This window comes from Achromobacter aegrifaciens (genome assembly GCF_902859735.1).
In the GTDB taxonomy this organism is placed as follows: domain Bacteria; phylum Pseudomonadota; class Gammaproteobacteria; order Burkholderiales; family Burkholderiaceae_B; genus Achromobacter; species Achromobacter aegrifaciens.
On the sequence record NZ_CADIJY010000014.1, the window covers coordinates 55759 to 113429 of the forward strand.

At 67.0% G+C, this 57671-nt stretch carries 49 protein-coding genes (2 of these 49 only partly in view); 20 read left to right on the forward strand and 29 right to left on the reverse strand.

Annotated elements, in window-relative coordinates; genetic code table 11:
• The 17 genes from HV766_RS25665 to HV766_RS25745 form a co-directional block, all read right to left on the reverse strand.
• Positions 1–3784, reverse strand: the 5' portion of a protein-coding gene (locus HV766_RS25665) for an autotransporter-associated beta strand repeat-containing protein (protein WP_175182071.1). It extends 3749 nt beyond the left edge of the window; 3784 of the gene's 7533 nt are visible here — the first part of the coding sequence; the start codon lies at positions 3782–3784; its stop codon lies off the left edge, out of view.
• 224 nt (positions 3785–4008) lie between these two features.
• Positions 4009–4929 carry a bestrophin family protein gene (locus HV766_RS25670; RefSeq protein WP_054451236.1) on the reverse strand — a complete coding sequence of 307 codons (921 nt, stop codon included), beginning with the start codon at positions 4927–4929 and terminating at the stop codon, positions 4009–4011.
• 6 nt (positions 4930–4935) lie between these two features.
• A complete protein-coding gene (locus tag HV766_RS25675; RefSeq protein ID WP_175182072.1) occupies positions 4936–7224 on the reverse strand; it encodes an FdhF/YdeP family oxidoreductase in 2289 nt (762 codons plus the stop codon).
• 96 nt (positions 7225–7320) lie between these two features.
• Positions 7321–8235 (reverse strand): LysR family transcriptional regulator, encoded by a 915-nt coding sequence (locus HV766_RS25680; RefSeq protein WP_175161863.1) that lies wholly within the window; start codon positions 8233–8235, stop codon positions 7321–7323.
• An 81-nt stretch (positions 8236–8316) separates the two neighbouring features.
• On the reverse strand, positions 8317–9813 hold the full coding sequence (locus HV766_RS25685; protein WP_175182073.1) for a PepSY-associated TM helix domain-containing protein: 1497 nt from the start codon (positions 9811–9813) through the stop codon (positions 8317–8319).
• Positions 9810–10085, reverse strand: coding sequence for a hypothetical protein (locus HV766_RS25690; RefSeq protein WP_054451232.1), 276 nt, complete (start codon positions 10083–10085; stop codon positions 9810–9812). The genes HV766_RS25685 and HV766_RS25690 overlap by 4 nt, the downstream gene beginning before the upstream one ends.
• A complete protein-coding gene (locus HV766_RS25695) occupies positions 10079–12571 on the reverse strand; it encodes a TonB-dependent siderophore receptor (RefSeq protein WP_175182074.1) in 2493 nt (830 codons plus the stop codon). The genes HV766_RS25690 and HV766_RS25695 overlap by 7 nt, the downstream gene beginning before the upstream one ends.
• A gap of 86 nt (positions 12572–12657) precedes the next feature.
• Entirely contained in the window at positions 12658–13614 is a 957-nt protein-coding gene (locus HV766_RS25700; protein WP_175182075.1) for a FecR domain-containing protein, read from the reverse strand.
• Entirely contained in the window at positions 13611–14126 is a 516-nt protein-coding gene (locus HV766_RS25705; RefSeq protein ID WP_054451229.1) for a sigma-70 family RNA polymerase sigma factor, read from the reverse strand. The genes HV766_RS25700 and HV766_RS25705 overlap by 4 nt, the downstream gene beginning before the upstream one ends.
• A gap of 361 nt (positions 14127–14487) precedes the next feature.
• Positions 14488–16149: a long-chain fatty acid--CoA ligase gene (locus HV766_RS25710; protein WP_054451228.1), complete on the reverse strand. Its 1662-nt coding sequence runs from the start codon at positions 16147–16149 to the stop codon at positions 14488–14490.
• A gap of 40 nt (positions 16150–16189) precedes the next feature.
• Positions 16190–17344, reverse strand: coding sequence for an acyl-CoA dehydrogenase family protein (locus HV766_RS25715; RefSeq protein ID WP_175182076.1), 1155 nt, complete (start codon positions 17342–17344; stop codon positions 16190–16192).
• A 14-nt stretch (positions 17345–17358) separates the two neighbouring features.
• Positions 17359–18183 carry an SDR family NAD(P)-dependent oxidoreductase gene (locus HV766_RS25720; RefSeq protein WP_054451226.1) on the reverse strand — a complete coding sequence of 275 codons (825 nt, stop codon included), beginning with the start codon at positions 18181–18183 and terminating at the stop codon, positions 17359–17361.
• Positions 18184–18202: 19 nt separating this feature from the next.
• Complete coding sequence (locus HV766_RS25725; RefSeq protein WP_175182077.1) at positions 18203–18622, reverse strand: MaoC family dehydratase; 420 nt, start codon at positions 18620–18622, stop codon at positions 18203–18205.
• 9 nt (positions 18623–18631) lie between these two features.
• The gene (locus HV766_RS25730) at positions 18632–19075 is read right to left on the reverse strand and encodes a MaoC family dehydratase N-terminal domain-containing protein (protein ID WP_125471084.1); all 444 of its coding nucleotides are present in this window, start codon (positions 19073–19075) and stop codon (positions 18632–18634) included.
• Between the two features lie 10 nt (positions 19076–19085).
• Entirely contained in the window at positions 19086–20270 is a 1185-nt protein-coding gene (locus HV766_RS25735) for a lipid-transfer protein (RefSeq protein WP_054451223.1), read from the reverse strand.
• Positions 20267–21799: a class I adenylate-forming enzyme family protein gene (locus HV766_RS25740; RefSeq protein ID WP_175182078.1), complete on the reverse strand. Its 1533-nt coding sequence runs from the start codon at positions 21797–21799 to the stop codon at positions 20267–20269. Before HV766_RS25740 ends, HV766_RS25735 begins: the two co-directional genes overlap by 4 nt.
• Positions 21800–21906: 107 nt before the next feature.
• Positions 21907–22956, reverse strand: coding sequence for an AraC family transcriptional regulator (locus tag HV766_RS25745; protein WP_119451015.1), 1050 nt, complete (start codon positions 22954–22956; stop codon positions 21907–21909).
• 160 nt (positions 22957–23116) lie between these two features.
• On the opposite strand from HV766_RS25745, the gene HV766_RS25750 reads away from it, so the two are divergent.
• Both HV766_RS25750 and HV766_RS25755 read left to right on the forward strand, forming a co-directional pair.
• A complete protein-coding gene (locus HV766_RS25750) occupies positions 23117–24316 on the forward strand; it encodes a CaiB/BaiF CoA transferase family protein (RefSeq protein ID WP_370540118.1) in 1200 nt (399 codons plus the stop codon).
• 58 nt (positions 24317–24374) lie between these two features.
• Complete coding sequence (locus tag HV766_RS25755; RefSeq protein ID WP_054451221.1) at positions 24375–25367, forward strand: Bug family tripartite tricarboxylate transporter substrate binding protein; 993 nt, start codon at positions 24375–24377, stop codon at positions 25365–25367.
• Positions 25368–25375: 8 nt separating this feature from the next.
• Here the strand turns inward: HV766_RS25755 and HV766_RS25760 are convergent, their stop codons facing one another.
• Positions 25376–26272: a LysR family transcriptional regulator gene (locus tag HV766_RS25760; RefSeq protein WP_233564579.1), complete on the reverse strand. Its 897-nt coding sequence runs from the start codon at positions 26270–26272 to the stop codon at positions 25376–25378.
• Between the two features lie 71 nt (positions 26273–26343).
• Here HV766_RS25760 and HV766_RS25765 point away from each other — a divergent pair, with 71 nt between their 5' ends.
• From HV766_RS25765 to HV766_RS25775, 3 genes are all read left to right on the forward strand, one after another.
• The gene (locus tag HV766_RS25765; RefSeq protein ID WP_175182079.1) at positions 26344–27591 is read left to right on the forward strand and encodes a CaiB/BaiF CoA transferase family protein; all 1248 of its coding nucleotides are present in this window, start codon (positions 26344–26346) and stop codon (positions 27589–27591) included.
• The gene (locus HV766_RS25770; RefSeq protein ID WP_054451219.1) at positions 27588–28064 is read left to right on the forward strand and encodes a MaoC family dehydratase; all 477 of its coding nucleotides are present in this window, start codon (positions 27588–27590) and stop codon (positions 28062–28064) included. Before HV766_RS25765 ends, HV766_RS25770 begins: the two co-directional genes overlap by 4 nt.
• Before the next feature lie 89 nt (positions 28065–28153).
• Complete coding sequence (locus tag HV766_RS25775; RefSeq protein ID WP_125471078.1) at positions 28154–29119, forward strand: Bug family tripartite tricarboxylate transporter substrate binding protein; 966 nt, start codon at positions 28154–28156, stop codon at positions 29117–29119.
• Positions 29120–29196: 77 nt separating this feature from the next.
• Here the strand turns inward: HV766_RS25775 and HV766_RS25780 are convergent, their stop codons facing one another.
• From HV766_RS25780 to HV766_RS25800, 5 genes are all read right to left on the reverse strand, one after another.
• Positions 29197–29571, reverse strand: a complete 375-nt coding sequence (locus tag HV766_RS25780; RefSeq protein WP_054451217.1) for a tautomerase family protein — start codon at positions 29569–29571, stop codon at positions 29197–29199.
• Between the two features lie 120 nt (positions 29572–29691).
• Entirely contained in the window at positions 29692–30951 is a 1260-nt protein-coding gene (locus tag HV766_RS25785) for a quaternary amine ABC transporter ATP-binding protein (RefSeq protein ID WP_054451216.1), read from the reverse strand.
• Entirely contained in the window at positions 30948–31805 is an 858-nt protein-coding gene (locus HV766_RS25790) for an ABC transporter permease (protein WP_054451215.1), read from the reverse strand. Before HV766_RS25790 ends, HV766_RS25785 begins: the two co-directional genes overlap by 4 nt.
• A gap of 235 nt (positions 31806–32040) precedes the next feature.
• On the reverse strand, positions 32041–33042 hold the full coding sequence (locus tag HV766_RS25795) for an ABC transporter substrate-binding protein (RefSeq protein ID WP_054451214.1): 1002 nt from the start codon (positions 33040–33042) through the stop codon (positions 32041–32043).
• Between the two features lie 516 nt (positions 33043–33558).
• Entirely contained in the window at positions 33559–34821 is a 1263-nt protein-coding gene (locus tag HV766_RS25800; RefSeq protein ID WP_175182080.1) for a class I SAM-dependent methyltransferase, read from the reverse strand.
• Between the two features lie 206 nt (positions 34822–35027).
• On the opposite strand from HV766_RS25800, the gene HV766_RS25805 reads away from it, so the two are divergent.
• The 6 genes from HV766_RS25805 (at position 35028) to HV766_RS25830 (ending at position 41026) form a co-directional block, all read left to right on the forward strand.
• Entirely contained in the window at positions 35028–36176 is a 1149-nt protein-coding gene (locus HV766_RS25805; RefSeq protein ID WP_054451213.1) for a Bcr/CflA family multidrug efflux MFS transporter, read from the forward strand.
• A 354-nt stretch (positions 36177–36530) separates the two neighbouring features.
• Positions 36531–36767 (forward strand): 50S ribosomal protein L28, encoded by a 237-nt coding sequence (gene rpmB, locus HV766_RS25810; protein WP_006385639.1) that lies wholly within the window; start codon positions 36531–36533, stop codon positions 36765–36767.
• 37 nt (positions 36768–36804) lie between these two features.
• Positions 36805–36972 (forward strand): 50S ribosomal protein L33, encoded by a 168-nt coding sequence (gene rpmG, locus HV766_RS25815; protein ID WP_003810296.1) that lies wholly within the window; start codon positions 36805–36807, stop codon positions 36970–36972.
• Positions 36973–37152: 180 nt separating this feature from the next.
• Entirely contained in the window at positions 37153–38376 is a 1224-nt protein-coding gene (locus HV766_RS25820; protein WP_054451212.1) for an ABC transporter substrate-binding protein, read from the forward strand.
• Positions 38376–40265, forward strand: coding sequence for an ABC transporter permease (locus HV766_RS25825; protein WP_175182081.1), 1890 nt, complete (start codon positions 38376–38378; stop codon positions 40263–40265). The genes HV766_RS25820 and HV766_RS25825 overlap by 1 nt, the downstream gene beginning before the upstream one ends.
• Positions 40262–41026 (forward strand): ABC transporter ATP-binding protein, encoded by a 765-nt coding sequence (locus tag HV766_RS25830; RefSeq protein ID WP_175182082.1) that lies wholly within the window; start codon positions 40262–40264, stop codon positions 41024–41026. Before HV766_RS25825 ends, HV766_RS25830 begins: the two co-directional genes overlap by 4 nt.
• Before the next feature lie 19 nt (positions 41027–41045).
• Here HV766_RS25830 and HV766_RS25835 read toward each other — a convergent pair whose 3' ends face one another.
• From HV766_RS25835 to HV766_RS25850, 4 genes are all read right to left on the reverse strand, one after another.
• The gene (locus HV766_RS25835; protein WP_175182083.1) at positions 41046–42803 is read right to left on the reverse strand and encodes a SulP family inorganic anion transporter; all 1758 of its coding nucleotides are present in this window, start codon (positions 42801–42803) and stop codon (positions 41046–41048) included.
• A 128-nt stretch (positions 42804–42931) separates the two neighbouring features.
• A complete protein-coding gene (locus HV766_RS25840) occupies positions 42932–43804 on the reverse strand; it encodes a phosphonopyruvate hydrolase (protein ID WP_175182084.1) in 873 nt (290 codons plus the stop codon).
• An 81-nt stretch (positions 43805–43885) separates the two neighbouring features.
• Positions 43886–44434, reverse strand: a complete 549-nt coding sequence (locus tag HV766_RS25845) for a hemerythrin domain-containing protein (protein ID WP_054451207.1) — start codon at positions 44432–44434, stop codon at positions 43886–43888.
• 12 nt (positions 44435–44446) lie between these two features.
• Entirely contained in the window at positions 44447–45607 is a 1161-nt protein-coding gene (locus HV766_RS25850) for a D-alanyl-D-alanine carboxypeptidase family protein (RefSeq protein ID WP_175182085.1), read from the reverse strand.
• 304 nt (positions 45608–45911) lie between these two features.
• Here HV766_RS25850 and HV766_RS25855 point away from each other — a divergent pair, with 304 nt between their 5' ends.
• The 9 genes from HV766_RS25855 (at position 45912) to HV766_RS25895 (ending at position 55489) form a co-directional block, all read left to right on the forward strand.
• Positions 45912–46382 (forward strand): HU family DNA-binding protein, encoded by a 471-nt coding sequence (locus HV766_RS25855; protein ID WP_054451206.1) that lies wholly within the window; start codon positions 45912–45914, stop codon positions 46380–46382.
• Between the two features lie 154 nt (positions 46383–46536).
• The gene (locus HV766_RS25860) at positions 46537–47049 is read left to right on the forward strand and encodes a MarR family winged helix-turn-helix transcriptional regulator (protein ID WP_054451205.1); all 513 of its coding nucleotides are present in this window, start codon (positions 46537–46539) and stop codon (positions 47047–47049) included.
• Between the two features lie 41 nt (positions 47050–47090).
• A complete protein-coding gene (locus HV766_RS25865; RefSeq protein ID WP_054451204.1) occupies positions 47091–48311 on the forward strand; it encodes an MFS transporter in 1221 nt (406 codons plus the stop codon).
• An 85-nt stretch (positions 48312–48396) separates the two neighbouring features.
• Entirely contained in the window at positions 48397–51054 is a 2658-nt protein-coding gene (gene leuS, locus HV766_RS25870) for a leucine--tRNA ligase (protein ID WP_054451203.1), read from the forward strand.
• 11 nt (positions 51055–51065) lie between these two features.
• Complete coding sequence (locus HV766_RS25875) at positions 51066–51728, forward strand: LPS-assembly lipoprotein LptE (protein WP_054451202.1); 663 nt, start codon at positions 51066–51068, stop codon at positions 51726–51728.
• A complete protein-coding gene (holA, locus tag HV766_RS25880) occupies positions 51729–52784 on the forward strand; it encodes a DNA polymerase III subunit delta (RefSeq protein WP_054451201.1) in 1056 nt (351 codons plus the stop codon).
• Positions 52785–52899: 115 nt separating this feature from the next.
• Positions 52900–54180, forward strand: a complete 1281-nt coding sequence (locus tag HV766_RS25885) for a glutamate-5-semialdehyde dehydrogenase (protein ID WP_059371744.1) — start codon at positions 52900–52902, stop codon at positions 54178–54180.
• A gap of 138 nt (positions 54181–54318) precedes the next feature.
• Positions 54319–54696: a hypothetical protein gene (locus tag HV766_RS25890; protein WP_175161796.1), complete on the forward strand. Its 378-nt coding sequence runs from the start codon at positions 54319–54321 to the stop codon at positions 54694–54696.
• A 4-nt stretch (positions 54697–54700) separates the two neighbouring features.
• A complete protein-coding gene (locus HV766_RS25895) occupies positions 54701–55489 on the forward strand; it encodes a 2-keto-4-pentenoate hydratase (RefSeq protein ID WP_175182086.1) in 789 nt (262 codons plus the stop codon).
• Between the two features lie 53 nt (positions 55490–55542).
• Here HV766_RS25895 and HV766_RS25900 read toward each other — a convergent pair whose 3' ends face one another.
• Both HV766_RS25900 and HV766_RS25905 read right to left on the reverse strand, forming a co-directional pair.
• Positions 55543–56958, reverse strand: coding sequence for an amidase family protein (locus HV766_RS25900; RefSeq protein WP_175182087.1), 1416 nt, complete (start codon positions 56956–56958; stop codon positions 55543–55545).
• 89 nt (positions 56959–57047) lie between these two features.
• Positions 57048–57671, reverse strand: the 3' portion of a protein-coding gene (locus tag HV766_RS25905) for a LysR family transcriptional regulator (RefSeq protein WP_175161783.1). Its footprint extends 246 nt past the window's final position; 624 of the gene's 870 nt are visible here — the last part of the coding sequence; the start codon falls outside the window, past its right edge — the gene reads right to left on this strand; its stop codon occupies positions 57048–57050.

Sequence of the window (57671 nt, forward strand, 5' to 3'; positions counted from 1 at the left end):
CCAAGGCTGGCGCATTGGGCGAGGCGACGCCCAAGGCCGCGTCGATCTGGGAGTCGCCATTGAGCGCCAGCGCCCCCAGACGCAATGTCGCGCCGCTGACCAGCCCCAGGCGGCCGCCATCGGCAATGCTGACGGCTCCGGTCAGCGTGCCCGAGCCCGTCAGCGTGGCGCCGCTGGCCACGGCAACGCTGCCAGATCCCAGCGTGCCGTCCACGCGCAGCGTACCCGCATCCACCGTCGTGGCGCCGGCCAGGATGCTATTGCCGCTGAGCACCAAGGAGCCGTTGCCGGTCTTGGTCAGGCCGCCGTTGCCGTTCAGCGCGCCGCTGAAGCTGCCTGCCTGCACATTGAAGGATCCGGCCCGGAGGTCCACGCTGCCCGCGCCATTGAGTTGCCCCGCGCTGCCGCCCTGGTTCAGCTGCAGGGTGGCGCCGGACGCGACGTTGACCTGGCTTGGGCTGCCCAGGCCACTGGCGGCGCTGCCGATCAAGCGGCCGGCATCGATGTTGTAGACGCCGCCAAAGGTGTTCACGCCGCTCAGGGTCAGCGTGCTGGCCCCGGACTTGGTCAGGCCGCCGTTGCCGCTGAGCGTGCCCGTCAGCGCCAGGTCCTGGGTGCCGGCGAAGGTCAGCGAACCGCTGATGTCTACCGCGTTGGCCAGCGTCACGAAAGCGGTGCTGTCCAGCCTCGCAGTGCCAGCCACGTCCAGACGGCCGCTGCCCAGCGCCTTGTCATGGCCCAGAGCCAGGGTGCCGGCGTTGAGCGTGGTGACGCCGCTGCGGCTCAGGTTGCTGCCGCCAAGGATCAGCGTGCCGTTGCCGTTCTTGATCAGATCGCCGCCGCTCCTCATCTCGCCCGTCAGGGCCAGGCTATTGGCGCCATCCACGGTCAATGCCGCGCCCAGGTGCACCTCGTTGGCCACGGTGATGCTGTTGGCAGCCTGCAAGGTAGAGGCCGAATTCACGTTCAGAAGCGTGTTTCCCAGCGATGTGTCCTGCCCCAGGCGCAGGCCGCCGCCGTTCAGGGTAGTCTGGCCGTCCAGCGCATTGGCGCCTGTCAGGCTTAGCGTACTGTTGCCCTGCTTGACCAGGTCGCCGGTGCCAGACAACGTGCCAGAGAGGGTCAAGTCTCGATCGCCGACGAGGGCCACGGTCCCGCTGACCCACACATTGGTGCCGACATTCATGCCCGCCACGCCCGCCTCGATCGACGTGCCATTGATGGCGTTGAGGATCCCCGTACCGAGCGCCAACGGATTGCCGATGACCAGCCTCCCGCCGGTCAGATTGAGGTTGCCGAGCATGTTGTTGACGCCGTTGAGCGTCAGGGTGCCGCTGCCCGCTTTGATCAGGCCGCCGACACCACTGACGTTTCCGTTCAGGGTCAGGTTGGTTCCCGAACCCGTCTGCACCGTGGACACGCCATTGAGCACCTGGCTGTTGGCCAGTGCGACATCGATGATATCGGTCGCCAAGGTCGTGCCGCCCCCCAGCGCCACGCTGCCTGTGCCCAATGCCCGGTCGTGGCGCACGACCACGGTGCCGGCGCTGAGCGCAGTGCCTCCCGTCCAGCTGTTGTTTCCGCTCAAGATCAAGGAACCGGCGCCTGTCTTGGTGAGCTTGCCGGCGCCCTGGATTGGCGCGCCGATCAGCGCGCTGACGTCGGTATCTGTGATTACCTGCGCGATGCCGTTTGAGCCGTTTATAAGGTTCAGCGCACCGGACGCGTCAAGCTGGCCGACGATGTAGCCGTCGGTTTTGAACTGCATGGCGCGGACATCCTGGGCGCCGTTCACCATTACCAGGCCGTTCTGCCCCAGGAACACCGCGTTGGTGCCTTTCCAGATGCCGTTGTCATTGCCGGAAGACTTGGTCCAGTTGCTGTTGACGCTATTCCATATCCCGCTGCCGCCCTCCACGACGCCGTTGGCGACAGTATTGCCGCCATCCCAATACTGCGTGCCGAGGGTAGGCGAATTGATGACGAGGGTCAGCGTCTTGCCTGCGATGTCGAAGACCCGCCCCACATCGACGGTGCTCAGATCGCTGGGCGTACTGGCGGCAACGAGGTTGGTGCCGGTCAGGCTACCGGTGTAATTGAACAGACGGTAGTTGCCATTGGCCAGGTTGCCCGCGTCGATGATGTTGAAGGTGCTGCTGGTGATCGACAAGTTGCCCTGGATGTTGACCATCGGCGTAAGGCTCGGCGCGCCCAAGGCGAGATCGAGTGTGGCGCCGTTGCTCAGAGTCAAGGAACCCGTGGTCAGGGTATTGCCGCTGCTCAGGGCGAGGCGGCCGCCGCCGGCGACGGTCACGGCGCCGCTCAGGGCGCCGCTGCCGCCAAGCGTGCCGCCGCTGCGGACGTTGACCATGCCGCTGGCCAGGCTTGCGCCGGCAGCGAGGTCCAGGCGTCCGCCGTCTATCGTGGTGAAACCGCTGAAGGTGTTGATGCCGCCCAGGGTCAGCTTGCCGCTGCCCGTCTTGGTGAGGGTGGCGCCCGCAGAGCCGGAGATCGCGCCATTGAGGGTGATGGCGTTGGAACCCGTCACGGTCAGGCCATTGGTCCCCGCAGGCACGTTCAATGCCAGGGAGATGGGATTGTTCACGGTCAGCTGGCTGGCCGAGCTGCGCAGGGTCCCCCCCGCGGCCGTAATTACGCCGCTGCCAGCGAAACCGCCGTTGTCCACCACCAACTCGCCGCCCGTCAGGCTGGTGCTGGTGGCCGCGCCGCTCAACAGCGCGCCGTTGACGGCCCAGGTCCCGCCTTCGACTTGCAGGTTGCTGAAGTTGGTGTACACCGACGAGAAAATCGCACCGCTCCCGGCGGCGCTCGAATCAAACCCGTTGCGCAGGGTCAGCGTGTTGTTGCCATTGGCGCCGCCATCGACGATGCCGACCGGCGCGAATGCCAGGTTGACGCCCAGATTGTTGCCCAGGACGCCGCTGGAGCCGCTGCCCGAGACGCTGCTGCCGGTGACCGCGATGAACTGGTTGGTACTGCCCGCCCCCAGCGACACGCTGCCATATATCGTGCCGCTATTGGTGACGACATTGCCCTGGCCTGACGTTTCGAACGCAACCCGGCCATGGATGGTGGCGCGATTATTCAGGTGGACCCGGCCGCCGCCATAGACGGCGATCACCGGCCTGACATCGGCAGCCTCGATGGCGCCGCTTAGCGCCCTGGAGCCGATGGTGCCATTGTTGTCGATGGCGGTCAGCCCGCCGCCGGCATTTTTCACCTCGATCGCCATGCCGTCGAACGTGGACAGGCTCGGCGGCAAATTGCCTGACACGCCGTACATGGCGGCGCCGCTGCTGTTGGTGATGGTCAGGTTGGATGCGACGCCTCCCTCCATTTTCAGCGCCGTGGTGGACTGGTTGAAAGTGCCCCCGCCCGTCGGGTCGAAGACGCCGCTGTTGTTCACCGTAATCCCGCGGCCGAGCAGGTGCATCGAGGGCAGGCCGATGACGCTGGAACTGACCGTAGCACCGTTCTGAATATCAAAGAGGAGGTCGTTGCCGGTGACGAAGTAGTCCTGGACCGTGCCGCTACAGGTGAGCGTAGTGCCGTCCGCAGGCGCCACAGGCGTACAGGCGGCGTAGGCCGCGCTGTTGCCAAGCGCGGCGGCCAGCAGCGTGGTCGCGGCGGTCAGCGTGGGCAAGCCGGCCCGGCGCGCGCGCCGCGGGCGTTGGCGGCCTTTGCCCGGGCCTCCAGCGATTTCGCTGACAGCCTGCCACACGCCTACGGCTGCGTTGAACACCACGCGGTAAATTCGGTTCATGGCACCTCCCAGGGGTGCATGGCCCTGGTCTACGAGTGAGATTGCAAGGATTGGAAGGGCCGTTCCGCCCGTCGTGACGCCGCATTGGACGCGGCTGGAGCCAACGTCGCTTTTGTATGCAAATTTTTACAGATCCGCACAATAAGCGATAAGCGGTAACACTGCAACGCTGGATTCTTGCGTGGCCAACACCGCGCGCCGTACCCGATCGGAAAAGATGCCAGCTAGAACAGCACGCCGTCCTGCGGCGCCAACGGCGGGGGCAGGTTCTTGTCGCCCAGCAACTCTCCGACGTTGATCTCGATGCCGCGGCACAGGGCATCCAGGGGCAGGTTGTTGGGCAGGCGGTCGAAGGGTTCCTCGATCTGTTCGCCCAAGGCGTCCAGCCCGAAGAACGTGTAGGACAGCACGCCCACCATGAACGGCGTCACCCAGCCTATGCTGCCAACCAGACAGAACGGCAGCAGCAGGCAATAGATGTAGACGGTCCGGTGCAGCAGCAGGATGTAGGCAAAGGGAATCGGCGTGCTGCGTATCCGCTCGCAGCCGCCGCCTATGTATGACAGCCGCGTGATCTGGGCATCGATGTCCGCGAGCAGGATGCTGTCCAGCCGCCCTTCCCGCCGCAACTGGGCATAGGCTTGGCTCAAGTCGCCCAGAAGCACACTGGGCGGATTCTCCGCCTGCATGATGCGGGTCGCAGTAGCGGCGGGCAGCCAGGGCTGCAGGTCTTCCTTGGGATCGCTCTGCCTCAGCATGTGCCGCAAGGCATGGGCATAGGCGATGAGGCCGTGCGCCAGTTCACGCTGGCGCACGGCGGGCAGGCCGTCGGGAAGGCTCAGCGTCTGCCGCGTCAGGTTGCGGATGACGATGAGCAGCTCGCCCCAGAGCTTGCGCGCCTCCCACCAGCGTTCGTAGGCCACGCTGTTGCGGAACCCCAGGAAGATGGCCAGGGTCAGTCCGACCAGCGTCAACGGCACCGCGCCCAGCCCCACCCCGCTCAAGGGCAGCCGATGCTCCGCCAGCACCACGGCGGTGGCCAGCAGCATCATGGCGACGACGCGCTTCCAGATGATGGAAACAATCGATCCCTTCAACGTGAACAGCAGCAGCCAGGGAGAGCGGGATGCGGGGCGGACGATCATGACGGCTTACGCTTGGGCGCCTCCCTGCGCGGCTTTGCGGATGCGCACCGGTATCGACTTGTAGGAAGGCGTGCCACATTCCTTATCGATATAGTCCAGCGGAACCAGGACATTGGCCTCGGGATAGTAGGCCGCGACCGAGCCCCGCGCGATGCTGTATTCAATCGCGGTGATGCCTGCCAGCCGCAGCGTCCGATTCCGCGACACGGTTTCTATGTCCACCAGATCACCGTGCTCCAGGCCCTGCGCGGCCAGGTCTTCCGGATTCATGAAAAGCACGTCGCGGCGGCCGAAGACGCCGCGGTAGCGGTCGTCCAATCCGTAGATCGTGGTGTTGTACTGGTCGTGGCTGCGTATGGTCACCAGCCGCAGCACCTCGTCCGGCCAGGGTTCATAACGCTCGCGCACGCCGGGGAACACCGAGAACATGGCCTTGCCGGTGGGCGTGTTCCACTTGCGCTCGGTCGGCGGCAAGGGCATGCGAAAGCCGCCGGGCACGCGGATGCGCGCGTTGTAGTCGTCGAAACCCGGAACCGTGCGCTCGATCAGGTCGCGGATGCGATCGTAGTTTTGCACCAGCCCCAGCCAGTCGACCTTGCTGTGGGGCAAGGTCGACCGGGCCATGGCGGCGACGATGGCCGGTTCCGAGCGCAGCTCGGCGGACGCCGGCTTGAGCTTGCCCGCCGAGGCGTGGACCATGGACATCGAGTCCTCCACCGTCACCGATTGTGGGCCGTCGGCCTGGACGTCGAGTTCGGTGCGTCCCAGCACCGGCAGCAGGAAGGTCTCGCGCCCCACCAGCAGATGCGAGCGGTTGAGCTTGGTACCCAGATGCACGCTGAGCGTCAGTTCCTTCATGGCCGCGAAACAGAGTTCGGGATCGGGCAGGGCCACGGCGAAGTTCCCGCCCAGGCAGATGAGCGCTCGGGCGGTGCCGTCGACCATCGCTTCCATGGCCTGCACCGCGTCATGGCCATGGCCCTGCGGCGGCGTGAAGCCGAACTCCGCTTCCAGCTTTGCCAGGAACTCCGGGCTGGGCTTTTCCGTGATGCCGACAGTGCGGTTGCCCTGCACGTTGGAATGGCCGCGCAGCGGGCAGATGCCGGCGCCGGGCTTACCGAAGTTGCCGCGCATGAGCAGCAGGTCGGCGATCAGCTTGACGTTGGCCGTGCCCGTATTGTGCTGGGTGATCCCCATGCCGTAGGTGACGATGGTGGCGTTGGACTTGGCGTAGGCGTCGGCCACGTGCTCCAGGTCCGCGCGATGCAGCCCGCTTTCGGTTTCGATGTCGGCCCAGGAGGTTGCGTGCAGGTCTGCGGCCAGCGCGTCAAAGCCCAGCGTGTGTTCCGCGATGAACGGGCGATCCAGGACGTTGCCGCGCTGCGCTTCGAGAGCCAGCAGCGCCTTCATGATGCCTTTGAGCGCGGCTGCGTCGCCGCCCGCCCGGACCTGATAGTAGGTCGAGGCGATATTGGTCGAGCTGAAGGTCGCCATTTCCACGATGCTCTGCGGATCGGCGAAGCGTTCCAGGGCGCGTTCGCGCAGGGGGTTGAAGACGATGATGGGCACCTTGCGGCGCGCCAGTTCGTGCAGCGTGCCCATCATGCGCGGATGATTGGTGCCAGGGTTATGGCCAATGGAAAGGATGAGCTCCGCATGGTCGAAGTCCTCCAGCGAGACCGTGCCCTTGCCTATGCCGATGGACTGCGGCAAGCCCACGCTGGTCGCCTCATGGCACATGTTCGAACAGTCGGGGAAATTATTGGTGCCGAATTCCCGCGCGAACAGCTGAAACAGATAGGCCGCCTCATTGGAGGCCCGCCCCGAGGTATAGAACTCGGCCTGGTCAGGCGCGTCCAGGCTGCGCAGCGCCTCGCCGATGCGTTCGAACGCGGCATCCCACGATACGGGAACGAATTTGTCCGTGGCCGCGTCGTAGGCCATCGGGTGAGTCAGGCGGCCGAAGTCCTCCAGCTCGTAGTCCGACAGCGCCAGCAATGAAGACACCGTGCGCTGGGCGAAAAAATCCGGCGTCACGCGTTTGCAGGTCGCCTCCCAGGTGACCGCCTTGGCGCCGTTCTCGCAGAACTGGAACGTGGAGCGGTGCTCCTTGTCCGGCCACGCACAGCCTGGACAATCGAAACCCGCCGGCTGGTTGGTACGCAGCAGGACGACGGGGGCCTCCACCACTTCCATCTGTTGCCGCACGGCCTGGGCCGTGGCCTTCAATGCCCCCCAGCCGCCCGCCGGACCGTCATAGGGCCGGATGCCGGGTACTTCACGTCGTTGTTTCATGGCTGGTCTCCTTCAAGCGCCCAATTCCCGCCAGCATGCGGCAACGACAAGAAATGATCTAATTTTTCCTGTGAACCTTTTGATAATCCATGGTTATCAAGGTTTGGCCGCCAGCGAGTGGTTGAGGACGGCCTCCAGGTCCATTTGGCCGGCGATCTGCCAGGCGGCGTCCGATAAGGCAGGCGGCTTGTCGCGCCGCAGCCTGACCAGGCAGACGTCCTCGGCGTGTTCGGGAATGATGGGATGCGCCAGCAGCCCGGCCCCTTCATACTGGGCGGGCAAGGCGCTCAGGGGCATGATGGAGAATGCCCGCCCGCTCTGGCATTCCGTCAGCAGCACGCGGATGTCGTTGCTTTGCAGCACCACTCGCGGCTTGGCTTCCACGCTCTCGAAACATTTGTTCAAGGTCTGGCGGTTTTGCATGTCCGGGCTGAGCAGGCAGAGCGGAAGTTCGCCCACTTCCGACCAATCCAATTGGCGCGGCAAGGAGGCCTGCTCGTTCGCCACCAGCACGTAGCGCTCGGCGTACAGCGGCATCACGTCAAAGTCGGCGCTGTCGAGCACGGACCGCTCATAGAGGATGCCCAACTGGATTTCCTGGGCCTTCAGCCGGCGCAGGATTTCCGGAGTGCTGAGCGAGGTGACTTCCAGCGTCAGCTGGGGAAGGATCTCCCGATACTGGGCGCTGAGCAGCGTCGCCGCATGGTTGGCAGTGGGAATGGCGCCTATCGCCAGGTGGCCTTGCGGCACGCTGCGCACGAGATCGGCCTCCTGCCGCAGTCCCTCCAGCGAAGCCATCACCTGCCGCACCCATTGGATCACCCGCTCGCCTTCGGGCGTAATGCCTTCGAAGGTCCGGTTGCGCTTGACGATCGTGATTCCGAGTTCGCGCTCCAGTTCGCGGATGCCGTTGGACAGCGCGGGTTGCGAGACATGACAGCTTTCCGCCGCCCGTCCGAAATGCCGGTATTTGTCCAGGGCCAGGAGATAGGAGAGCTGACGGATAAACATGGACATCCCCGGATTTCATCGTCGACTTCACGGCTTATAGCGCAAGCGGTTCAGGTCCGCTTGCAAGCCATGCGGCCGATCTTACTCCCGGCGCTTGCTGGCGCGATGCGCCATGTAGCCGAAGACGCAGGCGGCGGCGATGCTTGCCACCCAGACCGCAAGATGCAGCGGCCGTGCCCAAGCCGACCTCAGGCTCTCGTCGAACGCCATCGCCAGCATATCGGCAGAAGCCACGGCCAGCCATAGCAGCGCCGCCGCCCGCCATTGCTCCGTCCGCAAGCGGCGCTCGCCTCGCACCAAGGCATGCACGCCGCAAACCATCCATGCCAGAAAGAAAGCCGTCACCTCGCGTTCATGCAACCCCGCCGCATGTGGCCAGGCCAGGCGATTGGCCAGCAGGTACGCGGCGCAGGCGCACGTCGGGCCGCAGATCATCGCCACATTCAACCGGTGCGCAGCGCGGCCGAAGCGGGAGGCGGCCGCCGCCGGCCGCGCCGCGTACAGGACCAGTCCCGTCGCGATCATGGCGGCGCCTGACAGGGCCAGCAGGAAGTACAGCGCGCGCAGCAGCGGCGCGGCGTAGTAGCCATAGTGCAGCCCTCCGAGCGTCCGGATCAGTTGCAAGGATCCAGGATAGGCGGTTTGCGCATCGACGACCCGGCCCGTCGCCGCATCCAGGCTGACGCGGTCGGGAAAGGCCAGCAGGCGGTCATCGTACCGGCGCCAGACATCCGCAAGCGCGCCTTGAGTGCCAGGCTGCCTGACCGTGATCGCGGCGATCTTGCCCGCGCCCAGTTCCGCCTCGGCGCGCTGCGCCAGGGCGGCCAGCGGCAGCATTGCGCTCGCACCGCTGCGCGGCGAACTGGCCGGCGGCTGCGGAAACACGTCCGCCACCATCGCCGCCACGTCGCCGCCATAGCGGCTTTGCACGCCTGCGGGCAGATAGCCCAGCAACAGCGTGCTCAAGGCGGTGAGCAGGATCATGCAATGAAACGGCAGCGGCAGCACCGACAGGACGTTGTGCGCATCGAGCCACGCGCGGCCGGGCGAAGCACGCGGCCTGAACAGGAAGAAATCCGCGAAGAAGCGCCGGTGCACAATGACGCCGGAAACCAGCGCCGCCAGCAGCGCCAGGGTACAGGCGCCGACCACCCAGATGCCGGCCTGGCCAGCATGCAGGCTGTAGTGGAACTCGACCAGGAAGTCGCCGCCCTCGGTGTCACGCGGCACGATCTCGCGCCCGCTGGCCGGATCGAGCAGCACGGCGCCGCCGCCCTTTTCATCCTCCCATGACAGCCCCAGCAGGGAACGGCGCGCATCCGGCAGCTCGATGCGCCAGGAAGCCGCCGCCGCGGCATTGCGCGCCAGCCAGTCTTGCGCGCGCTCCAGGGTTGACGGCTGGTCCGCTCGACCAGCCGCGGAACTCTCCGGCTTCATCCAGAGGCTGATTTCAGGCGCGTAGACACTGAGCGCGCCCGTCAGGAACACTGCAAACGCCAGCCAGCCGAACAACAGGCCGACCCAGGTATGCAGCCAGGCCATGCGCTGGCGCAGGCTTCCTTCCGGATAGGCGTTCATGCCGCCGCTCCCCACGCCATGGCCCAGCAGCCCGCGCAGCCTGCGGCAATGATCAGCCACACGCGGCCCACGCTGCGGGCCGCGAAAGCCCATATCGCGAGGCCCACGTGCGCGGGAATGGCGGCCAAGGCCGGATAGAGGATGGCGTCGGCAGGCGGCAGCGGCAGTCGCGCCGCCGCTGCCACAGCGGCCCAAACCAGCGCATACGCGCCCAGCGTGGCCGCGCCCGCGCGCGCCGTCACGCCGCGCCAATTGCCGTGCGGCCTCACCATGCGTACCGCAGCGTGGCCAACACCAGCCGCCCGGCGCCGTAGGTGCACGACGTGGTGGTCACGCAAGTGCCCACATACGTGCGGTCGAACAGGTTGCTGGCGTTCAGCGACAGCGTCATGCCCCGCATCGCGGGCTGCATCCGGCCCAGGTCGTAGGACAGGGCGGCATCGACCAGCGTCACCGCCGGAATGCGCAAGGTGTTGGCCGCATCGCCCCAGTCGGCGCCGATGTAGCGCACGCCCGCTCCCAGTCCCAGACCCTGCAGCGGCCCCTCCTGCACCTTGTATGCCAGCCATGCCGCGGCTTGGTGCGCCGGCGCGTAGTACTGCTTCTTGCCCTGCCGCGACTGCGGCGCGCCATCGACGATGTCGACGTTGGAACTCTTGGTCACCACGGCGTCGACGTAGGAGTACGAGGCGATCACGTCCCAGCCGCGCGCGAGGCTGGCCTTGCCTTCCAGTTCGATCCCGCGCGAGCGGACCTCGCCCGCCTGCAGCTGGAAGCCCGGCGGACGGCCCTGCGTGGTATCGCTGGTCAGCACGTTGGTTTGCGTCAATTGATAGGCCGACAGCGTCACCATGCTGTCGCTGCCCGGCGGCTGGTACTTCAATCCCGCCTCGATCTGCCGGCCCTTGGTCGGCTGGAAGGGGTTGCTCTCGTAGTCGGTGCCTCCCGTGGGCGCGAAGGACGTCGAGTACGCCACATAGGGCGCCAGGCCGCTTTCCAGCATGTAGGTCAGGCCCGCCCTGCCGGTAAAGGCCGAATCGTTCTGCGCGACCTTGCCGGACGTCAGCAGATTGCGGGTCGTGCTGCGCGCCATGTCGTAGCGGCCGCCCAGCGTCAGCAGCCAGTTGCCGTACGAGATCTGGTCCTGCGCGTAGACGCCGGACTGTTCGGTGCGCTGGCGCGAATCGATGCGGGGAATCAGGTCCGAGAGGCCCGGCCGGGGCCGCCCATACACCGGATCGTAGAGGTCCAGCGGCGGCACGCCGGCGATGACGTTGGCGAACTGGTAGGTGTCGCGCATGTCCAGATAGTCGAAGCCAGCCAGGAACTCGTGCCCGACCTGGCCGGTGTTGAAGCGCGCGACGGCCTGGGTATCCACATTCAGCGTCGCCCCGGTGCCCTTGCCCTGCGACATCGAACGCGACCAGGTGCGCATGTCCACCGGATTGAGCATATAGCCCACGGTGGTGCGCGCCTCGCCCCGCATGTGGCTGTAGCGCAGTTGCTGCCTGACGGTCCAGGTGTCGTTGAACTGGTGCGAAAACAGATAGCCCGCCGAGTACTGCTCCCGGTCATAGGTATCCCAGCCGGGTTCGCCGGTATAGCGGTCGCGGGGAATGCGGCCGTTGGGATTGGAGTAAAGCGTGCCTGCCGCCGGCAGATTGCCGTACATGGGCACCTGGTGGTCCTTTTGATAGAAGCCCAGCAAGGTCAGCGAGGTGGCCGCCGACGGCCGCCACGTCAATGCCGGAGCGACGAAGGTCCGGTCCTCTTCCGAGTAATGGGCGGACTGGGCCGCATCGCGCTGCAATGCGACCAGGCGATAGCTCCACTGTCCGTCCTGGTCCATCGGGCCGCTCAAATCGGCGGCAGCCTGGATCCGGCCATAGCTCCCGGTCTGCAACTCGATCTCGCGCTGGGGCGCCGGCGTCGGCAGCTTGCTGACCATATTGATGAGGCCGCCGGGCGTATTCTGGCCGTACAGCACCGAGGACGGCCCTTTCAGCACTTCCACCCGCTCCAGCCCGTAGGGCTCGATCTGCAGCATGCCGAAGCTGTATGCGCCAAATGGCAGCCGGGCGCCGTCCAGGTTGTTGCGCGCGGCGTGGCCGCCGCGCAGGTAGATGTTGTCGTAGCGCAGATCGGCGCTGCCGCCCGGCGAATAGGCGCCCGGCGTGTAGGCCAGCGCCTCGACGATGCTGCGCGCGCCTCGCATCGTTATCTCGTCGCGCGTGACCACGTTCACCGTCTGCGGGATTTCCAGGATGGGCGTGTCGGTCTTGGTGCCGCTGGCGCTGCGCTGCGCCACGATGCCGGCTACGGGTCCGTAGGCCGACTCGTCCGTGCCCTCCACCCGCACCGCCGGCAGCACTGCTGCCGGCTCGTTGGGCACGCGCCTCAGCGTGTAGACATTGGCGCCATCGCGCCGCGCCGCCAACAGCGTGCCCGCCAGCAATTTGGCCAGCCCCGCCTCGACCGTCCATGCGCCTTGCAGCCCGGCCGTGCGCAAGCCTTCGGCCAGCGCCGGGTCGAACGAAAGATTGATGCGAGCCACCCCGGCGAAGGCCGACAGCGCCGGTCCCAGCGGGCCCGCCGGAATCTCGAACCGTGCCTGGACGGCTGCGCCGGACGTATTCGCAGCCGGCTGCGCGTGGATGGCCGGCGCCACTGCCACCAGTGCCGCGCAGAGCGCGCCAGCGGCGGCGCGGCGGTTCGTGCGGCAAGCTGACCTGGCCGCGTTGTTCTTGCTTGAAAGCATGCTGATCCCGACGAAGTACGAGCGAAGGTGCTATATGGACTTGTCGGACGAAGCGAAAAAAGGGGCCAAAAATCCGCGCGCCACGGTCAGGCCGGCACCACGCTGACCCAGTAGCGGCTGCGCGAAACCACCCGCACCGGCAGGCTGCGCGACACCGCCAGCAGCACCGCATCGGTGTCATCCACCTGGAACCCGCCCGAGATGCGCAGATCGGCCACCGCCGGATCGCAGCGCAACAGGCCCGGGCGATAGCGCGCCAGCTCCTTCAGGAAGTCGGCCAGCCTCATGTCGTCCGCATAAAGCACGCCATCCAGCCAGGCTTGCGGCGGATGGACATAGGCGCGAGGCGCCAGGACTTCACGGTCCGAAAACTCGGCGCATTGCCCTGCCGCCAGCACGACGCCCGCCGCCGCCGCACGCGGCTGCAGCCGAACCTGCCCTTCGATCACCGCGACCCGGCTGCGCGCATCCAGTTGCCGCACGCCGAAGTACGTGCCCAAGGCCTGCACGCTGCCTTCGGCGGTGCGCACCCGCAGCGGCCGAGCGTCCGGCGGCGCCGCATGGGCCGAACGCAGCAGGATTTCGCCCTCCCGCAGCAGCACCAGACGTTGTTCCGCCGAATAGTCCAGGTCCACCGCCGAGGCGGTATTGAGCGCCAGCACGCTGCCGTCCGGCAGCTGGAACTGCCGGCGTTCGCCACTGCTGGTGGCGTAGTCCGCCGTCCAGCTTTGCCAGGGCGCCGTGCGCCATGCCAGCCAGCCCGCCGGCACCCCCACGATCAGCCCCGCCAGCACCCGCAGACCCGCGCGCCGCGTCGCGTCCGCGTTCATGGCGGCCCGCCCCAGCCCCGGCGGCAAGCCGCCGAACTTGGCCAGGACAGCCTGCGCCCGGGTCCAGGCGCGGTCGTGCTCGGGGCTGCGTTGGCGCCAACGCTCACAGGCCAGCTTGTCCGCATCGGAGAAGCGCCCCGAATGCAACCGCACCAGCCAATCCGCGGCTTCGCCCGCGATCTTCGGATCGATGGCGTCCGTCGCTGCCGTCATGACGCCGCCAGGATGCAATGCTTGAAGGCCTCGGCCATGTAGCGCTTGACCGTGCGCACGCTCACCCCCATCTCGACGCCGATCTGCTCGTACGTCAGGCCGTCGAGTTGCGACAGCAGGAATGCGATCCGGGCCTTGTCCGGCAGGGCCGCCAGCAAGGCGTCCACCTCGCGCAGCGTCTGCAGCACCATCAGGCGCTGCTCTTCCGACGGCGCATGCCGCGCCGGCATGGCCGCGAGGGCGTCGAGGTAGGCCTGCTCCAGCGCATGGCGCCGGTACAGGTCCACCATCAAGCGCTTGGCGATGGTGGTCAGGTAGGCGCGCGGCTCCTGCAACTCCGGCATGGCGCGCCGGCGATAGCTGCTCAGCAACCCGACAAACGTGTCCTGGGCCAGGTCGGCGGCGTCGGCGCTGTTGCCCAGCCGCCGGCGCAGCCAGCCGAACAGCCAGCCGTGATGCGCGTCGTAGATGCGCTGCACGGCGACGGCGGAAGTCGGGTCGGGGGGAGACATGGCGAGGACGTGGTCGGATTACTTCGATAATGGGAATTAATCGCAATTATCGTCACAAACCGACTCACCCGCAATCTCCTGCCCGCGCAGGTTTCTGAATACGGCATCGTTGGCCCCGCTACGGCGGACTACGTCACCCGCGGCCTGGCCACAGCGCATGAACAGGGTGCGGGGGCGGTCGTGCTGCGCAACAACCGGAAACGGTACAGCTGCACTGTCTGAGCACGCTGGCCATGGCAGGCGCGCAGAACAGCTCGACCATCGTCTTCCCCTTCCCGTGGAGATTGGCCGCCAGCTCAAAGGGCTGGCGGAGCAAGGCTGGGAGTCCACCGCCGGCCCCTGAGCTGCCGGACACGCCGAGCTAGGCCGCCGTCTTGCCCTCCTCCTGCAGTTGCCGCCACAGGATCTTGCCCGTGCTGGACTTAGGTAAAACCTCCACGAACTCCACGATGCGCGGCGCCTTGTAGGCAGCCATGCGCGTCCGCGCCCAGGCGATCACCTCTTCTTCGCGCACGCTGCCGCGCGCCTCGTCGCGCAACACCAGCAGAGCCTTCACCGTTTCGCCGCGGCAGGCATCCGGCACTCCGATCACGCAGGCCTCGTGGACTGCCGGATGCTCGTACAGCGCGTTCTCGACCTCCGCCGGCCAGACCTTGTAGCCAGATGCGTTGATCATGCGCTTCAGGCGATCGGTCACGTAGAAATAGCCGTCTTCGTCCACGCGGCCCAAATCGCCGGTGCGGAAATAGCGCTGCCCGTCCAGCATGAAAAAGGCTTCCTCATCGGCCTGCGGATTGTTCCAGTACCCCAGCATGACCTGCGCGCCGCGCGTGACGAGTTCGCCGGTGTCGCCCTGGGGCAGTTCAACCAGCGTGGCCGGATCCACGATCCGCGTGTCCACGCCGAAGGTGGGGACGCCTATGCATTGGCGCTTGTTGCGGTCCAGCGGATTGCAGTGCAGGAACGAGGCGGTTTCCGTCAGCCCATAGGCCTCGTTGTAGGTGATGCCGTAGCGGCTGGCCAACATGGCAGCGACCGCCTCGGGCATGGGGGCTCCGCCGCCGCATAGCTGCGCCAGGCTGGACAGGTCCAGCTTTTCGATGCCGGGTTGCGCGAAGAAATCCACGACCATCGCGGGCGGCGCGGCCCAGACACTGACGCGATGACGCGCCATCAGCCTCCCGGCCACTTCGCGGTCCCAGCGCGGCAGTACCACCACCGTGGCGCCCAGCAGGATTGGCGTATTCATGCAGCTCTGCATGCCCAGCAGATGGAACATCGGCGCCACGCCCATGATGACCGCTTCGGAGGTGAGGCCGCGCCATAGCTGCGAACCGGCCAGGGATGCATTCATGGTGCCGTGGGTATGGCGGCAGCCCTTGGGCCGGCCAGTGGTGCCCGAGGTATAAGGCAGCAGGCAGAGGTCCTTCGCCCCGGCCCGGTGCGGCAACGGCTGTGCGTTGACCGCCAGCGCGCCGTACCAGGGCACGCCGCCGCGCACATCGGGTGCGCGCCTGGGCGCGGCGACCCATTCGGGCGCATCAGGAGCCGGTCCCTGCAAATAATCCGAATAGGTGTGGACGATGACACGCTCCAGGCGTCCGTCAGCGGCGAAGCCGTCCAGCCGCGCGCACAGTTCCTGGGCCGCGAAGGCCACGCGGGCACCGCTGTCCGCCAGGTAATGCGCCAATTCGTCCGGCGTGCTCATGGCATTGACCGGCACCACCACCGCCTCGGCGCGCAGGATCGCGTAGTACGCGATGACAAACTGCGGACAGTTCTGGCTCAGCAACAGGACGCGGTCGCCTGCCTTCACGCCCGCGCTGTGCTGCAGGTAGCCGGCCATGGCGTCGACCTCGCGCTTGAGCCGCGCGTAGTCCAGCACGGTGTCGTAGAACACGATGGCGGCCTTGCCCGGATAGCGCGTGGCGGACGCCTCCAGGTTGAAGTACAGGCTGGACTGCGGCGGGCTGATCTCCTTCGGCAGCCCCTTGGGCCAGTACCGATAATGCGCTTGGTGCATCTTGTCTCCTCATCGTTGTTCTGACTGTCCGCCATGCGCCTCAGGCGGTCATGGCGCGCGCGATGATTTCCTTCATGATCTCGTTGGAGCCGCCGTAGATCTTGCCGACCCGCGCATCCGCGTACAGCCTGGCTATCGGGTATTCAAGCATGTAGCCGTAGCCGCCGTGCAATTGCAGGCATTCGTCGATCACCTGGCAGTTCATCTGCGTGGTCCACCACTTGGCCATGGCCGCCGTGGACAGGTCCAGCGTGCCCGCCAGCTGGCGCTCGATGCAATCGTCGACGAAACGCGCCGCAATGGTGGCGACTGTCTCGCACTCGGCCAGCTTGAAGCGCGTGTTCTGGAGTTCGATGAGCGCCTGGCCGAAGACCTGCCGGGTGCTCGCGTAGGCCAGGGTTTCCTCGATGGCGCGACGCATGGTGGCCACGGCGCCCACCGCGATCAGCAGCCGTTCGCGCGGCAGCTGCTGCATGAGCTGGGCGAAGCCGCGGCCCTCGACGCCACCCAGCAGGCAGTCCTCGCCCACGCGCGCGCCATCGAAGAACAGCTCCGCCGTGTCCAGGCTTTTCTGACCCAGCTTCTCCAGCAACCGCCCGCGCCTGAAGCCCGGCAGGTCCTGCGTTTCCACCATGATCAGCGACACACCCCTGGCCCCCGCCTGGGGATCGGTCTTGGCGACCACGCAGACCAGGTCCGCGTGCAAGCCGTTGGTGATGAAGGTCTTGGAGCCATTGAGGACATACTGCTCGCCCTGCTTGACGGCGGTGGTGCGCACGCTCTTCAGGTCGGACCCGGCTCCCGGCTCACTCATGGCGATGGCGCCCACCAGTTCGCCCGTGGCCATGCGTGGCAGCCACCGCCGCTTCTGCTCTTCCGTGCCGTAGTTCAGTATGTAATGCGCCAGGATGGCGCTGTGCACGTTGTTGCTGAAGCCGTGCACCATGGCGCGCGCCTGCTCCGCCGCCACGATGGCTTCGTGCGCGAAGTTGCCTCCGCCCCCGCCATAGGCCTCGGGCATGCTCACGCACAGCAGGCCCAACCGGCCCGCCTTGTTCCAGACCTCGCGGTCCGCGTGCTGCTGCTTGCGCCAGCGCTCTTCGTCGGGCACGAACTCCTTTTCGAAGAGGCGGCGCGTCGAATCCTGGAACAGCGTCAGGTCCGCATCCATCCAGCCTTGCCGTGGCGTGTCCATAGCGCTTTCCCCTTTCAAGGACGGCCGCCGCCGACGACCAGGACCTGGCCGCTGACGTAGTTGGACTCGGGCAGGCAGAAAAGGTACACCGCACCTGCGGCTTCCGCCGGCGTGCCGGCGCGGCCGATGGGGATCAGGCTTTCGGCGTTCTTCAGCACTTGCGGATTGACGCCCACCTTGATCTGCCGGCCTTCGATATCCAGCGTGGCATCACCGTCGGCCGGCGCTTCGGTCAGGCGCGTCTTGATCAGCCCGAAGGCCACGCTATTGACGTTTACCTTGTAGCGGCCCCATTCCTTGGCCAATGCGCGCGTCAGCCCGTTGATGCCGGCCTTGGCGGCCGAGTAGTTGGCCTGGCCGGCATTGCCCATGACTCCGGAAGTCGACGAGATGTTCACGACCTTGCGGAACACTTCCCTGCCCTGTTCCGCTTCGGCCTTGGCCGCGACCCGGATGAAGCTGGAGGCCGCCCGCAGGATGCGGAACGGCGCGGACAGGTGCACCGCCAGGATCGCGTCCCATTGTTCGTCCGTCATCTTCTGGATCACGTTGTCCCAGGTGTAGCCGGCATTGTTGACGATGATGTCCAGGCCGCCATAGGTGTCCACGGCGGTGCCGACGAAACGTTCGGCAAAGCCCGCTTCGATCACGCTGCCCGCGCAGGCCTGCGCCTGGCCGCCCGCCTTGCGGATCAGCGCCACGGTTTCTTCCGCAGGCCCCGCGTCCAGATCGTTCACCACCACGTTGGCGCCTTCGCGCGCCAGCTTCAGCGCAATCTCCTGCCCGATGCCGCGTCCCGCGCCCGAAACCAGCGCGACCTTGCCTTCCAATGTACCCATCGTTCTCTCCTTTCCTGGGCTACTGAATTGCCAGCACTGCCACGCCGCTCAGGCGCAGTTCGCCGGTCTGGCTGCGCGCATGCAGCTCCACCCGCAAGCGGGCTTCTCCCTGCGCTTCAAAGCGTTCCACCACGCTGCCGGAACAGCGGACCTCGTCACCCACGTGCGTGATCGCCACGAAGCGCACGGCGTACTCGCGCAACGCCGATTGCGGCGCCCAGTTCGTCAGCAGCCGGGCCAGATAGGCAGCCGACAACATGCCGTGGGCGAAGACGTCGTCCATGCCGGCGGCTCGCGCGAAATCCAGGTCCACGTGTATCGCGTTGTGGTCGCCCGAGGCACCGCAATACAGCGCCAGCCCCAATCGGCTGATCGGCCCCGCGGTAAAACCGGGCAGCTCGTCGCCGGCCCTGGCGTCATGATTCATGGCCGCAGTCATTCCTGTCTCCTAGGCGTTACGCACGACGGTCGTCGCGCGCAGTTCGGCGACCAGGCGCCCCGCGGCGTCGGTCACCCGGGTTTCGCGCACGACGAACTCCAGCGCGCCGCCCTTCTTGGCGTAGATGTCGGCGATGCGCGGTTCAAAGCGCAATTCGTCGCCGGCATGCGCCATGGCGTGGTAGACGAACCCCTGTTCGCCGTGCAGCACCCGCGCTATGTCTATGCCCAGCAGTTCACGCATGGCTGCGGGCCGGGGGCTGTCCATTTCCAGGCAGAAGAAGAAGGTCGGCGGCACCGGCAGTCCCGGGTAGCCGGCTGCTCGCGCGGCGGCTTCGTCGGTGTAGACCGGGTCGTCCTGGCCGGTGGCCTTCGCGAAGAAGCGCAGGCGGCCTGCCTCCACGGTCGCGTTGAACGCCGGCAAGGCGGCGCCGATATGGCTGGTATCGAGCATTGCGTTCTCCTCAGGCCGCCTGGTACAGCGTCACCACGCAGGCGCCGCCCAGTCCCAGGTTGTGCTGCAGCGCCAGCCTGGCGCCTTCGACCTGGCGCAAGTCCGCCTGGCCTCGCAGTTGCCACACCAGCTCGGTGCACTGCGCCAAGCCGGTTGCGCCCAGCGGATGGCCCTTGGACAGCAAGCCGCCGGATGGATTGGTCACGACCTTGCCGCCGTAGGTGTTGTCGCCTTCCAGGATGAACTTCTCGGCGCTGCCCTCGGGCGTCAGGCGCAGGCCTTCGTAGGTGATCAGCTCGTTGGCGGTGAAGCAGTCGTGCAGCTCGACCACGTCCACGTCGTCAGGGCCGATACCGGCGGCCTCATAAACTTGGTCGGCTGCGGCCCGCGTCATGTCAAAGCCCACCACTTTGCGCATGTCGCCAGCGCCGAAGGTGGACGGCGTGTCCGTCGTCATGGCCTGCGCGGCAATGCTGACGGCGGGCGCCAGGCCGTGGCGGCGCGCGAACTCGTCCGAACACAGGATGGCGGCCGCCGCGCCGCAGGTCGGCGGGCAGCATTGCAGGCGCGTCAGCGGATCGAAGATCATGGGCGCGGACAGCACCTCGTCCAGCGTGACCGGCTGGCGGAACACGGCGTAAGGATTGCGCGCGGCATGCTGGCGCGCCTTGACCGCGATGCGGGCGAAGACGTCGGCGCCGATGCCGTGCTCCTTCATGTAGTCGCGGCCCGCGCCGCCGAAGAACTGGGCGGCGCGCGGCTTGGCCGTGTCATAGCCCTGCATTTCGCTCATCGCCAGGACGAAGTCCTGCAGTGGCGACGGGCGGTCCTCGTACACGCCTTTCAGCGCGCCAGGCACCATCTGTTCGAAGCCCACCGCCAGGGCGCACTCCACCGCCCCGCTTTCCACCGCCTGCCGCGCCAGAAACAGGGCCGACGAACCGCTTGCGCAATTGTTGTTGACGTTGAACACCGGAATGCCGCTCAGCCCCACGCCGTAGACCACCGCCTGGCCAGCGGTCGAATCGCCGTAGACATAGCCGGCGTAGGCCTGCTGGACCGCGTCGTATTGCAGCCCCGCGTCCCGCAGGGCCTGGCGCACGGCGCTCGCGCCCATCACGGTATATGCCTCGCTGGCGCCGGGCTTGCTGAAAGGAATCATGCCGACCCCTGCAACCCATACTTTCCGATTCATGTCTGACTCTCCTGATGAGCGGGCGCGGCGACGGCCGCGCGCCTGGATTCATGGTCTTGTCTCAGCACGGACTTCAGCACCTTGCCGGCGGCCGACATGGGCAATTCGCTGAGGAACTCGTAGGTCTTGGGACATTTGTAGGCGGCAAGCTGCAGGCGGCAATGCCTGTCCAGGGCGTCGGCGTCGGCGGCCATGCCTGGATGCGGCACGATTACCGCGTGCACAGCCTCGCCCCAACGCGCGTGCGCCACGCCGATGACCGCGCAGCGCGCCACCAGCGCGTGGCGGGCCAGCACGCCTTCCACTTCAGCGCCGTAAACGTTTTCGCCGCCACTGACGATCATGTCCTTGAGGCGGTCGACGATGTACAGGTATCCATCCTCGTCCTGGCGGGCTGCGTCGCCCGTCAGCAACCAGTCCCCGTCGAACGCGCGACGCGTTTCTTCAGGCCGGTTCCAGTAACCCTGCATCACCATGGGCCCGCGCACCGACAGCTCGCCAACGGCGCCGGGCGCCGCCTCGCTGCCATCGGGCGCGAGAATGCGCGTCTCCACGCCTACCGCAGGCCGTCCCGCCGAGTCGGTGCGCGCGCCGCCCTGGCGCACGTCTGCATTGATAGCGACGGTGGCGGCGGTTTCGGTCATGCCGTAGGCATGCACGAACTCTGCTTGCGGAAAGGCCGCCAGCGCCCGGTCAAGCAACGCCCGGGAAATCGGCGAGGCGCCCCAGATCACGCGCCGCACGCCGTCCAGCCGGTACTGCGCGAATCCGGGTTCGTCCAGCAGCATCTGGATCATGCTGGGCACCAGCAGCACTTCGGTTACGCCGTCGTCCTGCAGGGCCTGCAACACCGCGCGGGGCTGGAAGCCGCGCTGGACCGCCACCGATGCGCCCGCGACAAACTGTCCGATCAATCGACCCAATCCGGCAACATGGAATAGCGGCGCGACCAGCAGGGTGCGGCTGTCGGGCGGCGTGGGGACCGTAGCCATCCTGGCCACCGCAGCGCTCCAGAGGTTCGCGTGCGTCAGCATGGCGCCCTTGGGCGCGCCGGTCGTGCCGCCGGTAAAGAGGATCGCGGCCAGCGCGTCGCCGCCCGCACGGACATCGTCCAGCGGCGCGGCCGCGGCGGCGTGCGCTTCCAGCACGTCGGCGGACAGCGGCTGCGTGCTGGCAGGAACGTCCACATCGGCCATGCGCGGGGCCATGGTCTCGTCCACCAACAGCAGGCGCGGACTGCAGTCGGCCAGTGCCTGCGCAAGCTCCGGGCAGCTCCAGCGCGTGTTCAAAGGCAGCACGGCCGCCCCCAGCCACCAGCACGCCAGGATCCACGACACATAGTCCGCGCCGTTCGCGCCCCAGAACGCTACGCGATCGCCCGGCAGCACGCCATGGCCGCGCAGCACGGCGGCCTTGCGCGCGGTCCAATCGATCAGCGCCGCGTAGGTCCAGCGCCGTGCGTCTTCGCACAGCGCGATCTTGCCGGGGTGCAGCCGGCCTGCACGATGCAGGCCTTGTGTCAGATACATGGTGCTCGTCTCCTGCGGCGCCGTGCTCCTTGCGCGGAACAGCGTGCGTTCGTCCTCGAGCCCCTAGCTTCCTCCTTGGGGCCGGATCGCGGCAATGGCCGCAGGCGTCAAACCGATAGGCGAAAAGTGTCAGCGGCTTGCCGGCCTTCGGGGCCGCAGACCAGGCGGTTGCGGCGGTATTCTCCCGGCGACACGCCGGTCCATTTCTTGAAGGCGCGGTGGAAGGTGCTGGGTTCGGAAAAGCCCAGACGCTCGGCGATATCCATCAGGGATAGATCGTGGCGGCCCAGATATTCGACTGCGGCATCGCGCCGCAAGTCATCCTTCAGGGCCTGGAAGCCCTGCCCCTCTTCACGCAAGTGCCGCCGCAGCGTCTGCGGCGTCATCGCCAGTTGCGCGCTGACCTGGATCAGCGACGGCAACTCCCTGGACAGATCGTTGCGCAACAGGCGGCGGATGCGATCGGTCAGGGTGGTGCGGTCCTGGTACTTCACCAACAGGTCGAACGGCGCATTGGCCAGAAACGGCTTGAGCGTCTGTTCGTTCTGCACCACCGGCAAGGCCAGCCAGCGCGACTCCAGCCACAGGCCCGTCACCGGCTGGCCATAGCGCACCGGCGCGTAGAACAGCCTGTGCGCATCGGCGCTGCGTGCGCCGCTGCTGTAGTCCACGCCCAGGATGGGAATGCGCCGCGCCGCCAGCCAGTTGGCCACGCCCAGCGTGAAGAATAGAAAGGAGCGTTCGCCATACCAGCGCGCACAGCTGCTGGGCGCGCGCGAGTCGAGCACGATGCGCGCCCGCTCGCCACTCACGCACAAGCGGGCGGTGAAATCCCGCAGCACGCCGTGGTAGTAGCGGAACGCCACGCGCAGCGCCTGCCCCACCGTGTCTTCCCGCAGCGCGAGCCGGCAGGCATGGTCGAACGCCCCCATGGGAACCGGATGCTGGCCCATGCCCAGGAAGTCGTCCCGGGTGGCTCGGCGCAGCGTCCGCATGATCTGTGCGAGCTGCGCCTGCGATACCCGCGCCATCGGCGCCTGCAGCAGGGACGGCGGCACGCCGGCGCGCGTCAGGACCCGGTCCACGTCCACGCCCCGGCTGCGCGCGCCTTGCAGGATCTGGGCGATATGTCCCACGGCGATGGTGTGATGGGTCATGAGGATATCCAGCGGCCGGCGTACGCCGATGGATCGATGGTAGCCAAAGCCTGCGCGCACAGGAATGGCCGGCGTGAGCATTCTCGCCAAGCGCAATCAGCGAATCCGCCATTGGTCAGCCGGAAAGCCGCGCCTAGACTGGCCCGAGCCCCGAATGGGCATGCCACTTCGTATTTACGGGAGTCCCTCTTTGGATACACCGAACACCGCCCCGCTCGCGGGCGTCAGGATCCTGGATCTGTCGCGGCTGCTGCCCGGCCCGTTGGGCGCGCAATACCTGGCCGACCTGGGTGCCGACGTCATCAAGATCGAGGATACGCAGGCGGGCGATTATGCGCCGCCGCCCCTGCGCGCCATCTGCAACCGCAACAAGCGCGGGTTGCGGCTGGATCTCAAGCATCCCGAGGGACAGGCGGCGCTGGCCGCGCTGGCGCGCGGCGCGGACGTGGTGATCGAGAGTTTCCGTCCAGGCGTGGCCGCGCGGCTGCAGGCCGACTACGCCACCCTGGCGCGCCACAATCCCCGGCTGGTCTACTGCAGCATCACGGGCTACGGACAGGACGGTCCGCAGCGCGACGCCGCCGGCCACGACCTGAACTATGCGGCCTGCGCCGGTGTCGCCGACCAGATGGGCTGCGGGCCCGATCTGCCGGCGCTGTCGAACCTGCCCGTGGCCGACATACTTGGAGGTTCGCTTACGGCGGTAATGGGCATCCTGGCCGCGCTGTACGACGCCCAGCGCAGCGGGCGCGGACGGTACATCGATATCGCCATTGCCGACGGCCTGCTGGCCGGCGCCGTCGTGCCGCTGGCCACGCTCAATGCCCGCGGCGACACGCGGCCGGCGGGCGCAGATACCCTGTCCGGCGGGCTGGCATGCTATGGCCAGTACCGCGCCGCGGACGGGCGCTATCTGGCGGTCGCCGCGCTGGAGCTGAAATTCTGGCAAACGCTGTGCCGGCGGCTGGATCGCCCCGACCTGGCGCCGCTGCATCGCGACGGCGACGCGGCGCAGCAGGCGCGCGTGCGCCGCGAATTGCAGCAGATCTTCGGATCCCGGCCGCTGGCGCATTGGCTGGAACTGTTTGAAGGCGCCGACTGCTGCGTGTCGCCCGTGCTCAAGCTGGCGGAGGGCCTGACGCATCCGCAGTTCGTCGCCCGCGGCATGCCGCTGCAGACCGAGCATCCGGTCTATGGCCGTAACACCCATGTGGCCAGCCCGGTGAAGATGTCGGGCTTCCAGTTCGCCATACATCGCCAGGCTCCGCTGCCGGGCGAACACACCGATCAGATCCTGCGCGAGGCCGGCTACAGCGAGCCGGACGTCGCCAGCCTGATCGGGCGCGGCATTGCGCTGTAGGCACATACGGCCAGCCCCGCCCGCCACCCAAGCGACCATAACCAGGACGGAGACAATCATGAAAGATCCACATCGCAGCCTTCCCTCGCCCCTGCGCCGCAGCCTGCTCAAGCTGGGTGCGGCCTTGCCCGCCACGCTGGCCTTGCCGCGTCAGGCCAGCGCCTCGGGCTTTCCGGCCCGCCCCGTCACGCTCATCGTGCCGTTTCCGGCGGGCGGCGCGACGGACACCCAGATGCGCGCGCTGGCGATCGCTGCCTCGCGCGAACTGGGCCAGACGGTCGTGATTGCCAACCGGCCAGGCGCAGGCGGCACGCTGGGCCCGGCGGCCATGGCGCAGACCGCCGCACCCGACGGCTATACCGTGTCGGTGGTGGTAGGCACGCTGTTCCGCTACCCCTTTCTGCAGCAGGTCAACTACGACCCGCTCAAGGACTTCACCTACGTCGCCTGCATGACCGCCTACTCGTACGCCATCGTGGTGCGCGAGGACGCGCCCTGGCGCACGCTGGACGAAATGATTGCCGACGCGCGCGCGCATCCCGACAAGATCAGCTACGGCGGCACCGGCACCGGCGGCTCGGGGCGCATCGCGATCGAGCGCCTGTCGCGGCTGACGAACACGCGCTTCAATTTCATCCCCTACAAGGGCGCGGCCGAAGAGACCACCGCGCTGCTGGGCGGCCATATCCAGATGATCTCGGATGCAGGCTGGGGGCCGATGATAGACACCGGCAAGGCGCGCTTGCTCGCGGTGTTGGGTGAAACCCGCGCCAAACGCGTGCCCGACGTGCCCACGCTGACGGAACTGGGCTATCCCATCGTCGCGGCCAATCCAGTCGGCATCGCCGGACCGAAGGGCATGGATCCCGAGGTCACGCGCATTTTGCAGCAGGCATTCCACCGCGCGTCCCGCGATCCGGAATACAACCGCGCGCTGGAAACCGCCGACCAGCCGCACATGCTGATGGACAGCGCCGCCTACACCGACTTCGCGGTCCGGCAGGTCGCGGAAGAAAAGAGATTCGTGGCCGAACTGGGCCTGAAGACGTAGCCGCGACCTCAGCCCGCAGGGTTCAGCATGCAGTCGCGCAGGCGCAGCACCGATGCGCAGGACGTGTCGCGATGTGTCACCAGCGACAGGGACAGCGCATCGTGCGCGTCGGCGTCGTTAAGCGGCACGAAGGCCACGTGCGGGGTGGAATACGCGCGCGTCACGCCCGGCACCAGCGCCAGGCCCATGCCGCTGGCGACCAGACTGATCAGCGTCTGCACCTGTATCGCCTCCTGGCTGATGCGCGGCGAGAATCCCGCCTTCAGGCATAGCGCCTGCGCCACGCCGTGCAAACCCGGCACCTTCAGGGGCGAATACAGCACGAAGTTCTCGGCGCGGGCACGCTCCAGGCTGACCGGCCCGCCCGCGGCCAACGGATGCCCTGCCGGCAGGGCCAGGATGAGATCGTCGCGCTCCACCACCCAGGAATCCAGCGCTGCGTCTTCCGCCAGCGGACCGCGCACCAGGCCCGCATCGATATCGTTGGCGCGCAGCATTGCGACCAAGCCGACCGTGCTGTCCTCGCGCAGGTCCAGCTGCACGTCCGGATACTGCGCCCGGAAGGCCGGCAGGCAGCGCGGCAGCAGCATGTAGGTGGCAGAACCCACAAACCCCAGCCGCAGCGTGCCCCACTCGCCCAACGCAACGCGGCGGGCCGCCTGGCGCGCCTGGTCGGCGTGGAACAGCGCACGGCGCGCGTCCGCCATCAATGCCTGTCCCGCCGGCGTCGGCGTCACGCCCTTGGGGCCGCGCACCAGCAGCGGCGCGCCCACCGCGTGTTCCAGTTTCTGGATCGAGACCGACAGCGCAGGTTGCGCAATGTGCAGCGTGTCTGCGGCCCGCCGATAGCTGCCCAACTCCGCGATGGTGACGAACTGCCGGAGCTGCCGCAAATCGATAGCCATAACAAATTCCATATCGCCCAATACCTACGCCATATTAGACGCGTATGCCGACGGCCGATAGGATTTCCGCCATGACAGCCACTCCCCTATCCCAAGCCAGCGCATTGGGCGGCGTGCGCATCCTGGACCTGACGTCCGTGGTGTTCGGCCCCTACGCCTCGCAGATACTCGCCGACTACGGCGCCGACGTGATCAAGGTGGAATCGCCTGCGGGCGATTCGACGCGGCATACCGGCCCCGCCCAGGAATCCGGGCTGGCCGCCATCTTCCTGGGCCTGAACCGCAACAAGCGCAGCATCGTGCTGGACCTGAAGCAGGCCGCGGCGCGCCAGGCGCTGTTGACGATGGCGGACCAGGCCGACGTGCTGATGCACAGCATGCGCCCCGCCAAGATGGCCGCGCTGGGACTGGATCCGGACACGCTATGCGCGCGCAACCCGCGCCTGGTCTACGCCGGCCTGTACGGCTTCGGCGCGGGCGGCGCCTACGACGGCCAGCCCGCCTATGACGACATCATCCAGGGGCTGTCGGGCCTGGCCGACCTGGTGGACCGCCAGACCGGCGCACCGCGCTACCTGCCCACCGTGGCCGCCGACAAGACTTGCGGACTGATCGCGGCGCACGCCATCCTGGCCGCGCTGTTCCAGCGCGAGCGCACCGGCGCGGGCCAGCAGCTGGAAGTGCCCATGTTCGAAAGCATGGCGTCCTACGCGCTGGTCGAGCACTACTACGGCAGGCACCTGGTCGACGAGCCCGGCGAGGCCGGTTATCCGCGCGTGCTCACGCCCTGGCGCAAGCCCTGCAAGACCGCCGACGGCCATGTCTGCCTGATGCCCTACACCGACGCCCATTGGCACGACTTCTTCATCGCCGCGGACCGCCACGATCTGGCGCAGGACGCGCGCTTTACCGACATCGCGTCGCGCACGCGGCACATCGAAACGCTCTACGAACTGCAGGCCGGCATCGTGGCCGGGCGCGATACCGCCTACTGGCTGGCGCTGTGCGCGCGCCTGGAAATCCCCGCCGCGCCCATCAACCGCCTGCAGGACCTGGAGGCCGACCCGCACCTGCAAAGCGTGGACTTCTTCGCGCCGCTCGACAGCGCCTCCGGCAGCCGCTACCGCTTTCCCCGCAACCCGGTGCGTCTGCAGCATTCCCATGTGCCGCCCGCGATGCCGCCGCGCCTGGGCGAACACACGCTGGACGTACTGCGCCAGGCCGGCTTGGATGAAGCCCAGATCGCCGGGCTTCTGGAATCGGGCGCAGCCCGCGACGCGCATCCCTCAACCCCGAACAACCGCAAGGACTCCGCATGACCGCAGACCGCAACGCCGACGATATCAAGCAGCTTGGCCAGGGCTATTACTGGCAGGACCTGGCCGTGGGCCAGCGCTTTCAGACCTTCCGCCGCACGGTGACCGAGACCGACATCGTCAACTTCATCAGCGTGACCGGCATGCTGGAGACGATCTTCATCGACGCCACGTATGCCCACGGCGCGATCCAGGGACGCCCCGCCCCCGGCGGCCTGACCTACGGCCTGATCGAGGGGCTGATCATGCAGGGCATGGTGCAAGGCACCGGGCTGGCGCTATTGGAAGTCCACAAGAAAATGCTGGCGCCCGTGGTCGCGGGCGACACCATCTGGGCGGAGATCGAAGTCACGAGCATACGTCCCACCTCGCAGCACAACCGGGCGGTGGTCGCCTCGGTCATCGAAGTACGCAACCAGCACGGCAAGCCGGTAATGGCATACACGGCCACCCGCATGCTGGCCGGCAGGCCCTGAACCATCATCAGGCGATCAAGCGCCCCCCGAAGAGGGCGCTGGCGCCGGGACGCGATCCGCGTCACAAGAACAGCACAAGGAGACAAGCAATGAAGAAAGCACTGCTGGCAGGCAGCCTCGCCATTCTCGCGCTGGGCGCCGCCGCCAGCGCCCACGCAGCCTGGCCCGAACGCCCCATCACCATGGTGGTGCCCTTCCCGCCTGGCGGGCCGACCGACCTGGTCGCCCGGGTGCTGGCCAAGCAGCTGACTGACCAGCTGGGCCAGACCGTCGTGGTCGAGAACAAGGGCGGCGCCAACGGCAACATCGGCATGCAGTACGCGGCTGCCGCCAAGCCCGATGGCTACACCGTGCTGTACAACACCTCCTCCATCGCGCTCAGCCCCAATCTGTACCGGTCGCTGGCCTTCGATCCGGTCAAGGACTTCGCGCCGGTGTCGTCCACGGCGGTGATCCCGCTGGTGCTGCTGGTGCATCCGTCCGTGCCGGCGCCGGACACCCGGACGTTCGTGCAGTATGCGCGCGAGCATCCCGGCAAGCTGTCGTATGGGTCGGCCGGCGCCGGCAACGTCACGCACCTGGGCGCCTTGTTGCTGTTGCGCTCGCTCGAAATCGACGCGGTGCACGTCCCCTATCGCGGCAGCGCCCCGGCCATGACGGATCTGGTCGGCGGGCAGGTGCAGCTCATGACCAATACGCTGAACGATTCGCTGGGCTTCATCCGCGAAGGCAAGCTGCGCGCGCTGGCCGTGACCAGCGGCGCGCGCAGCGAGCAATTGCCCGACGTGCCGACGGTGGCGGAAACGGTGGCGCCCGGATTCGAGATGGGCGCCTGGCAAGGCGTGGTGGTGCCGGCGGGCACGCCCGCGCCGGTCATCGACAAGCTGAACGCTGAAATCCGGCGCGCGCTGCAATCGCCTGAAATGACCAGGCAGCTCAAGGCGCAAGGCGCGCAGGCGCTGGGATCCACGCCGCAGGAATATGCCGCCTACATCAAGAGCGAAATCGCGCGGTGGGGAGAGGTGGTGAAGGCCGCCAACGTGAAGCTGGACTGACGGTTGCTGAAGGCAGATGCAAAAACGCCCGCGAATCGCGGGCGCTTCTGTCTGAGCTGCCAGGCGGACGGCAAAGCTCAGCGGCCGTTGGCCTTGGCCGTGATGCCGTTGGCCGCGCCCATGTCGGTATTTGGCACGTCGCGCAGCAGCACGCGCACGTCCTGGCCCGAGATGCCGATGCTGGCGCACACCGCCTGGTTCAGCGCCGCGATCAGCGCGGCCTTCTTGGCTTCGTCGCGGCCGGAGATCAGCGCGACGTCGACGCGCGCCATGGCCTTGCCGATTTCGCCGCCCACGATCACATGCGCCGCCGGCACTTCCTGCAGCACGATGCGCACGCTGGGCAGCGGCGCCGCGATGCTCTCGACAACGGCGTTGGATGCGGCCTGCAGCAACGCGGCCTTCTGGGCGGCCGTGTGGCCTTCCATGATCTGGACATTCAAAATAGGCATGACTGATTCCGATGTTCCGAAAAAGGAGAAACCGGCCCAGGCGGCCGGCAAACCATCATATCCGGATCAGGACCGCGCTGACGGCCGCGCGGCCTCGATCTGGATTAGGGTTTCTCCCTGTCAGGCCGCCTGGTCGCGGCGCTCGGGTTCGGACTGCTCCTGCGCGTCGACGGCAGCGGCGGCTTCCGCCGCAGGCGCGGTTTCGGCCAGGGCCGGCGTCACCAGCTCCACCACCTTCTTGCGCGACAGCATGCCGATGAACTCATCGTCTTCGCCGGTCACCGCGACCGGCTGGTCGCTGTGCACCAGCTGGGCCAGCACCTCGCCCAGGCCAGCGGTGGCGGGCACGGAAGCCAGATCCTCGACGTAGCGGGAAATGTCGCGCGCGCCTTCTTCGATGGCACGCGTGGCGGCCTCGGCGGTCAGCACGCCGGCCAGCCGCTTGCCGTCCAGCACCGGCGCGTACTCGTAGCTCAGGGCGCGCATGCGGTCCATGGCATGGGCGGGACGCGAACGCATGGTCAGGGTCAGGCGCGCCGGATTCACGGCGTGCGTGGCGTTGAGCACCTTGGTGCGGTTCACGTCCTGCAGGAAGGACTGCACGTAGTCATTGGCCGGATTCAGCAGAATGTCTTCCGGCGTGCCTTCCTGCACCAGTTCGCCGTCCTTGAGGATGGCGATGCGGTTGCCCAGGCGCAGGGCTTCGTCCAGGTCATGGGTGATGAAGACGATGGTCTTGTTCAGCTTGGCCTGCAACTGCAGCAACTGGTCCTGCATTTCGCGCCGGATCAGCGGATCCAGCGCCGAGAAGGCCTCGTCCATCAACAGGATTTCGGCGTCGGTGGCCAGCGCCCGGGCCAGGCCGACACGCTGCTGCATGCCGCCCGACAATTGGTGCGGGTACTGGTTCTCGAAGCCCGACAGGCCCACCTGGTCCAGCCACTCGCGGGCGCGCTTTTCGCGTTCGGCGCGGCCGACGCCCTGCACGGTCAGGCCGTAGGCGGCGTTGTCCAGCACGGTGCGGTGCGGGAACAGGCCAAAGCGCTGGAACACCATGCTCATCTTCTTTTGACGGAAGACTTCCAGGTCGCGCTTGTTCAGGCTGACCACGTCCACGCCGTCGACCAGGATGTGGCCGGCGCTGGGTTCGATCAGGCGGTTGAAGTGGCGGATCAGCGTGGACTTGCCGGAACCCGACAGGCCCATGATGACGTAGATGCTGCCTTCTTCGATCGACAGGCTGATGTCGCGCAGGCCCAGCGTGTGGCCGCTTTCGGCCAGCAGCTGTTCCTTGCTCATGCCGCCCTGGGCGGCTTCCAGCCATTTCTTCGGGTGCGGCCCGAAGACCTTGTAGATGTTCTTGACCTCGATCTTGCTCATCGCTGGCCTCCCATGCGCATGCGCTGTCCATACGATTGCGTGATCCGGTCGAACAGCACGGCCAGCACCACGATACCCAAGCCCGCCAGCAGGCCGCGGCCCACTTCCAGGCGGTTGATGCCCAGCAGCACTTCATAGCCCAGGCCGCGCGCGCCGATCATCGAGGCGATCACCACCATCGACAGCGCCATCATCGTGGTCTGGTTGATGCCGGCCATGATGTTGGGCAAGGCCAGCGGCAACTGCACGCCAAACAGCTGCTGGCGCGGATTGGCGCCGAAGGCGCGCGAGGCTTCCAGCACTTCGCGATCGACCAGGCGGATGCCCAGGTCGGTCAGGCGGATCAGCGGCGGCACGGCGTAGATCACGGTGGCGATGATGGCCGGGATCTTGCCGAGGCCGAACAGCATGACCACGGGAATCAGGTACACGAAGCTGGGCATGGTCTGCATCACATCCAGCACCGGCAGCATGATGGAGCGCAGCCAGTTGACCCGCGCCATCAGCACGCCCAGCGGGATGCCGATGATCACCGACAGGCCGGCCGCCATGATCATGAGCGCCAGCGTCTGCATGCCGGCGTCCCACAGGCCCAGCACGCCGATCACGCACAGCAGCGCGCCCATCGCCAGGCTCAGGCCGATGCGGCGGCTGACGCCCCAGGCGATCGCGATCGTCACCGCGACCACCGCCCACCAGGGCGAATTGCGCAGCAGCTGCTCCAGCCACACCAGGGCATGCAGCACGGGCTGGGACAGAGTCTCCAGCGTGTCGGCATAGTTGGTGACCAGGTGATCGACAAAGCCGTCGATCGCCCCCCGGACCTGCCGGGCGGGAATAATTTCAGGAAACATTCGTTCTACTCCATTCTGGCGCACTCACCGCCCGGACCGCGCCCGCATGCCCAGGAATCGGGCAATGCGGCGCAAGCTTGCGGCTTCCAGCTAGAAAACGGCCGGCCATCCCGGCAGCGCCAGCGCATCTCGGTCCGGGCGCGAGCGCCCGGCCGGCGGCCATCCTGGCCAAGAAATCCGGCCCCATGAAGGGCCGGAGCGCACCGCGACGGCGCGCAGCCAGGAACATGGCGGGTTACAGCGCGCTTTGGACGCGCCCGGCGACGTCGGCGGGGACCCACTTGGTCCAGACGTCGGGTTTGTTCTTCAGGAACCACTTGGCCACGGCGTTGGCTTCGTCGCCGGACTCTTCCATGTGGGCCAGGGTTTCGTTGATCACCGGCAGCGGCACCGAGACCTTGGACAGGAATTCGGTGAGCTTGGGCGCTTCCTCGGAGAACTTGGTGTTCACCGCCGTGAAGACGGGATTGTCGGGATAGGCGCTGGGTTCGGGCTTGGCGCACTTGGGCGACGTCAGGCACTTGTGCTTTTCGGCGTCGTAGGGCGGCATGTCCAGCTTGACCAGGTCCATGGAACCCACCAGCGGCGTGGGCGACCAGTAGTAGAAGACCACGTTCTGCTTGCGCTTGTAGGCCGACATCAGGGCCGCCTTCTGCGCCGCGCCCGTGCCGGGCGAATACAGGGTGTAGCTGTCGTCCAGTTTCAGGGCGTGGAACAGGTTGTTGCTGGTGATCTCGCAGCCCCAGCCTGCCGGGCAGCCGTAGAAACGGCCCTTGCCGGGCTCTTCCGGATCCTTGAACTTGTCCTTGAACTTCGGCAGGTCGGCCGCGGACTTCAATTCGGGCAGGCGCTCCGCCGTGTAACGCGGGATGTACCAGCCCTCGGCGCCCATGTAGAGATCGCCGATGCGCTTGACCTTGCCGGTCTTCTCGGCGCGGTCCCAGGGGTCGGCGACGCTGTTCAGCCAGATCTCGGTATTGATATCCAGGTCGCCGCGCTCCAGCGCAGCCAGGGCGGGCAGGGTTTCGGTCGGCAAGGTCTCGGTCTTGCAACCGTAGCCCTTTTCCATGATGAAACGTTCGACGTCGACCAGGACCAGATTGGATTCCCAGTTCATCGCGCCGAAATTGACCGGGCGCTTGATTTCGCACTGGACGGCGTCGGCGGCTTGGGCCGCACCGGCAAAGGCGAAGAACACAGCCGCGGCGGCCAGGGTCTTGACAGGGGTAAAACGCATTGGCTTTTGCCTCCATAGGTTCAGGGACACACGCCAGGCTTGGGCCCGGAGGTGCCATGGAGCTAAGGGGGTTGTGCGGAAGACGGGCAGAACCGCCAATACAAACCGACACTAGCAACAAGACGGTCCGCGAGGGTGCGGCATCTTGCAAGACAGGAGCTTCAAAAACGCAGTTTTTGAAAACCCACAGAAAGTGAACAAACTGAACGAAGAAGCCAGCATCTTAAACGAAATTGATGCTCAGCCCAACCCCACCTCGGAATGAATCAGATACATTTCCGGAAAAAACGGTCCGGGATTACCCGCAATCGCAAGGAGTGAAACAGCAGCTTTCCCTAGGGGATTTTGATTCAGACGCAAAGATACATTCAGTAAATAATAAATTCATATCCATACGCTTTAGCGGTTTCGAATTGGCCGGAAATCGCGGTTCCGGCCAGTGGGCGGACGCGTTTCGGCCCACTTCTCGGTGTCAAACCCATTGAAACCGGCCATCCTGCGGACACCCGCTGACCGCTACTCGTTCTTGGCGTACATGTAGTCCCGGCGCCAGGGGTAGGCGAGGTCCGGCGGATTGTCCAGCTCATCGGCGCGTCCTGTCGCCGGATGCTGGCCCAGGATCTGGTGCAGCGCGATCCAGCCGTGCTCGAACGCCATGGCGCAGCCGGCCAGGTACAGCCGGTAGGCACGCAGCGAACGCTCGCCCTGCTCGCCGCCCAGGATGCGCGCCGCTTCAGGCAGGCGCGCCTCCAGCGCATCGCTCCAGGCCCACAGGGTGCGCGCGTAATGCGGCCGCAGGTTTTCCACGTCCACCTCTTCCAGCCCGCCGTTGGTCAGGGTTTCCATCACCACGCTGACGTGGGTCAATTCGCCGCCCGGGAAGATGTACTTCTCGATGAATTCGCCCATGCCGTTGCCCAGCTCGGCGTTGTAGACGCCGGCCGCGGTAATGCCATGGTTCATGATCAGTCCGCCCGGCTTGAGCAGGCGGCGCAGCTTGGCGAAGTAGCCCTCGAGCTGGGCGCGGCCCACGTGCTCGAACATGCCGACCGACGCGATCTTGTCGTAGGGCGCGGATTCGTCCAGTTTGCGGTAGTCCAGCAGTTCCATGCGGACCCGGCCTGCGAGCCCCTTCTCCTGGATCAGCTTGCTGACATGGGCATGCTGGTTGCGCGACAGCGTGATGCCGGTGGCGTCCACGCCGTAATTCTCGGCAGCCCACAGCAGCAGGCCGCCCCACCCCGCCCCCACATCCAGGAACCGCTCGCCTGCGCACAGGCGCAGCTTGCGGCAGATGTGGTCCAGCTTGGCCTCCTGGGCCTGGGCCAGCGTCATGCCCGGTTCACGGTAGTAGGCGCAGGAATAGACCCGTCGCGGATCCAGCCAGAGCGCGTAGAAATCATCGGACAGGTCGTAGTGGAATTCGATCTGCTTGGCGTCGCGTTCGACCGAATGGCGCCAGACCGACACCACCTTGCGCACCAGCTCGGTCAGCCAGCCGCCGCGCGCCGCGTCCACCGGCGAGCCCGGCAGCAGCGCCGACGCCGCGGCCATCACATCGCGCATATTGCCTTCGATGTCGATGCGGCCTTCCACGTAATCCTGCCCCAGCACGCCCACTGCGCCTTCGGCCAGGTGCGCCAGCGCAGTCTTGTCGTGCGTGACGAAACGAACGCGGGGTTCGGGCGGCCCCAGCACGGCGCCGTCGGGCAGAACCAGCTGGACCGGGACCGGCAGGGCCTGGAGTTTGCGTTCCACAACAGACAACAAAGGATTCACGACTTCTCCTCTGGAATACGTACGGACCGCAATGACTTTATCGGAAAAAACTTGCAATTTGCTTGTAAGGTTGCCCGTGATACAGTCGTTTACTTGGCCCAAACCGTGCAACAAACCGCATCCGGGCCCTGTCACTGCGCTACCCCGCAATCCACATGCCCCCATCACAGTCTTTTCGCAGCGGCCTGCCTGGCTGGCTGATACTCATGGGCGCGCTGACCGCAATCGGTCCGTTCGCCATCGATATGTACCTGCCCGCGTTCCCCACGATCGCGGCGAACCTGGGCGTGTCGCGCGGCGACGTCGAACGCACTTTGGCCGCCTACCTGATCGGCCTGGCGATGGCGCAGGTGTTCTATGGCCCGATGGCCGACCGCTACGGGCGCAAGCCGCCGCTGCTGGTGGGGCTGACGCTGTTCATGATCGCTTCGCTGGGCTGTGCGCTGTCGGGGTCGGTGGAAGCGCTGACCGGCTGGCGCGTGGTGCAGGCCATGGGCGGGGCCGCCGGCATTGTGATCCCGCGCGCGGTCATCCGCGACCACTACGAAACCCATGAAGCCGCGCGCGCCATGTCGCTGCTGATGCTCATCATGGGCCTGGCCCCCATTCTCGCGCCCCTGGCGGGCGGCCAACTGCTTGCCATCACCTCGTGGCGCAGCCTGTTCTGGGTCATGCTGGCCGGCGGTGCGATGTTGATGGCTGCCGTGATCCTGATCATGAAGGAATCGCTGGCGCCTGAACGCGTGGTGCCCCTGCGCTGGGAAACCATCCTGCGCAACTACCGCGACCTGTTCGCGCATCGCGGCTTCATGGCGCACAGCCTGGCCGGCGGTTTCGGCCAGGCCGGCATGTTCGCCTACATCATCGGCTCGCCGCGCGTCTTCATCGAACTCTACGGCGTGCCGCCCCAGTACTACGGCCTGCTGTTCGGCACCAACGCGCTGTCGCTCATCGTCTGCTCGCAGATCAGCGCGCGCCTGCTGCGCACCTACACGCCGCGCCAGTTGCAGCGCCGCGCCCTGACCTCGCTGGCCTGCGCCAGCCTGGCGGCGGTCGCGCTGACGCTGGGCGGCTGGATGACCCTGCCCCTGCTGATGCTGTGCCTGATCTGCTACATGGGCAGCCAGGGCTTCGTGAATCCCAACTCGGCGGCGCTGGCGCTGGCGGACCAGGGCAAGCGGCTGGGCGCGGCTTCCGCGCTGTTGGGGACGCTGCAATTGTCCTGCGGCGCGCTGGCCGGTTTCGCCGTCAGCGCCTGGCAGACCGACAGCGCCCTGCCCCTGACGACCACGCTGGCGGCCTGCGCCTGCCTGTCCTGGATCTCGGGCCGCGTGGCGCAATCGCACACCAAGTAGCCTGGCCGCTTGATTTATTTAGGCTTTTCGTATTAGAATCTAAGTCTTCACATGAAGTTTCCCGTGCCGGACTACTATGCTTTGTAGTTCAGCACTCTGACCCCAACCGCGCAACGTCTGGCGATTTTCTTAGGAAATCCCAGAGATTCTTCCAAGAATTCCGCGGGTGGCAGGCAGCGGGTATAAGCACTGGGGCGGACCAGACGGGCTTTAACAGCCACTCCGATCCCCCCTCATCCACTAAGACTGGGTGGCCGGCAAAGGCAGCGCAAGCGCCTCTACAGCCCGGCGGCTGAAACCCTGTCTACCCCCCAAGCGATGCGCGACAAAAGAACGACCTAAAGAGGTGCATCCATGGCACGCGTATGCCAAGTGACCGGCAAAGGCCCGATGGTGGGCAACAATGTTTCGCACGCGAACAACAAGACCAAGCGTCGCTTCCTGCCCAACCTGCAATCGCGCCGGTTCTGGGTTGAAAGCGAAAACCGCTGGGTCCGCCTGCGTGTTTCGGCCAAGGCCATCCGCACGATCGACAAGAACGGCATCGACGCCGTGCTGGCCGAAATGCGTGCCCGCGGCGAACTGGCTTAATCAGCCTCCCCGCCAATCTACATACTAGGAGCACGACATGGCCAAAGGTATCCGCGAAAAGATCAAGCTCGAGTCGACTGCCGGCACGGGTCATTTCTACACGACCACCAAGAACAAGCGCAACATGCCCGAGAAGATGCTGATCAAGAAATTTGATCCGGTCGCTCGCAAGCACGTTGACTACAAGGAAACCAAGCTGAAGTAATTCAGCCGGTTTTCCCGCAAGTCGAAAAGGCCCTGCACCGCAGGGCCTTTTTTCATTTCTGGCGAGCGCCGCATGGGGCGCCTTGTCTATTGCCCCGGGGCGAAGGCCCATGTTCCAATTGGGCCGCTGTCATCCGCCGCGCCTGCTGGCGCCAGATTCCCTCTCCACGCGATACCTGACATGTTCCGTCCCTGCCTTACCCTGCTGCGCCGCGCCGTGGCGCCGGCCCTCCTGGCCCTGGCGCTGGCTCCCGCCGCCTCGGCCAAGGACAAGGAGCCACCCATCCGCATCGGCGAGATCAACAGCTACAAGGCGATACCCGCCTTTCTTGGCCCCTATAAAAAGGGCTGGCAGCTGGCGCTGGAAGAGGTCAACGCCGGCGGAGGCGTGCTGGGCAGGAAGCTGGAAGTGATCTCGCGCGACGACAACGGCAACCCCGGCGATTCGGTGCGCGCGGCCCAGGAATTGCTGGCCCGCGAAAAGGTCGAGCTGCTGTTCGGCGGATTCCTTTCCAATACCGGCCTGGCGCTGACGGATTTCGCCAAACAGCAGCAGGTGTTCTTCCTGGCGGCCGAGCCTCTCACCGACAAGATCACCTGGCAGGACGGCAACCGCTACACCTACCGTCTGCGCCCCTCAACCTGGATGCACGTGGCGGCGCTGGCCCCCAAGGCGCTGGCCTTGCGCAAGAAGCGCTGGGCCATCGTCTACCCCAACTACGAGTATGGGCAGTCCGCGGTGGCCACCTTCAAGGCCATGATGACCTCGTTCCAGTCCGACGTGGAGTTCGTCGCGGAGCAGGCCGTGCCGCTGGGCAAGGTCGATGCCGGCGCCGTGGTGCAGGCCCTGGCCGACGCCAAGCCCGACGCGATCTTCAACGTGCTGTTCGCCGCCGACCTGACGCGCTTCGTGCGCGAGGGCAATACCCGCGGCCTGTTCGAGAACCGCGCCGTGGTGTCGGTGCTGTCTGGCGAACCCGAATACCTGGAACCGCTGGGCGCCGACACGCCCACCGGCTGGATCGTCACGGGCTACCCCTGGTACGCCATCGACACCCCGGCCAACACCACGTTCGTCGAAGCCTACAAGAAGCGCTACAACGAAACGCCCAAGGTCGGCTCGGTCGTGGGCTACGCGTCCCTCATGTCCATCGCCCAGGGCCTGAAGGCTGCGGGCGAAGTGGACACCGAAAAACTGGTCGACGCGTTTGCCGGCCTGAAGGTGGACACGCCCTATGGCCCCATCCAATACCGCAAGATCGACCACCAGTCGACCATGGGCGTGTACGTGGGCGTGACCGCTGTGGAAGACGGCAAGGGCATCATGAAGGACTTCGCCTATATCGACGGCGCACGCCTGCAGCCGCCTGACGAGCAAGTGCGCAAGATGCGTCCGGCGCACTGATGAGCCTGTCCGGGCTGCTGCTGCAGCTGCTCAATGGGCTGGCGGACGCCAGCGCGCTGTTCCTGGTCGCCGCCGGCCTGTCGCTGATCTTCGGCGTCACGCGCGTGGTGAACTTCGCCCACGGCTCGTTCTACATGCTGGGCGTCTACCTGGCCTGGACCTTCACCAACTACTTCGGCGACGGCGCCGGCTATTGGGCCGGGCTGCTTCTGGCGGCGCTGGCCACGGGCCTTATCGGCGCGGCCGCCGAATGGCTGGTGCTGCGGCGCCTGTACCAGGCGCCTGAACTGTTCCAGCTGCTGGCGACCTTTGCACTGGTGCTCATCATCGGCGACGCCGCGCTGGCCATCTGGGGCCCCGAAGACCTGTTCGCAGCGCGCGCCCCCGGCCTGTCTGGCGCCGTGCAGATCCTGGGCCGGCGCTATCCCGAATACGACCTGCTGCTGATCGCCGCCGGCCCCGTGGTACTGGGCCTGCTTTGGCTGCTGCTGATGCGTACGCGCTGGGGCCGGTTGCTGCGGGCCGCGGCGGAAAATCGCAAGATGCTGGCCGCGCTGGGCGTGAATCAAGCCTGGCTGTTCACCTCGGCATTCACCCTGGGCGCGTTCCTGGCCGGCCTGGGCGGCGCGCTGGCCGCGCCGCGGGTACCCGCCACCCTGGGCCTGGACCTGGAGATCATCGCCAGCGCGTTCGTGGTGGTGGTGGTGGGCGGCCTGGGTTCGATTCCCGGCGCCTTCCTCGCCGCCTTGTTGATCTGCTCGGTCAAGGCATTGTTCGTGTTCCTGGGACAGGTGCAGATCGGCCCCTGGCTCTTCAACCTGTCCAAGCTCACGCTGCTGGCGGAATTCGCCGTGATGGCCGTGGTGCTGGTCGTGCGGCCCTGGGGTCTGCTGGGCAAACCGCCCGAGCCGGCATCCCACACCGCCGCCCCGGAGCGCCCCATCGCGCCGGCCGGCCGCGGCCTGCGGCTGGCCTATGGCGCGCTGTTGGCGCTCCTGGTACTGGCGCCGGTGGCGGCCGCTCACAGCCCCTATCTGGCCATCCTGCTGACCGAAATCCTGATCGCCGCGCTGTTTGCCGCCAGCCTGCATTTCCTCACCGGGCTGGCCGGCATGACCTCGTTTGGCCATGCCGCCTGGTTCGGCCTGGGCGCCTACGGCGCCGCGCTGCTCCTGAAGCTGGCGGCCGTGCCGATGGAAGCGGCGCTGCTGCTCGGCCCCTTCGCCGCGGCGTTCGGCGCCCTGCTGTTCGGCTGGTTCTGCGTGCGCCTGTCGGGCGTGTACCTGGCGATGCTGACCCTGGCAGTGGCGCAGATCCTCTGGGCGCTGGCCTATCAATGGGATGACGTGACGGGCGGCAGCAACGGCCTGATCGGGCTGTGGCCATCGGCCTGGCTCGCCCAGGGCCCCTGGTTCTATTACCTGACGCTGGCGCTGTGCGTCGCCGGCATCGCCTGGCTGCGCCGCCTGGCGTTCTCGCCGCTGGGCTATGCGCTGCGCGGCGTGCGCGATTCGGCCCTGCGCGCCGAGGCGCTGGGCATGGACACGCGGCGCGTGCAATGGGCGGGCTTCGTGGCCGCGTCTTTCGCCGCCGGCCTGGCGGGCTCGCTCTACGCATTTTCCAAGGGCAGCATCGCGCCCGACACGCTGGCCGTGAGCCGCTCCGTGGACGGACTGGTCATGGTGCTGCTGGGCGGGTTGCAGACGCTGGCCGGCCCGCTCGTTGGCGCTGCGTCCTACACCTGGCTGCAGGATGCCGCCGCGCGCAGCACCGAGTACTGGCACGCGGTGCTGGGGCTGGCCATCCTGGCCCTGGTCATGGCGTTTCCCGAGGGGCTGGCCGGCGCTGCCTCGCGCCTGGCCGCAAGCTGGAACAGGAGGCGCGCATGAACACCGCCCCCCTGCTGCGAGTCCGGGACCTGCGCAAATCATTCGGCGGCATCGACGCGCTGGCCGGCGTGTCCTTCACGCTGGACGCGGGCCGGATGCTGGCGCTGATCGGCCCCAACGGCGCCGGCAAGTCCACCTGTTTCAACGCGCTGGGTGGCCAGCTGCGGCCCGACTCGGGCTCCGTCCTGCTGGACGGCCGCGAACTGGTAGGCCTGTCGGCAGGCAAGATCTGCCGGTTGGGCGTGGGACGCACCTTCCAGACCGCGGCCACCTTCCGCTCCATGACGGTGCGCGAGAACGTGCAGACTGCGCTGCTGTCGCGCGACCGGCTGCTGCTGAATCCGTGGCGCCGGGCCACCCGGCACGCGGCCGAGGAGGCCATGTCGCTGCTGTCCCAGGTGCAGATGGCGGACAAGGCGCAGGAGCATTGCGGCACGCTGGCCTACGGCGACGTCAAGCGGGTGGAGCTGGCGATGGCGCTGGCGCACCAGCCGCGCCTCTTGCTGATGGACGAACCCACGGCGGGCATGGCCACCAATGAACGTCATGCGCTGATGCGGCTGACGCGCACGCTGGCGGACACCCAGCGCATTGCGGTCCTGTTCACCGAGCACAGCCTGGATGTTGTGTTCAAGCACGCCGATCGCATCGCAGTGCTGGTGCGCGGCAGCCTGCTGGCCGAGGGCGAACCCGCAACGATCGCGGCCGACGAGCGGGTCCGCGCGGCCTATCTGGGCACGGAAGCGCCGCAGCCGGCCTGAGCCGGCCGCGCACGCGGCCTCAGTCGTTCCTCAGCCCGTTGGGCTGGCATTCCCAGAAGATCTTGGCCTGGCATCCCTCGCAAATGCCGCGGTCCAGCTTGGCGTAGATCGTATGCAGCGCGGTCGCCTTGTCGGGAAAGATATGGTCCTCGCCCAGCCGCTGCAGGAAACCCGTGCGACGCCACATGTCCAGCACTTCCGGCCGCGGGCGGTGGAAGTACAGATCGCCGCCCATGGCCCGCCTGGCGGCCAGTTCGTCTTCCCAGACCTGCGCGCCCGCCATGTCGATGAAATTCATGCTCTTGGCCATCACCAGCAGATGGCGCGGCGCGCCGGGCGCCGCGCGCAGCTCATGCAGGCGCTGCGCCACGTGCGTGGCAGCGCCGAAATAGACCGACCCTTCCATGCGCAGCAGCTTCAGTTGCGGGCACTCCGGCAAGGCATCCGGCGCGTGCTCCAACACCACGAAGCGCCGCTCCAAGCCGCGCGAGTCGAAGCCCATGGTGCGCATCGCCGGCCGCGAGGTGCGGTGCAGGTAGACCATCAGCGACAACACCGTGCCCAGCAGGATCGCCACTTCCATGCGTATGGTGATGGTGGCAGCCAGCGTGGCGGCGGCGATGATCGCTTCGCCGCGCTGGGTGCGGATCAGTTGCCGCCAGCGCGGAATGTCGAACAGGGTCCAGGCCACCAGCAGCAGCAGCCCGGAAATCGCCGCGTGCGGAATCATGGCCAAAAGCGGCGCGGACAGGGCCACCAGCGCCACCAGCAGCAAGGCCGAGAACACGGACGCCAGCGGCGTCTTGGCGCCAGCCTCGTAGTTGGGAATGGACCTGTTGAGCGACCCGCAAGACAGGTAGCAGGAGAAAAAGCCGCCCACGATATTGGACAGCCCCTGCCCCACGAATTCGCGGTTGGCGTCGATGCGCTGGCCCGAACGCGTGGCCACGGCCTTGGCGATGGAGATGGATTGCGCCAGCGCCACGATGGTCAGCGCGAAGGCCACGCTCAGCAGTTCGGGCAAGGCGCGCCAATCGACGCTGGGAATATGGAAAGGCGGCCAAGGTTGGGCCAGCGCACCCAGCACTGACACCGGCGCGCCTTCGGTCAGCGCGTTGAAGCCCGCGGCCGCCAGCGCGCCCGCCGCCAGGCCCGCCAACATGTAGGGCTTGCGCTTGTCCAGACGCCGCACCAGCAGCGCCACGGCCAGGGTGGTCAGGGTCACCAGCAAGGCGCCCCAGTGCACCTGCGCCAGATTCGCGGCCAGGCTGGCCAGCAAGGCGCCCGCGCCGTGCGCGCCCGGCGACGGCATGCCCAGCGCGTCCTTCAGCGCATGCACGGCGATCAGCAGCGCCGCGCCGCTGGTGAAGCCGAACAGCGCCGACGGCGAGATGAAGTGCGCCAGCGAGCCCAGCCTGAGCGTGCCCACCAGCCATTGCATCAGCCCGACCAGCACGGTCACGGCCAGCGCCAGCTGGATGTAGCCCTGGCTGCCGGCCACCGCCAGCGGCGTCAACACCGCATAGAGCGCCAACGAGTTGGCATTGGTCGGGCCCGACATGACATGGCGGCTGGACCCGAAGAGCGCCGCGACGATACAGGGAACGATGGCGGAATACAGGCCGTACTCGGGCGGCAGGCCCGCCAGCATGGCGAACGCCACGCCCTGCGGCAACACCAGCAAGGCGCCCAGCAAGCCCGCCGTCGCATCCGCACGCAAGGTCCGCGCATTGACCTCGTCCACCCACGAGCCGAACAACCGGCGCGCGACGCTCATCCCCCCCTGCATCATTCTTTCTTGTCCCTCGGCATCTGCTTTCTGATTGGTTCCGCCTGCGGCGCACAGGGCGGGCGGCGGGTCGTCTAGCGTAATCGCTAGCGCCCCTCGCGCGCAACGCGTCCCGCTTACTTGAGGTAACGGCGCTCCAGCTCCCGCATATGGGCATCGCCCTGCAGCGCGATGATTTCCTTGACCGCCGGCAGCGCCGCATCCACCTGATGGATGCCGCCATCGCTGCGGATGCGGGCGAACACGTCCCGCATCGCCCCCACCGCGGCGCGGATGGCGTGATTGCCATAGATGACCAGGCCGACCTTGCCCAGCGCCTGGATATCGGCTTCGCGCAGTTGCGGATAGGCGGTGGGCACCAGCACCAGCGGCGCGCGGCCTTGCCATGCCGCGATGAACGACAGGATCTCGTCGGGCGTGTTCTGCCTGGAATGGATCAGGATGGCGTCCGCGCCCGCAGCTTCATACGCGCGCGCACGGGCCAAGGCCTCCTGCTCGCCGGCGCCCGCGATCAGCGCCTCGGTCCGGGCGATCACGCAGAAATCCGCATCGCGGCGGGCGCTGCAGGCGGCTTCGATCTTGCCCTGAAACTCCTCGATCCGCACCAGCTCCTGCCTGCCGGACGCGCGCAGACTCGTGTCCTTGGGAAAGGTCTTGTCTTCCATCACCACCGCCGACACGCCCGCAGCTTCGTACTGCGGCACCATGTAGGAGACATTGATGGCATTGCCGAATCCGGTGTCGATGTCGGCAATCACGGGCACGTCCACCGCGGCGGCGATCGCCCGCATCATGTCCAGGTGCTGCGAGGGCGAGAGTATGTTGGCATCGGGCACGGCGTAGCTGGCCGACAGCTCGAAGCCGCTGCCCCAGATGGCGTCGAACCCGGCATCGGCCGCCAGCCTGGCGGACAGCGGGTTGTGCGCCGACATGGCGTGCATCAAGACGGGATCCTGCAATTTCTGGCGGAAACGGGCGTTTCTGGTCATGGCGGACACGTAGGCAAAAACCCGGCGCGCCGCGCGCCGGCTGCGGCCATCGTAGCGCCAATCCCCGCCTTGCCCGAAACGTCAGCCGGCCTCGCCGCCGCGTCGCGCCTTCATGGCCTGCCCGATCCCGGCCAGCGTATCGTCCGGGATCAGCCGCGCCGCCATCGGCAGCAGCTCGCTTTCCTCACGCTGGATATGCGCGGCGTAGGCATCGGTGAAATCCTGCACCTGGCTGGCGGGCAGCTCGGCCTGGCGGCCCGCCGCGATCTCGGCGAGCGCCTGGCGCAAGGGCTCCCAGCGCCGCGCCAACTGCCGGTGCTCGGCCATCAGGCCGTCCACCAGCGCATGCAGACAGACGGCGTCAGAGCCGGCCATGGATTCGATCAAGGCCGGAAACAGGTCCTCTTCCTCGTCCTCGTGATGGTGTGCGGCCGCGGTATCGAAGTAGCGCATGACGCTGGCCGCCGCGGTTTGAGCCGCGGCGTCGCTGCCATGCACCGGCAGGTGCGCGGCAAGACGCCCCAAGGTCGCGCACTGGCGGGAAATGCGGCCATGGCAGGCCGACAGCAAAGCCAAGGGATCATCCGCGCCCGGCGCCGGGGCCGGGCCTCCAGGAAAGCTCACCGCCATCGCACACCTCCGTTATCCGGCGTGGCCACGCCACCACAAGCGGATGGAATCCCACGCGCGTCCCGCGAATCCGGCCTCGGCCACCGGTTCCAGTGCCACCACCGGAAACTGCATGGCGGGCTTGCCGTCCACCAGCACACGCACCTCGCCCACTGCGGACTGGGCCGCGATCGGCGCAATCAGCGGATCCTGCGGTGTCCAGACCGGTTCGACCTTGGCGCCCGCAGGCACCGTCACGTAGGCATCGCGCGCGAATCCGGCCTTCAGGCTGTCCTGCTCGCCCTTCCATACCTCGGGCGTGGCGACCGCCTGGCCGCGCGCGTACAGCTTGATGGTATTGAACCCCTGAAAGCCCCACTCCAGCAACTCGCGGCTTTCCTGCGTGCGCAGCTTGTCCGACGCCGTGCCCACCACCACCGTGATCAGGCGGCGCTGGTCAGCGCCATTAGGACGCTGCGCGGTGGCGACGATGCAATAGCCGGCCGATTCGGTATGCCCGGTCTTCAGCCCGTCCACGCTGGGATCCAGCCACAGCAGGCGGTTGCGGTTCGGCTGCGTGATCTTGTTGTAGGTGAACTGCTTGGCCGAATCGTAGGTCCTGTAGAGCTGGGGATAATCGCGAATGAAACGCGTGGCCAGCATGGACAGGTCGCTGGCGGTGGAGTAGGTCCCCGGATCGGGCAAGCCGTGCGGGCTGGCGAAATGCGTGGCGTGCAGGCCGAGCCTGGCGGCGGTGTCGTTCATCCGCGCCACGAAGGCCTCGACGCTGCCCGACACGGCCTCGGCCAGCGCGATGGCCGCGTCGTTGCCCGACTGGATCATCAGGCCGCGCAGCAGATCGTCCACCGAAACCTTCGAGCCCGGCTCCAGGAACATCTTCGAGCTGCCCGCCGGCACCTTCCAGGCGCGGGTCGACACCGTGACCATTTGCGCCGCGGACAGCTCTTTCTTGCTGAGCGCCTCGAACACGACGTAGGCCGTCATGATCTTGGTCAGGGACGCGGGCTCGATCCGGGTCGCCGCCGCATGCGACGCGATCACCTGTCCGCTGGTCTCGTCCAGCAAGAGCCAGGCCTTGGCCGACAGGGCCGGCGCGGGCACCGTCTGCGCCACGGCGCCCGACATGCACGCGGCCGCGACGATCAGGCTCGCCGCCAACTTCTTCATCAACATATGACTGCTTCGCTTCCATGCTTGGTTTTTCCCGCGCGGGTCTCGCGCAGGGCACGCAATTGGAACATGCCCGGCGCAGTTGGTTCAGTGCCGCAGGCATCTGAAAAGATGCGCGATGAATGTCACGACATCTTGCTGGAGCCCTTCTACAAAGCACTTTCTGTGTCGAAAACAACAAACAAGGGCCAAAAACCCGCTAGAAAACCGCATTAATCGCCACTCTTCCGCTATCATCGGCCGCGTAGCGTCAAACGCCGATACCCGGCGCGCGCTGCTCCATGACCTCAACATACGGATTTTGACCATGGCCACGAAAGCAAAAGCTCCTGCCAAGAAAGTCACCAAGCCCGCCGCCAAGGCGCCCGCAAAGAAGGCAACTGCTGCCAAACCCGCTGTGAAGCCCGCTGCAAAGCCGGCCGTCAAGAAGGTCGTCGCCGCCAAGAAGGTCGCTGCTGCCCCCAAGGCCATCAAGGCCGCCCTGAACAAGACCCAGCTGATCGCCTACATCGTTGAGCAATCGGGCGTTGAAGCCAAGTCGGTCAAGGCCGTCCTGGCCAGCCTGGAAACCTCGGTGCTGGGCTCCGTGGACAAGAAGGGCGCTGGCGAATTCACGCTGCCCGGCCTGTTCAAGGTTGCCGTGCAGAAGGTTCCGGCCAAGGCCAAGCGCTTCGGCAAGGATCCGTTCACCGGTGAAGAGCGCTGGTTCCCCGCCAAGCCGGCTTCGGTCAAGGTGAAGGTTCGCCCGCTCAAGAAGCTGAAGGACGCCGCGCAGTAATTCGCGCGTAGTTCCGGTCAAGCCGGAAGGGCCCGCCTCGCAAGAGGCGGGCCCTTCTTTTTTGCCGCGGCCGGCCTGCACGACGCATAGGTCGGCTTTTTCCAATTTATCTTCATGTTAAGATACTTCACGTAAAAACAAATCCCATGCACCCATGAATGACCTCGTCGATCTGGTGATCTCCCAATGGACCGCCGAATGTCCCGCCCAGGACTTCGCCGCCATGTCCGTCGTCACCCGTGTGTTCCGTCTGAACGCGCTGGCCGCGCGCAACGTGAACCGCAGCTTCCGCAACTACGACCTGCACCAGGGCGAATTCGACGTGCTGGCCACGCTGTACCGCAGCGGCTCGCCCTACGCGCTGAATCCGCAGAAGCTGGTGGAGGCCCTGCTATTGACCTCCGGCGCCATGACCAACCGGCTCGACCGCCTGGAGCAGGCCGGCCTGCTCACGCGCAGCCCCAATCCGGAAGACCGGCGCGGCGTCATCGTGTCGCTCACGGCCGAAGGCTTGCGCACCATCAAGCTGGTGCTGAAGGACTACCTGAAGGACCTCAATGAACTGCTTGAACCGCTGTCCGCAGCCGAGCGCAAGCAACTGGCCGGCCTCCTCAGGAAGCTGCTGATCAAGCAGGACCAGGAAACGCCTGGCGGCATCGGCGCCTGAGCCGAGCCCTCTTCCGCAGCCATCATCCCCGATCCCGATCCATGACTTCCGCTACCCAGTCCTCCCAGACGCCGGTCCTGACCGCGCCCATCCTCCTGCTGATGTCGGTCGCGACCGGCCTCGCCGTCGCCAGCAACTATTACGCGCAGCCCCTGCTGCATACGATCAGCGAGCAATTCTCGCTGTCCAGCGCCACGGCAGGCAGCATCGTCACCACCGCGCAGCTGAGCTATGCGGTGGGCCTGATGCTGCTCGTGCCCCTGGGCGACATGTTCGAGCGCCGCAGCCTGATCGTGCTGATGAACCTGCTGTCCTCGGGCGGTCTGCTGATTTCCGCCTTCGCCCCCAATATCGGCGTGCTGATCCTGGGCACGGCGCTGACGGGCATGCTGTCCGTGGTGGCCCAGATCCTGGTGCCTTTCGCCGCGACGCTGGCCGCCCCGCATGAGCGGGGCAAGGCCGTGGGCACCGTCATGAGCGGACTGCTGCTGGGCATCCTGCTGGCCCGCACCGTCGCCGGCGCGCTCGCCGACGTAGGCAGCTGGCGCACCGTGTACTGGGTGGCGGCCATCCTGATGCTGATCATGTCCGCGGCCCTGTGGCGCCTGCTACCGCGCCACCAGAGTCCGGCCGGGCTGAGCTACCCGCGCCTGCTAGGCTCCATCCTGCGCATGTTCGTCGAGGAACCGCTGTTCCGCGCCCGCTCGCTGCTGGGCGGCCTGCTGTTCGCGGCCTTCAGCATGCTGTGGACGCCGCTGACCTTCCTGCTGGCCAGCCCGCCCTATCAATACAGCAACACCACCATCGGCCTGTTCGGGCTGGCGGGCGCCGCAGGGGCCTACGCCGCCAACCGCTTCGGCCGCCTTGCCGACCGCGGCCTGGGCAACCTCGCCACCCGCGTCGGACTGCTGTTGCTGCTGGGTTCCTGGGGACTGATCGCCTTCGGCCAGGTGTCGGTGCTGGCCCTGCTGGTGGGCATCCTGGTGCAGGATCTCGCGATCCAGGGCGTGCACGTCACCAACAGCAGCGCCCTCTACCGCCTGCGCCCCGAAGCGCGCAGCCGGCTGACGGCCGGCTACATGACCAGCTACTTCATCGGCGGCGCATCCGGTTCGCTGGTATCGTCCTGGCTGTACGCCCATTTTGGCTGGCCCGGCGTGGTCACGGCGGGCGCCGTCCTCGGGGTGATTACGCTGGCTTATGGTGCCCTGGCGCCCAGCGCGCGCATCCCCGAAACGGCTCCGTCCCCTGCCCGCGCCTAGCACCTCCTATAATCAGGGGTTTTGGCCGCCTCCGCGCCCGCGCGGCGAGGCGGCTCACCCTTTTTTTGCCATCGTGCACGAGCCCATGCAGGAACGTTACCTCCCCAATACCGTCGAAGCAGCCGCCCACCAAGACTGGCAGGCGCGCGACGTCTACCTGGTCCACGAACACGCCAAGAACGCCGACGGCTCCGAAAAGCCGAAGTTCTACGCCTGCTCCATGCTGCCCTACCCCAGCGGCAAGCTGCACATGGGCCACGTGCGCAACTACACCATCAACGACATGATGGCCCGTCAGCTGCGCATGCGCGGCTACAACGTTCTGATGCCCATGGGCTGGGACGCCTTCGGCATGCCGGCGGAAAACGCCGCCATCAAGTCCAAGGTGCCGCCGGCGAAGTGGACGTACGACAACATCGCCTACATGAAGAAGCAGATGAAGGCGATGGGCCTGGCGATCGACTGGTCGCGCGAAATGTGCGCCTGCGATCCCCAGTACTACAAGTGGAACCAGTGGCTGTTCCTCAAGATGCTGGAAAAGGGCGTCGCCTACCGCAAGACCCAGGTCGTCAACTGGGACCCCGTGGACCAGACCGTGCTGGCCAATGAACAGGTCATCGACGGCCGCGGCTGGCGCTCGGGCGCGCTGGTCGAAAAGCGCGAGATCCCCGGCTACTACCTGCGCATCACCGATTACGCCGACGAACTGCTGGGCGCCGTCCAGAACGATCTGCCCGGCTGGCCCGAGCGCGTGCGCCTGATGCAGGAAAACTGGATCGGCAAGTCCGAGGGCCTGCGCTTCGCTTTCCCGCACAAGATCGCCGGCCAGGACGGCCAGCTGATCCAGGACGGCAAGCTGTACGTCTTCACCACCCGCGCCGACACCATCATGGGCGTGACCTTCTGCGCCGTGGCGCCGGAACACCCCCTGGCCACGCAGGCCGCGCTCTCCAATCCGCAACTGGCCGCCTTCATCGAACAATGCAAGCTGGGCGGCACGACCGAGGCCGAAATGGCCACGCGCGAAAAGGAAGGCATGCCCACGGGCCTGTACGTCACGCACCCGGTCACGGGCGCCGAAGTTCAGGTCTGGGTCGGCAACTACGTGCTCATGACCTACGGCGACGGCGCCGTGATGGGCGTGCCGGCGCATGACGAGCGCGATTTCGCCTTCGCCAAGAAATATGACCTGCCCATCGTGCAGGTCGTGGACGTGGCCGGCAAGGAATACTCCACCAATGCCTGGCAGGAGTGGTACGGCGACAAGCAAGCCGGACGCACCATCAATTCGGGCAAGTACGACGGCCTCTCCCACAAGGAAGCGGTCGACGCCATCGCCGTCGACCTGGGCGCGCAAGGCCTGGGCGAAAAGCAGACCACCTGGCGCCTGCGCGACTGGGGCATCTCGCGCCAGCGCTATTGGGGCACCCCCATCCCCATCATCCACTGCGCGGATTGCGGCCCGGTCCCGGTTCCGGAAAAAGACCTGCCGGTGGTCCTGCCCGACGACCTCATCCCGGACGGCAGCGGCAATCCGCTGGCCAAGAACGAGGCGTTCCTGTCCTGCTCCTGCCCCAAGTGCGGCAAGCCGGCGCGCCGTGAAACGGACACGATGGACACCTTCGTGGACTCGTCCTGGTACTTCATGCGCTACACCTCGCCGGGCAACGATAACGCCATGGTCGACGCGCGCAACGACTACTGGATGCCGATGGACCAGTACATCGGCGGCATCGAACACGCGGTGCTCCACCTGCTGTACGCCCGCTTCTGGACCAAGGTCATGCGCGACATGGGCTTGCTCAACTTCGACGAGCCCTTCACCAAGCTGCTGTGCCAGGGCATGGTGCTGAACCATATCTACTCGCGCAAGACGCCGCAGGGCGGCATCGAATACTTCTGGCCGGAAGACGTCGAAAACGTCTACGACGACCGCGGCGCCATCGTCGGCGCCAAGCTGAAGTCGGACGGCTCCGCCATCACCTACGGCGGCGTAGGCACGATGTCCAAGTCGAAGAACAACGGCGTCGACCCGCAATCGCTGATCGACACGCTGGGCGCGGACACGGCCCGCCTGTTCGTCATGTTCGCCAGCCCGCCGGAACAGACCCTCGAATGGTCGGACTCTGGGGTCGAAGGCTCCAACCGCTTCCTGCGCCGCCTCTGGTCCATCAGCTACGGCCAGCGCGAGGCCATCGCGCGCGGCCTGGCCCATGGCGCTGACTGGGCGCAGGCGCCGGCCCCGGTCAAGGATCTGCGCCGCGAGGTCTACGGCCTGCTCAAGCAAGCCGACTACGACTACCAGCGCATCCAGTACAACACCGTCGTGTCGGCGTGCATGAAGATGCTCAACGCCATCGACGACGCCAAGCTGCCCGAAGGCGCAGCCGCGGACGCCGCCTACGCCGAAACGCTGGGCGTGCTGCTGCGCGTGCTGTATCCCGTGGTGCCGCACATCACCTGGCACCTGTGGCGCGACCTGGGCTACGCCCACGAGCTGGGCGACCTGCTCGACGCGCCTTGGCCGCACGTGGACGAGGCGGCGCTGGTCGCCGACGAGATCGAGCTGATGCTCCAGGTCAACGGCAAGCTGCGCGGCTCCATCCGCGTGGCCGCCAAGGCCGCCAAGGAAGACATCGAAAAGCTCGCGGCATCCCAGGAAGAGGTCGCCCGCTTCCTGGAAGGCCGTCCGCCCAAGCGCGTCATCGTGGTTCCGGGCAAACTGGTCAACGTCGTAGGCTGATGAGGTCAAGCATGCACTTCGCCGGGCAACAAACGCACTCCCCCCGCCAGTCCTGGCTGCTGCGCGGCGCCTGCCTGGCGCTGTTCATGCTGCTCTCCGCTTGCGGCTTCGCCTTGCGTGGCGTCACGCCGATGCCGTTCGATACGCTGTATGTCGGCATTTCCGACACCACGCAGTTCGGCGCCGACGTGCGCCGCGCGCTGCGCGCGGCCTCGCCGAACACCAAGCTCGTGTCGACCCCCAAGGAGGCGCAAGCCATCCTGCAGCAGGTCGCCGACACTCGCACCCTGCGAGAGGTGTCGCTGAACGCCCAGGGCCGTGTCGAGGAATACGAACTCGGCATCAACTACACGTTCCGCCTCATCGATGCCAAGGGCCGCGCCCTGATCCCGGACACCACGCTGTCGATCTACCGCGAAATGCCCTATGACGACCAGGTGGTGCAAGCCAAGCAAGGCCAGATCGAAACGTTGTACCGGGCCATGCAGCGCGACCTGGTGTCCCGCCTGCTGCGCCGCATGACCGCGCCGGAAGTGCGCCATGCATTCGAGAATGCCGAAGAGCGCGCGGAAGACGGCGAGACCCCGCTGTACGACCCGACCACGCCGGAACAAAAGCGCACGCCCGCGCCGTGGCAGACGCCGTCCACCACCGATCCGGCCATCCTGCGTTAAATGGCACAGCCCCTGGACGCGGATCGCCTGGCCGAGCACCTGCAGCGGCCAGGCAACCGCCTGGCCCCGCTCTACACGGTGTCCGGCGACGAACCCCTGCTCGTGACCGAGGCCGTGGACGCGCTGCGCGCCGCGGCCCGTAACGCGGGCTACACCGACCGCCTGTCCATGGTCATGGACGCGCGCAGCGACTGGAGCTCGGTCACCGCCGCCACGCAAAGCGTGTCGCTGTTCGGCGACCGCCGCATCCTTGAAATCAAGATCCCGACGGGCAAGCCTGGCAAGTCCGGCGCCGACACCCTGGCCAAGCTGGCCGAACAGGCTGAGAAGCAGGCGGATCCGGACACGCTCGTGCTGATCGCCCTGCCGCGCCTGGACAAGGCCACCCGCGAAAGCCGCTGGGTGCAGGCCTTGAGCCGCGGCGGCATGATGGTCGACATCGCCAACATCGAACGGGGCCGCCTGCCCGCCTGGGTCGGCATGCGGCTGGCGCGCCAGAACCAGCGCGCCGACGGCGCCACCCTGCAATGGATGGCCGACAAGGTGGAAGGCAATCTGCTGGCCGCCCACCAGGAAATCCAGAAGCTGGGCCTGCTCTACCCCGAAGGCCAGCTGGCCGCGGAGGACGTGGAGCGAGCGGTGCTGAACGTTGCGCGCTATGACGTCTTCGGCCTGCGCGACGCCATGCTCGCCGGCGACACCGGCCGCACCATCCGCATGATCGACGGCCTGCGCGCCGAAGGCGAAGCGCTGCCGCTGGTGCTATGGGCGGTCGGCGAGGAAATCCGCCTGCTGGCCCGCATCGCCGAAGCGCGCGCCCTGGGCCAGGACGTCAACGGCCTGATGCGCCGCCTGCGCATTTTCGGCGCGCACGAGCGGCTGGCGTTGCAGGCGCTGAACCGGGTGCAGCCGAACGTGTGGCCGGCCGCCGTGCAGCATGCACATGAGGTCGATCGCCTGATCAAGGGCCTGTCGGTACCAGGACGCCTGTCCGATCCCTGGGAAGAAATGACGCGGCTCGCGCTGCGTGTCGCCGCCGCTGGCGGACGACCGTGAAGGCGGCATAGCCGCCGCCTTCGCCTCCCGCGCCAGCCCATGCGCTGGCATTCGCCCGGCCTCGCGGCCGGATATACACTGAATCTCCAGGTGGCGTCCGCGCCGCCCCATCCTCATGATCGACGCTGCCATGTCCACGTCCTCCATCGAACAAGCCATGCTCACCCTGGGCGAAAACGCCCGCCGCGCCTCGCGCGCCATGATGCGCGCCACCGGCGCCGCCAAGAACCAGGCGCTGCTCGCCATGGCCGACGCCCTGGCCGCCAGCCACGACGAACTCAAGGCCGCCAACGAAAAAGACCTGGCCGCAGCGCGCAGCAACGGCCTGGAGCCGGCGCTGCTGGACCGCCTGACCCTGTCGGACAAGACACTGGCGCACATGGCCGAGGGCCTGCGCCAGATCGCCGCCCTGCCTGATCCCATCGGCAGCATCACCGCCACCAGCGTACGCCCCAACGGCATGCGCGTGGCGCAGATGCGCGTGCCGCTGGGCGTGATCGGCATCATCTACGAATCCCGCCCCAACGTGACCATCGACGCGGCCGCGCTGTGCCTGAAGTCCGGCAACGCCGCCATCCTGCGCGGCGGTAGCGAAGCCCTGCATTCCAACATCGCGCTGGGCCGCATCGTGCAGACCGGCCTGGCCGCCGCAGGGCTGCCGCAGGACGCGGTGCAGGTCGTCGCCACGGCCGACCGCGCCGCCGTCGGCAAGCTCATCACCATGACCGAGCACATCGACGTCATCGTGCCGCGCGGCGGCAAGGGGCTGATCGCCCGCCTGTCGCAAGAGGCGCGCGTGCCGCTCATCAAGCACCTGGACGGCAACTGCCACGTCTATATCGACGCGGCGGCCGATCCGGACAAGGCGCACGCCATCGCCTTCAATGCCAAGACCTACCGCTACGGCATCTGCGGCGCCATGGAAACGCTGCTGGTCGACGCGGTCGCCGCCGTTTCCATCCTGCCCAGCCTGGCCGCGGCCCTCACCGAGCACGGCGTCGAATTGCGCGGCTGCCCCCGCACGCTGGCCTTGCTGCCCCACGCCAAACCGGCCACGGAAGAAGACTGGGCCACGGAGTACCTGGGTCCCATCCTGGCGGTGCGCATCGTCGACACGCTGGACGACGCCATCGAGCACATCGCGCGCTGGGGCTCGGGCCATACCGACGCCATCGTCACCGAGGACCTGTCCGCCGCACAGCGCTTCCAGCGCGAGGTCGACTCCAGTTCGGTGTACGTCAACCTGCCGACCTGCTTTGCGGACGGTTTCGAATACGGCCTGGGCGCCGAGATCGGCATCTCGACGAACCGCCTGCACGCGCGCGGCCCGGTCGGCCTGGAAGGCCTGACCACGCTGAAGTGGGTGCTCAGCGGCGAAGGCCAGGTGCGCGGCTGATCCCGAGCCTCCGACTGCACGCAGACTGACGCGGCCCTGAACACGGGGCCGCGGCAAGCCTTCTACAATACGGCCAGCAGTTTTCCGCAGGCATTCTTTTCATCCGAACGCGGCGCGCCGCGTCTTCCTGAGATCCCCATGTACTCACCCGCGATGGCCATGGCCTTCAGCCTCTTCCTGCTGTGCTTCATCACATGCACGCTCAGCGGCGTCGTGCTGTTCTTCAAGAGCAAGCAGATCAACGCCAAATTGAAGCACCCGTACCTGCAGCACCGTCAATTCAATCAGTATCCGCTTGCGATCCAGGCATCCATCATGCTGGATTACTTTTTCCGCCTGATGTTTCCCGGCACGCGCTTCTGGCTGATCGGCAACGCCAACGACCTGCTCTCCCACGTCGATCCGAAGAAGACGCCGCTATCGCTGAAATGGCCGATCGTCGGCTTCTGGGGTTCGTGCTGGCTCGGCCTGATCGCCATGATCGTGCTCTGGATCATGCTGTTCCTGGGAGCTTGAACCCATGCAGATCAGAATCGAAGACTATCCCGGCAGCCTCGAGGCGGCCCGCTATCTGGTCGCCGCGCGCGAGTCCGGCATCGCCGGCCCGCGCCTGCCCGCCGACTGCCGTCCCCAATCGCTGAACCAGGCCTTCGCCGTGCAGCAACGCACCGCGCAGCTGCTGCTCGAGAAGCATCAGGACGACATCGGCGCCTGGAAGAGCGCCTTGCCCACGCCCGAGAAAAGCGTGGTCGCGCCGATCTATGCCTCGACCATCGCGTACGCCGAAGCCGGCCCTGTTGCGGCCCGGACCCAGACCGTGCGCATCGAACCCGAGATCGCGTTCGAAATTGCCCGGGATCTGCCCGCGCGCCCCGAGCCCTACACCGAGTCCGAAGTGGACGCGGCCATCGGCGGCGCGCGCCTGGCCTTGGAAGTACTGGGCTGCCGTTATGCGGCTCCGGAACATGCCAGCCTGCCGGAACTCCTGGCCGACCATATGTTCAACCAGGGGCTGGTACTGGGTCCGCGCATCGCATCCCCGCACGATGCCCCCGGCGCCTTGAGCATCACGCTGTCCGTGGACGGGGTTGAAACCGAGCAGCACGCGGGCATCCACCCGAACGATCGTCCCAAGGCCGGGCTCTACTGGCTGGCCAATTTCCTGCGCGAACAAGGTCTGGGACTACGCGCCGGCCAGCACGTCATCACCGGCTCCTATGCCGGCTTCCTGGACGTGCCCGCCAACCGCGATCTCGAACTCGCCTACGGCGACCTCGGCGTCCTGCGCCTGCACTTCAGCAAGCCCTAGCCCGGCCGCACACCGAACTTCCGTCCCCTGCCCGCCTGGTCCGCTCTTGCGGACTAGCGGGCCGCGGGCTGCGCGATCTCGATGGGCGCTGCGCCCGCCTCGATGATTTCCCCCACATCCAGACACAGGTCCTCGCGGTAGCGTCCCGCCAGCACCTGCACGCCCACCGGGCTCGCGCCTGCCTCGCTCATCGCGCTGCCCATCGCCACCGACAGGCCTGGCAAACCCATGAACGGCACGCCGATCTGCGTCATCTGCGCGCGCCAGATGCGCGCGTAGGCCGCATCGCCTTGCAGATCGAGCTTGTCAGGGAACGGCAGCTCGGCCGACACGGGCAGCAACAGCACGGGATACTCGGCGAAGAACAACTCCCACAGGCGCGTCAGCGTAGCCCGCCGCGTCAGCGTGGCGGAAAAACTCGCAAGGTCGGCCCCCGCCGCCTTGTCGCGCTGGCCAGCCAGCGCTACCAGAGCTCCGCGATCGCCTTCTTTTTCCGCGGCTGCCACCATGGCGTCGTAGCCATCGGCCAGCCACATGCGGATCTGCAGGTCCGCCGCCTCCTGCATCGGCGGCACGGCATCCAGCGTATCCACCGTCCAGCCTGCCTCGCTGAGCCGGCGGGCGGCTTCCTGCAAGGCCTTGACCACGGCGGGCTGGGTGTCCATGCCGTCCGGATTCAGGCACAGCGCGGCCCGGCGCGGCGTCTCGGCCCCGACCAGGGGAGCGGGCACCCACCAAGGATCGCGCACATCCCGCGCCGCCAGCGCGGCCAGGCCCAGTCTTAGATCTGCGATGCTGCGCCCCAGCGGGCCGGACACCGCGGTCAACTGTCCCCCGATCGAGCGTTCCGGCAGCGCCGCGTTGTACGCCGCCACGCGCCCCAGCGACGGCCGCAGGCCATGCACGCCGCAGGCATAGGCTGGATAGCGGATGGAGCCGGCGATATCCGTGCCATGCGCCAGATGGCCGATGCCAGCCGCCACCGCGGCAGCCGCGCCGCCCGACGAGCCGCCGGGCGTCAGCGCCGGATTGCGCGGGTTCAAGGTATCGCCATGCAGCGCATTGCCGGTGAACCAGCGCAAGGAAAACGCGGGCGTGTTGGTACGGCCCAGGATCACGGCTCCCGCGCGCAACAGATTGTCCACGACCGGGCTGTTCTCCGCCGCGATCACGTCCTTCTGCAGGTTCACGCCATTGGTCGTGGCGTAACCCGCCTGGTCCACGTTGATTTTCACGGTAACGGGCACGCCGGCCAACGGCCCCGGGTCTTCGCCGCGCGCAAGCATCGCATCCACTTGCGCCGCTTGGGCCAGCACATCGTCCGGGCGGTGGTCCACCACGGCATTGATCGCGGGATTGACGGCATCCAGCCGGTCCAGCGCGCTTTGCGCGGCCTCGCGGGCGGACACCTCGCGCTTGCGGATGCGGGCGGCAAGCTCAACTGCGGACAAACGCCAAAGATCGGACACGCGCGACTCCTGAATCATGGTTGCATGGAAGATCAGGCAAACCTTAGCGCCTGCCGCGCCTGCCCACAAGCCGCCGCCGGCCCGGAACGCTACTCGTCCTCCTCGAAGACCTCGACTATCGCGTCGGCCACGGCGCGCACGCGCGCCGTGCGGTTCAGGTCGCCGTGCATCACCAACCACAAATCGTAGGGTTCGCTGCGCGTCGGCCAGATACGTACCAGCTCGGGATACCCCGGCGCCATGTGCGTGGGCACCTCGCCGATGCCCAGCCCGGCCGCGACCGCCTCGAGGATCATCAGGCCGGAGTTCAGCTCCACGCCGATGCGGCCGTTGCCCGTGGGCTCGCCGCAAAACGTGTCGGACCAGCCCGGCAGCACCGCTTGCTGGTACGTCACCAGCGTGTGCCCCGCGAACGCAGTGCCCGGCCGCGGCTCGCCATGCGCAGCCAGGTAGGCGCGCGAAGCGTACAGCCCGACCTCCTTGCGCGTCAGGTGCCGGTGTATCAAATCGGGGTTGTCCGGCTTGATGTTCCGTATCGCCAAGTCAGCCTCGCGGCGCGTCAGGTTGCTGATCTGGATGGCCGTGGACAGCACCACGCGGATGTCGGGGTGCTGGGCATGCACGCGCCGCACCGCTTCCATGATGTAGTAGCTGGCCACGGTTTCCGAGGTCGCCACGCGCACCACGCCGGACAGGCGATGATCCAGCCCCTG

What these genes read in the sequence shown, in the direction of transcription:
- HV766_RS25670 (WP_054451236.1), bottom strand. Translation starts at nt 4,929, where the DNA reads ATGATCGTCCGCCCCGCATCCCGCTCTCCCTGGCTGCTGCTGTTCACG.
- HV766_RS25675 (WP_175182072.1), bottom strand. Translation starts at nt 7,224, where the DNA reads ATGAAACAACGACGTGAAGTACCCGGCATCCGGCCCTATGACGGTCCG.
- HV766_RS25680 (WP_175161863.1), bottom strand. Translation starts at nt 8,235, where the DNA reads ATGTTTATCCGTCAGCTCTCCTATCTCCTGGCCCTGGACAAATACCGG.
- HV766_RS25685 (WP_175182073.1), bottom strand. Translation starts at nt 9,813, where the DNA reads ATGAACGCCTATCCGGAAGGAAGCCTGCGCCAGCGCATGGCCTGGCTG.
- HV766_RS25690 (WP_054451232.1), bottom strand. Translation starts at nt 10,085, where the DNA reads ATGGTGAGGCCGCACGGCAATTGGCGCGGCGTGACGGCGCGCGCGGGC.
- HV766_RS25695 (WP_175182074.1), bottom strand. Translation starts at nt 12,571, where the DNA reads ATGCTTTCAAGCAAGAACAACGCGGCCAGGTCAGCTTGCCGCACGAAC.
- HV766_RS25700 (WP_175182075.1), bottom strand. Translation starts at nt 13,614, where the DNA reads ATGACGGCAGCGACGGACGCCATCGATCCGAAGATCGCGGGCGAAGCC.
- HV766_RS25705 (WP_054451229.1), bottom strand. Translation starts at nt 14,126, where the DNA reads ATGTCTCCCCCCGACCCGACTTCCGCCGTCGCCGTGCAGCGCATCTAC.
- HV766_RS25710 (WP_054451228.1), bottom strand. Translation starts at nt 16,149, where the DNA reads ATGCACCAAGCGCATTATCGGTACTGGCCCAAGGGGCTGCCGAAGGAG.
- HV766_RS25715 (WP_175182076.1), bottom strand. Translation starts at nt 17,344, where the DNA reads ATGGACACGCCACGGCAAGGCTGGATGGATGCGGACCTGACGCTGTTC.
- HV766_RS25720 (WP_054451226.1), bottom strand. Translation starts at nt 18,183, where the DNA reads ATGGGTACATTGGAAGGCAAGGTCGCGCTGGTTTCGGGCGCGGGACGC.
- HV766_RS25725 (WP_175182077.1), bottom strand. Translation starts at nt 18,622, where the DNA reads ATGACTGCGGCCATGAATCATGACGCCAGGGCCGGCGACGAGCTGCCC.
- HV766_RS25730 (WP_125471084.1), bottom strand. Translation starts at nt 19,075, where the DNA reads ATGCTCGATACCAGCCATATCGGCGCCGCCTTGCCGGCGTTCAACGCG.
- HV766_RS25735 (WP_054451223.1), bottom strand. Translation starts at nt 20,270, where the DNA reads ATGAATCGGAAAGTATGGGTTGCAGGGGTCGGCATGATTCCTTTCAGC.
- HV766_RS25740 (WP_175182078.1), bottom strand. Translation starts at nt 21,799, where the DNA reads ATGTATCTGACACAAGGCCTGCATCGTGCAGGCCGGCTGCACCCCGGC.
- HV766_RS25745 (WP_119451015.1), bottom strand. Translation starts at nt 22,956, where the DNA reads ATGACCCATCACACCATCGCCGTGGGACATATCGCCCAGATCCTGCAA.
- HV766_RS25750 (WP_370540118.1), top strand. Translation starts at nt 23,117, where the DNA reads ATGCCACTTCGTATTTACGGGAGTCCCTCTTTGGATACACCGAACACC.
- HV766_RS25755 (WP_054451221.1), top strand. Translation starts at nt 24,375, where the DNA reads ATGAAAGATCCACATCGCAGCCTTCCCTCGCCCCTGCGCCGCAGCCTG.
- HV766_RS25760 (WP_233564579.1), bottom strand. Translation starts at nt 26,272, where the DNA reads ATGGCTATCGATTTGCGGCAGCTCCGGCAGTTCGTCACCATCGCGGAG.
- HV766_RS25765 (WP_175182079.1), top strand. Translation starts at nt 26,344, where the DNA reads ATGACAGCCACTCCCCTATCCCAAGCCAGCGCATTGGGCGGCGTGCGC.
- HV766_RS25770 (WP_054451219.1), top strand. Translation starts at nt 27,588, where the DNA reads ATGACCGCAGACCGCAACGCCGACGATATCAAGCAGCTTGGCCAGGGC.
- HV766_RS25775 (WP_125471078.1), top strand. Translation starts at nt 28,154, where the DNA reads ATGAAGAAAGCACTGCTGGCAGGCAGCCTCGCCATTCTCGCGCTGGGC.
- HV766_RS25780 (WP_054451217.1), bottom strand. Translation starts at nt 29,571, where the DNA reads ATGCCTATTTTGAATGTCCAGATCATGGAAGGCCACACGGCCGCCCAG.
- HV766_RS25785 (WP_054451216.1), bottom strand. Translation starts at nt 30,951, where the DNA reads ATGAGCAAGATCGAGGTCAAGAACATCTACAAGGTCTTCGGGCCGCAC.
- HV766_RS25790 (WP_054451215.1), bottom strand. Translation starts at nt 31,805, where the DNA reads ATGTTTCCTGAAATTATTCCCGCCCGGCAGGTCCGGGGGGCGATCGAC.
- HV766_RS25795 (WP_054451214.1), bottom strand. Translation starts at nt 33,042, where the DNA reads ATGCGTTTTACCCCTGTCAAGACCCTGGCCGCCGCGGCTGTGTTCTTC.
- HV766_RS25805 (WP_054451213.1), top strand. Translation starts at nt 35,028, where the DNA reads ATGGGCGCGCTGACCGCAATCGGTCCGTTCGCCATCGATATGTACCTG.
- rpmB (WP_006385639.1), top strand. Translation starts at nt 36,531, where the DNA reads ATGGCACGCGTATGCCAAGTGACCGGCAAAGGCCCGATGGTGGGCAAC.
- rpmG (WP_003810296.1), top strand. Translation starts at nt 36,805, where the DNA reads ATGGCCAAAGGTATCCGCGAAAAGATCAAGCTCGAGTCGACTGCCGGC.
- HV766_RS25820 (WP_054451212.1), top strand. Translation starts at nt 37,153, where the DNA reads ATGTTCCGTCCCTGCCTTACCCTGCTGCGCCGCGCCGTGGCGCCGGCC.
- HV766_RS25825 (WP_175182081.1), top strand. Translation starts at nt 38,376, where the DNA reads ATGAGCCTGTCCGGGCTGCTGCTGCAGCTGCTCAATGGGCTGGCGGAC.
- HV766_RS25830 (WP_175182082.1), top strand. Translation starts at nt 40,262, where the DNA reads ATGAACACCGCCCCCCTGCTGCGAGTCCGGGACCTGCGCAAATCATTC.
- HV766_RS25835 (WP_175182083.1), bottom strand. Translation starts at nt 42,803, where the DNA reads ATGAGCGTCGCGCGCCGGTTGTTCGGCTCGTGGGTGGACGAGGTCAAT.
- HV766_RS25840 (WP_175182084.1), bottom strand. Translation starts at nt 43,804, where the DNA reads ATGACCAGAAACGCCCGTTTCCGCCAGAAATTGCAGGATCCCGTCTTG.
- HV766_RS25845 (WP_054451207.1), bottom strand. Translation starts at nt 44,434, where the DNA reads ATGGCGGTGAGCTTTCCTGGAGGCCCGGCCCCGGCGCCGGGCGCGGAT.
- HV766_RS25850 (WP_175182085.1), bottom strand. Translation starts at nt 45,607, where the DNA reads ATGTTGATGAAGAAGTTGGCGGCGAGCCTGATCGTCGCGGCCGCGTGC.
- HV766_RS25855 (WP_054451206.1), top strand. Translation starts at nt 45,912, where the DNA reads ATGGCCACGAAAGCAAAAGCTCCTGCCAAGAAAGTCACCAAGCCCGCC.
- HV766_RS25860 (WP_054451205.1), top strand. Translation starts at nt 46,537, where the DNA reads ATGAATGACCTCGTCGATCTGGTGATCTCCCAATGGACCGCCGAATGT.
- HV766_RS25865 (WP_054451204.1), top strand. Translation starts at nt 47,091, where the DNA reads ATGACTTCCGCTACCCAGTCCTCCCAGACGCCGGTCCTGACCGCGCCC.
- leuS (WP_054451203.1), top strand. Translation starts at nt 48,397, where the DNA reads ATGCAGGAACGTTACCTCCCCAATACCGTCGAAGCAGCCGCCCACCAA.
- HV766_RS25875 (WP_054451202.1), top strand. Translation starts at nt 51,066, where the DNA reads ATGCACTTCGCCGGGCAACAAACGCACTCCCCCCGCCAGTCCTGGCTG.
- holA (WP_054451201.1), top strand. Translation starts at nt 51,729, where the DNA reads ATGGCACAGCCCCTGGACGCGGATCGCCTGGCCGAGCACCTGCAGCGG.
- HV766_RS25885 (WP_059371744.1), top strand. Translation starts at nt 52,900, where the DNA reads ATGATCGACGCTGCCATGTCCACGTCCTCCATCGAACAAGCCATGCTC.
- HV766_RS25890 (WP_175161796.1), top strand. Translation starts at nt 54,319, where the DNA reads ATGTACTCACCCGCGATGGCCATGGCCTTCAGCCTCTTCCTGCTGTGC.
- HV766_RS25895 (WP_175182086.1), top strand. Translation starts at nt 54,701, where the DNA reads ATGCAGATCAGAATCGAAGACTATCCCGGCAGCCTCGAGGCGGCCCGC.